The organism is Bradyrhizobium sp. (genome assembly GCF_030646015.1).
Lineage (GTDB): Bacteria > Pseudomonadota > Alphaproteobacteria > Rhizobiales > Xanthobacteraceae > Bradyrhizobium.
Map to the genome: position 1 here is coordinate 1 of NZ_JAUSLT010000096.1, position 55,646 is coordinate 55,646.

General features: G+C 63.4%; 53 protein-coding genes and 1 pseudogene (1 of these 54 running past the window's edge). 19 read left to right on the forward strand and 35 right to left on the reverse strand.

The window, feature by feature from the left end:
• Positions 1 to 452: 452 nt before the first annotated feature.
• The 6 genes from Q7T45_RS15100 to Q7T45_RS15125 all read right to left on the reverse strand — a co-directional run bounded on the left by Q7T45_RS15100 (position 453) and on the right by Q7T45_RS15125 (position 6,072).
• Positions 453 to 1,712, reverse strand: coding sequence for a CaiB/BaiF CoA-transferase family protein (locus Q7T45_RS15100; RefSeq protein ID WP_304871743.1), 1,260 nt, complete (start codon positions 1,710 to 1,712; stop codon positions 453 to 455).
• Between the two features lie 148 nt (positions 1,713 to 1,860).
• On the reverse strand, positions 1,861 to 3,180 hold the full coding sequence (locus tag Q7T45_RS15105) for a TRAP transporter large permease (protein ID WP_304871744.1): 1,320 nt from the start codon (positions 3,178 to 3,180) through the stop codon (positions 1,861 to 1,863).
• Positions 3,177 to 3,692, reverse strand: coding sequence for a TRAP transporter small permease (locus tag Q7T45_RS15110; protein WP_304871745.1), 516 nt, complete (start codon positions 3,690 to 3,692; stop codon positions 3,177 to 3,179). Before Q7T45_RS15110 ends, Q7T45_RS15105 begins: the two co-directional genes overlap by 4 nt.
• 78 nt (positions 3,693 to 3,770) lie before the next feature.
• Positions 3,771 to 4,769: a TRAP transporter substrate-binding protein gene (locus Q7T45_RS15115; RefSeq protein WP_304871746.1), complete on the reverse strand. Its 999-nt coding sequence runs from the start codon at positions 4,767 to 4,769 to the stop codon at positions 3,771 to 3,773.
• Between the two features lie 176 nt (positions 4,770 to 4,945).
• Complete coding sequence (locus Q7T45_RS15120; protein ID WP_304871747.1) at positions 4,946 to 5,497, reverse strand: DUF6456 domain-containing protein; 552 nt, start codon at positions 5,495 to 5,497, stop codon at positions 4,946 to 4,948.
• A gap of 50 nt (positions 5,498 to 5,547) precedes the next feature.
• Positions 5,548 to 6,072 (reverse strand): GcrA family cell cycle regulator, encoded by a 525-nt coding sequence (locus Q7T45_RS15125; protein ID WP_304871748.1) that lies wholly within the window; start codon positions 6,070 to 6,072, stop codon positions 5,548 to 5,550.
• 151 nt (positions 6,073 to 6,223) lie between these two features.
• Between Q7T45_RS15125 and Q7T45_RS15130 the strand changes: the two genes are divergently transcribed.
• The 3 genes from Q7T45_RS15130 (at position 6,224) to Q7T45_RS15140 (ending at position 7,678) form a co-directional block, all read left to right on the forward strand.
• Positions 6,224 to 6,844 carry an XRE family transcriptional regulator gene (locus Q7T45_RS15130; RefSeq protein ID WP_304871749.1) on the forward strand — a complete coding sequence of 207 codons (621 nt, stop codon included), beginning with the start codon at positions 6,224 to 6,226 and terminating at the stop codon, positions 6,842 to 6,844.
• A gap of 168 nt (positions 6,845 to 7,012) precedes the next feature.
• On the forward strand, positions 7,013 to 7,288 hold the full coding sequence (locus Q7T45_RS15135) for a hypothetical protein (RefSeq protein ID WP_304871750.1): 276 nt from the start codon (positions 7,013 to 7,015) through the stop codon (positions 7,286 to 7,288).
• A gap of 195 nt (positions 7,289 to 7,483) precedes the next feature.
• Positions 7,484 to 7,678, forward strand: coding sequence for a hypothetical protein (locus Q7T45_RS15140; RefSeq protein ID WP_304871751.1), 195 nt, complete (start codon positions 7,484 to 7,486; stop codon positions 7,676 to 7,678).
• Positions 7,679 to 7,808: 130 nt separating this feature from the next.
• Here the strand turns inward: Q7T45_RS15140 and Q7T45_RS15145 are convergent, their stop codons facing one another.
• Positions 7,809 to 7,985 carry a hypothetical protein gene (locus Q7T45_RS15145; RefSeq protein WP_304871752.1) on the reverse strand — a complete coding sequence of 59 codons (177 nt, stop codon included), beginning with the start codon at positions 7,983 to 7,985 and terminating at the stop codon, positions 7,809 to 7,811.
• Positions 7,986 to 8,162: 177 nt separating this feature from the next.
• Between Q7T45_RS15145 and Q7T45_RS15150 the strand changes: the two genes are divergently transcribed.
• Entirely contained in the window at positions 8,163 to 9,317 is a 1,155-nt protein-coding gene (locus Q7T45_RS15150; RefSeq protein ID WP_304871753.1) for a zinc-binding dehydrogenase, read from the forward strand.
• Positions 9,314 to 9,697: a nuclear transport factor 2 family protein gene (locus Q7T45_RS15155; RefSeq protein ID WP_304871754.1), complete on the forward strand. Its 384-nt coding sequence runs from the start codon at positions 9,314 to 9,316 to the stop codon at positions 9,695 to 9,697. The genes Q7T45_RS15150 and Q7T45_RS15155 overlap by 4 nt, the downstream gene beginning before the upstream one ends.
• Before the next feature lie 30 nt (positions 9,698 to 9,727).
• Here the strand turns inward: Q7T45_RS15155 and Q7T45_RS15160 are convergent, their stop codons facing one another.
• Genes Q7T45_RS15160 through Q7T45_RS15170 form a run of 3 tightly spaced genes read right to left on the reverse strand, consistent with a single transcriptional unit; the run spans position 9,728 to position 13,481 of the window.
• Positions 9,728 to 12,121 (reverse strand): xanthine dehydrogenase family protein molybdopterin-binding subunit, encoded by a 2,394-nt coding sequence (locus tag Q7T45_RS15160; protein WP_304871755.1) that lies wholly within the window; start codon positions 12,119 to 12,121, stop codon positions 9,728 to 9,730.
• Complete coding sequence (locus Q7T45_RS15165; protein WP_370691281.1) at positions 12,118 to 12,591, reverse strand: (2Fe-2S)-binding protein; 474 nt, start codon at positions 12,589 to 12,591, stop codon at positions 12,118 to 12,120. Before Q7T45_RS15165 ends, Q7T45_RS15160 begins: the two co-directional genes overlap by 4 nt.
• A gap of 8 nt (positions 12,592 to 12,599) precedes the next feature.
• Complete coding sequence (locus Q7T45_RS15170) at positions 12,600 to 13,481, reverse strand: xanthine dehydrogenase family protein subunit M (RefSeq protein WP_304871757.1); 882 nt, start codon at positions 13,479 to 13,481, stop codon at positions 12,600 to 12,602.
• Positions 13,482 to 13,660: 179 nt separating this feature from the next.
• Here Q7T45_RS15170 and Q7T45_RS15175 point away from each other — a divergent pair, with 179 nt between their 5' ends.
• On the forward strand, positions 13,661 to 14,767 hold the full coding sequence (locus Q7T45_RS15175) for an LLM class flavin-dependent oxidoreductase (protein ID WP_370691282.1): 1,107 nt from the start codon (positions 13,661 to 13,663) through the stop codon (positions 14,765 to 14,767).
• A gap of 27 nt (positions 14,768 to 14,794) precedes the next feature.
• Positions 14,795 to 15,670: a polysaccharide deacetylase family protein gene (locus Q7T45_RS15180; RefSeq protein ID WP_304871759.1), complete on the forward strand. Its 876-nt coding sequence runs from the start codon at positions 14,795 to 14,797 to the stop codon at positions 15,668 to 15,670.
• A gap of 25 nt (positions 15,671 to 15,695) precedes the next feature.
• Here Q7T45_RS15180 and Q7T45_RS15185 read toward each other — a convergent pair whose 3' ends face one another.
• From Q7T45_RS15185 to Q7T45_RS15195, 3 genes are read right to left on the reverse strand one after another with little or no spacing between them, the layout of a single operon-like run.
• Positions 15,696 to 16,394 carry a TetR/AcrR family transcriptional regulator gene (locus Q7T45_RS15185; RefSeq protein WP_304871760.1) on the reverse strand — a complete coding sequence of 233 codons (699 nt, stop codon included), beginning with the start codon at positions 16,392 to 16,394 and terminating at the stop codon, positions 15,696 to 15,698.
• Positions 16,391 to 16,945 carry a flavin reductase family protein gene (locus tag Q7T45_RS15190; RefSeq protein ID WP_304871761.1) on the reverse strand — a complete coding sequence of 185 codons (555 nt, stop codon included), beginning with the start codon at positions 16,943 to 16,945 and terminating at the stop codon, positions 16,391 to 16,393. The genes Q7T45_RS15185 and Q7T45_RS15190 overlap by 4 nt, the downstream gene beginning before the upstream one ends.
• A 10-nt stretch (positions 16,946 to 16,955) precedes the next feature.
• Positions 16,956 to 18,158, reverse strand: a complete 1,203-nt coding sequence (locus Q7T45_RS15195) for an acyl-CoA dehydrogenase family protein (protein ID WP_304871762.1) — start codon at positions 18,156 to 18,158, stop codon at positions 16,956 to 16,958.
• Between the two features lie 170 nt (positions 18,159 to 18,328).
• Between Q7T45_RS15195 and Q7T45_RS15200 the strand changes: the two genes are divergently transcribed.
• A complete protein-coding gene (locus tag Q7T45_RS15200; RefSeq protein ID WP_304871763.1) occupies positions 18,329 to 19,210 on the forward strand; it encodes an NAD(P)-dependent oxidoreductase in 882 nt (293 codons plus the stop codon).
• 826 nt (positions 19,211 to 20,036) lie between these two features.
• On the opposite strand, the gene Q7T45_RS15205 is transcribed toward Q7T45_RS15200, so the two are convergent.
• The 4 genes from Q7T45_RS15205 to Q7T45_RS15220 form a co-directional block, all read right to left on the reverse strand.
• Positions 20,037 to 20,810, reverse strand: a complete 774-nt coding sequence (locus Q7T45_RS15205; protein WP_304871764.1) for an enoyl-CoA hydratase — start codon at positions 20,808 to 20,810, stop codon at positions 20,037 to 20,039.
• Positions 20,811 to 20,843: 33 nt separating this feature from the next.
• Positions 20,844 to 21,851: a nitronate monooxygenase family protein gene (locus Q7T45_RS15210; protein WP_304871765.1), complete on the reverse strand. Its 1,008-nt coding sequence runs from the start codon at positions 21,849 to 21,851 to the stop codon at positions 20,844 to 20,846.
• A 209-nt stretch (positions 21,852 to 22,060) separates the two neighbouring features.
• Positions 22,061 to 22,798, reverse strand: coding sequence for an SDR family oxidoreductase (locus Q7T45_RS15215; protein ID WP_304871766.1), 738 nt, complete (start codon positions 22,796 to 22,798; stop codon positions 22,061 to 22,063).
• Between the two features lie 49 nt (positions 22,799 to 22,847).
• Positions 22,848 to 24,413: a class I adenylate-forming enzyme family protein gene (locus Q7T45_RS15220; RefSeq protein ID WP_304871767.1), complete on the reverse strand. Its 1,566-nt coding sequence runs from the start codon at positions 24,411 to 24,413 to the stop codon at positions 22,848 to 22,850.
• 246 nt (positions 24,414 to 24,659) lie between these two features.
• Between Q7T45_RS15220 and Q7T45_RS15225 the strand changes: the two are divergent.
• A pseudogene (locus tag Q7T45_RS15225) lies at positions 24,660 to 25,160 on the forward strand (winged helix-turn-helix transcriptional regulator); the annotation flags it as partial.
• Positions 25,161 to 25,324: 164 nt separating this feature from the next.
• On the opposite strand, the gene Q7T45_RS15230 reads toward Q7T45_RS15225, so the two are convergent.
• The gene (locus Q7T45_RS15230; RefSeq protein ID WP_304871768.1) at positions 25,325 to 25,714 is read right to left on the reverse strand and encodes a hypothetical protein; all 390 of its coding nucleotides are present in this window, start codon (positions 25,712 to 25,714) and stop codon (positions 25,325 to 25,327) included.
• Positions 25,715 to 25,781: 67 nt separating this feature from the next.
• Positions 25,782 to 27,380: a GMC family oxidoreductase gene (locus tag Q7T45_RS15235; protein WP_304871769.1), complete on the reverse strand. Its 1,599-nt coding sequence runs from the start codon at positions 27,378 to 27,380 to the stop codon at positions 25,782 to 25,784.
• Between the two features lie 122 nt (positions 27,381 to 27,502).
• On the opposite strand from Q7T45_RS15235, the gene Q7T45_RS15240 reads away from it, so the two are divergent.
• Complete coding sequence (locus tag Q7T45_RS15240; RefSeq protein ID WP_304871770.1) at positions 27,503 to 29,227, forward strand: FAD-dependent oxidoreductase; 1,725 nt, start codon at positions 27,503 to 27,505, stop codon at positions 29,225 to 29,227.
• Between the two features lie 131 nt (positions 29,228 to 29,358).
• On the forward strand, positions 29,359 to 29,781 hold the full coding sequence (locus Q7T45_RS15245) for a GFA family protein (RefSeq protein ID WP_304871771.1): 423 nt from the start codon (positions 29,359 to 29,361) through the stop codon (positions 29,779 to 29,781).
• A 177-nt stretch (positions 29,782 to 29,958) separates the two neighbouring features.
• Here Q7T45_RS15245 and Q7T45_RS15250 read toward each other — a convergent pair whose 3' ends face one another.
• The 4 genes from Q7T45_RS15250 to Q7T45_RS29035 all read right to left on the reverse strand — a co-directional run bounded on the left by Q7T45_RS15250 (position 29,959) and on the right by Q7T45_RS29035 (position 32,596).
• Positions 29,959 to 30,786, reverse strand: a complete 828-nt coding sequence (locus Q7T45_RS15250; protein ID WP_304871772.1) for an alpha/beta fold hydrolase — start codon at positions 30,784 to 30,786, stop codon at positions 29,959 to 29,961.
• A gap of 100 nt (positions 30,787 to 30,886) precedes the next feature.
• Positions 30,887 to 31,729, reverse strand: coding sequence for a class I SAM-dependent methyltransferase (locus Q7T45_RS15255; RefSeq protein WP_304871773.1), 843 nt, complete (start codon positions 31,727 to 31,729; stop codon positions 30,887 to 30,889).
• Between the two features lie 90 nt (positions 31,730 to 31,819).
• Complete coding sequence (locus tag Q7T45_RS15260; protein ID WP_370691283.1) at positions 31,820 to 32,362, reverse strand: isoprenylcysteine carboxylmethyltransferase family protein; 543 nt, start codon at positions 32,360 to 32,362, stop codon at positions 31,820 to 31,822.
• Positions 32,363 to 32,389: 27 nt separating this feature from the next.
• On the reverse strand, positions 32,390 to 32,596 hold the full coding sequence (locus Q7T45_RS29035) for a hypothetical protein (protein ID WP_370691284.1): 207 nt from the start codon (positions 32,594 to 32,596) through the stop codon (positions 32,390 to 32,392).
• A 170-nt stretch (positions 32,597 to 32,766) separates the two neighbouring features.
• On the opposite strand from Q7T45_RS29035, the gene Q7T45_RS15265 reads away from it, so the two are divergent.
• A complete protein-coding gene (locus Q7T45_RS15265; protein WP_304871774.1) occupies positions 32,767 to 34,302 on the forward strand; it encodes a helix-turn-helix domain-containing protein in 1,536 nt (511 codons plus the stop codon).
• 23 nt (positions 34,303 to 34,325) lie between these two features.
• On the opposite strand, the gene Q7T45_RS15270 is transcribed toward Q7T45_RS15265, so the two are convergent.
• Positions 34,326 to 34,466: a hypothetical protein gene (locus tag Q7T45_RS15270; RefSeq protein WP_304871775.1), complete on the reverse strand. Its 141-nt coding sequence runs from the start codon at positions 34,464 to 34,466 to the stop codon at positions 34,326 to 34,328.
• A gap of 491 nt (positions 34,467 to 34,957) precedes the next feature.
• On the opposite strand from Q7T45_RS15270, the gene Q7T45_RS15275 reads away from it, so the two are divergent.
• From Q7T45_RS15275 to Q7T45_RS15285, 3 genes are all read left to right on the forward strand, one after another.
• Entirely contained in the window at positions 34,958 to 36,235 is a 1,278-nt protein-coding gene (locus tag Q7T45_RS15275; RefSeq protein ID WP_304871776.1) for a helix-turn-helix transcriptional regulator, read from the forward strand.
• Between the two features lie 104 nt (positions 36,236 to 36,339).
• The gene (locus Q7T45_RS15280) at positions 36,340 to 36,537 is read left to right on the forward strand and encodes a hypothetical protein (protein WP_304871777.1); all 198 of its coding nucleotides are present in this window, start codon (positions 36,340 to 36,342) and stop codon (positions 36,535 to 36,537) included.
• A 49-nt stretch (positions 36,538 to 36,586) separates the two neighbouring features.
• Positions 36,587 to 36,862, forward strand: a complete 276-nt coding sequence (locus Q7T45_RS15285) for a DUF1127 domain-containing protein (protein ID WP_304871778.1) — start codon at positions 36,587 to 36,589, stop codon at positions 36,860 to 36,862.
• A 233-nt stretch (positions 36,863 to 37,095) separates the two neighbouring features.
• Here the strand turns inward: Q7T45_RS15285 and Q7T45_RS15290 are convergent, their stop codons facing one another.
• The 7 genes from Q7T45_RS15290 to Q7T45_RS15320 are packed head-to-tail and all read right to left on the reverse strand — an operon-like array spanning position 37,096 to position 48,394.
• Positions 37,096 to 40,416: a carboxyl transferase domain-containing protein gene (locus Q7T45_RS15290; protein WP_304871779.1), complete on the reverse strand. Its 3,321-nt coding sequence runs from the start codon at positions 40,414 to 40,416 to the stop codon at positions 37,096 to 37,098.
• Positions 40,417 to 40,435: 19 nt separating this feature from the next.
• The gene (locus tag Q7T45_RS15295; protein ID WP_304871780.1) at positions 40,436 to 41,320 is read right to left on the reverse strand and encodes an ABC transporter permease; all 885 of its coding nucleotides are present in this window, start codon (positions 41,318 to 41,320) and stop codon (positions 40,436 to 40,438) included.
• Positions 41,317 to 42,273 carry an ABC transporter permease gene (locus Q7T45_RS15300; protein WP_304871781.1) on the reverse strand — a complete coding sequence of 319 codons (957 nt, stop codon included), beginning with the start codon at positions 42,271 to 42,273 and terminating at the stop codon, positions 41,317 to 41,319. Before Q7T45_RS15300 ends, Q7T45_RS15295 begins: the two co-directional genes overlap by 4 nt.
• Before the next feature lie 3 nt (positions 42,274 to 42,276).
• On the reverse strand, positions 42,277 to 43,836 hold the full coding sequence (locus Q7T45_RS15305) for an ABC transporter substrate-binding protein (RefSeq protein WP_304871782.1): 1,560 nt from the start codon (positions 43,834 to 43,836) through the stop codon (positions 42,277 to 42,279).
• A 30-nt stretch (positions 43,837 to 43,866) separates the two neighbouring features.
• On the reverse strand, positions 43,867 to 44,862 hold the full coding sequence (locus Q7T45_RS15310; protein WP_304871783.1) for an ABC transporter ATP-binding protein: 996 nt from the start codon (positions 44,860 to 44,862) through the stop codon (positions 43,867 to 43,869).
• Between the two features lie 5 nt (positions 44,863 to 44,867).
• Positions 44,868 to 45,950: an ABC transporter ATP-binding protein gene (locus tag Q7T45_RS15315; protein WP_370691285.1), complete on the reverse strand. Its 1,083-nt coding sequence runs from the start codon at positions 45,948 to 45,950 to the stop codon at positions 44,868 to 44,870.
• The gene (locus tag Q7T45_RS15320) at positions 45,950 to 48,394 is read right to left on the reverse strand and encodes a CaiB/BaiF CoA-transferase family protein (RefSeq protein WP_304871784.1); all 2,445 of its coding nucleotides are present in this window, start codon (positions 48,392 to 48,394) and stop codon (positions 45,950 to 45,952) included. Before Q7T45_RS15320 ends, Q7T45_RS15315 begins: the two co-directional genes overlap by 1 nt.
• A gap of 238 nt (positions 48,395 to 48,632) precedes the next feature.
• On the opposite strand from Q7T45_RS15320, the gene Q7T45_RS15325 reads away from it, so the two are divergent.
• Genes Q7T45_RS15325 through Q7T45_RS15335 form a run of 3 tightly spaced genes read left to right on the forward strand, consistent with a single transcriptional unit; the run spans position 48,633 to position 51,594 of the window.
• Positions 48,633 to 49,187 (forward strand): carboxymuconolactone decarboxylase family protein, encoded by a 555-nt coding sequence (locus Q7T45_RS15325; RefSeq protein ID WP_304871785.1) that lies wholly within the window; start codon positions 48,633 to 48,635, stop codon positions 49,185 to 49,187.
• A 1-nt stretch (position 49,188) separates the two neighbouring features.
• Positions 49,189 to 49,989 (forward strand): SDR family NAD(P)-dependent oxidoreductase, encoded by an 801-nt coding sequence (locus Q7T45_RS15330; RefSeq protein WP_304871786.1) that lies wholly within the window; start codon positions 49,189 to 49,191, stop codon positions 49,987 to 49,989.
• A complete protein-coding gene (locus Q7T45_RS15335) occupies positions 49,990 to 51,594 on the forward strand; it encodes an NAD(P)/FAD-dependent oxidoreductase (RefSeq protein WP_304871787.1) in 1,605 nt (534 codons plus the stop codon).
• Between the two features lie 215 nt (positions 51,595 to 51,809).
• Here Q7T45_RS15335 and Q7T45_RS15340 read toward each other — a convergent pair whose 3' ends face one another.
• The gene (locus tag Q7T45_RS15340) at positions 51,810 to 52,634 is read right to left on the reverse strand and encodes a dienelactone hydrolase family protein (RefSeq protein ID WP_304871788.1); all 825 of its coding nucleotides are present in this window, start codon (positions 52,632 to 52,634) and stop codon (positions 51,810 to 51,812) included.
• An 89-nt stretch (positions 52,635 to 52,723) separates the two neighbouring features.
• Between Q7T45_RS15340 and Q7T45_RS15345 the strand changes: the two genes are divergently transcribed.
• A complete protein-coding gene (locus Q7T45_RS15345; RefSeq protein WP_304871789.1) occupies positions 52,724 to 53,656 on the forward strand; it encodes a GlxA family transcriptional regulator in 933 nt (310 codons plus the stop codon).
• Between the two features lie 64 nt (positions 53,657 to 53,720).
• On the opposite strand, the gene Q7T45_RS15350 is transcribed toward Q7T45_RS15345, so the two are convergent.
• From Q7T45_RS15350 to Q7T45_RS15360, 3 genes are all read right to left on the reverse strand, one after another.
• Entirely contained in the window at positions 53,721 to 54,020 is a 300-nt protein-coding gene (locus Q7T45_RS15350) for an HU family DNA-binding protein (RefSeq protein ID WP_304744032.1), read from the reverse strand.
• 208 nt (positions 54,021 to 54,228) lie between these two features.
• Positions 54,229 to 54,687, reverse strand: a complete 459-nt coding sequence (locus Q7T45_RS15355; RefSeq protein ID WP_304871790.1) for a RidA family protein — start codon at positions 54,685 to 54,687, stop codon at positions 54,229 to 54,231.
• 18 nt (positions 54,688 to 54,705) lie between these two features.
• Positions 54,706 to 55,646: the 3' portion of a benzoate-CoA ligase family protein gene (locus tag Q7T45_RS15360; RefSeq protein WP_304871805.1), read on the reverse strand. 769 nt of this gene lie beyond the right edge of the window; 941 of the gene's 1,710 nt are visible here — the last part of the coding sequence; its start codon lies beyond the right edge, outside the window; its stop codon occupies positions 54,706 to 54,708.

Here is a 55,646-nt window from a genome sequence, read left to right on the forward strand (position 1 = left end):
GCCGCAGGCTTTCGACAGTTTCGCTCGATGGAGCTCCGAGCCTCTTCTGCAGCTCTGCAACAAATGTGGGATCTTTCATCTCGCACCTTCGATGAGGAACAGGAATGACATATACAGGCAAACGGGAAGGCTTGGCCCGAAAAGTCGATACCGCAGCGCAAGAGGCTGAGCGCCTCGGCTTGACTACAGCTACGTTGATACTCCGGATGGCCCGCCTGGAGATTGACCGGGCCGAACCCGATGAAGTTGAAAGTATGCCAAGGAACAACCCGCGCGGCAAGCCAAACTGATGACCGAAAAGCGCCCTCAACAGCCAAATCATGCCAGATCGGGCTCCGACCTGGCGCTTGGGCGGGCCGGATTGTTCTGAATTGCACATCAGGGGCCGCCTCGATGGCGGCCTCTTCTCATCCCGCATCTGGCGAACGGCACGTGCCCGTCGGGGGCCCCGCTCAGCCGACGTTTCGCATCGCTCCAAAAGCCCCCTTCTCGGCGAGCGCTGCGATGCGGGCGTCGTCATAGCCGAGCGTCTTGCGCAGCACTTCCCTGGTGTGCTCGCCCAGCATCGGTGCTGCAACGGGATCGGCGACCGGCGTAAGGCCGAGGCTGATCGGCTGCTCGATATGGGGCACGGTGCCCGCAGCCCGATGCGGGATCTGGCTGACGCGATGGCGTTGGCGTACTTCCGGCGAATTAAAGGCTTCCTCGACGGTACGAAGGTAGCCGACGGGGATATTGGCCGACTTCATCTTCGTCACCCAGCTTTCGCGGCTGTCCCCGGCAAAAATCTCGTTGAGTATCGTGCGCAACTTGTCCTTGTTGGCCGTCCGCGAACGCCGGTCGGCGAATTCACCGCTGGCGAGATCGGGCCGGCCGAGCACGTCGACGACGAGGCGGCGATACAGCCGGTCATTGGCGCAGGCGATATAAAACGGCGCGTCGGCGGCATCGTAGAGCCCGACCGAGGGAGATCCGTTCGGCGAATTACCTTGGCGGCTGAACCTCTCGCCCGTCATCAAATGGGCCATGCCGTAAAATCCCGTCATCCCCAGGGCCACGTCGAACAACGCCACCTCGACCTGCTGGCCGCGGCCGAGCCGGTCGCGGGCCAACAGTGCCAGCAGGATGGCATTGCAGGCCGACATGCCCGTCACCATGTCGATCGCGGGCGGCCCGGTTCGCACCGGCGGCCCGTCCGGAAAGCCGTTCAGCGACATGAAACCGCTCTCGGCCTGCGTGATCGGATCAAAGCCGGGACGGGATGCAAACGGTCCCTGGCGGCCGTAAGCCGAGATCGAGCAATAGACCAGCCGGGGATTGGCCGGCGCCACCGACGCATAGTCGAGGCCATATTTCTTCATCACGCTGGCGGAGAAGTTTTCCACCACCACGTCGGCCCGTGCGATCAATTCGCGCGCGACCTCGCACGCCGCCGGGTTGGTGAAGTCGAGAACGATGCCGCGCTTGTTGCGATTCAAGCTGATGAAGGCGGCGCTTTCCCCGGCGAGATCGGCGTGTTCATAGCTCCGCGTATCGTCGCCGCCATCCGGATTCTCGATCTTGATGACCTCGGCGCCGAAATCGGCAAGCGTTTGCGTGCAGGCCGGCCCGGCGACGACGCGGGTAAAATCGATCACCAGCAGCCCGTCAAGTGCGGTCGGCACGTCCTTCGCGCGCGGCGTGCGATCCGGTAATTGCGGTCTGGCGGTCATACGGTCTGTCCTGGATGATTTCGACGGGCCGCCGATTGATAGCCCGGACGCTCATGGATGCGCAATCAACCCTGGCGCATGGATGCCCCGCTTCCGGCCATCGGCCGCCCCTCCGGATTCGCGTGAGCCTGACCAGCCGGATCCGCTGCTATTTCAGCATATCCGGCACGATCAGCCGCGGCAGGAACAGCGAGACATCCGGCCAGATGATCAGCGCCGCCAGCACCAGCAGCATCGGTATCAGCATGATCACCGTGTCCTTGAGCGCATAGCGCAGCCGTACGCCCGCGATCGAGCACGCGATCAGGAGACACAGGCCATAGGGCGGCGTCACTAGTCCGAACGCCAGCGAAACAATCGAGATAATCGCGAATTGCACCGGGTGCAGATCGACCGACCTTGCCAGTGGCTCCAGCACAGTGCCGACGATCACAATCGCCGGAATGGCATCGAGAAAGCAGCCGACGATCAGAAAACAGAACGCGATGAAGAAGCCCGCCGCGATCGGGCCCATGCCCCAGGTAGAGACATTCTCCAGCAGCGCCTGCGGAATCTTGTAGTAGGCCAGCAACCAGCCGAACGCGCTCGCCGTGCCGATGCAGAACAGCGCAACGCCGGCGAGCCGTCCGGTGTCGAGGAAGGCCTTGTAGAGTTCCTTGGCGCCGGTTTCCCGGTAAAAGAAGGTCGACAGCGCCATGGAATACAGCACCGCGACGCAGGCGGACTCGGTCGCCGTGAACCAGCCGAGCAGGATGCCGCCGACGATGATGAACGGCGTCACCAGCGCCGGAATCGAGCGCCAGAGCGAGCACCGCATCTCTACCCAGCTCGATTTCGGATAGGTTGGATAACCACGGCGGACCGCATAAATATGCACGGTCGCCATCTGCGCGCCTGCGATCAGCAATCCCGGGACGATGCCGGCCAGATACATCGCGGCGATCGATGTCGAGATCAGCCCGCCCCACACGATCATCAGGATCGACGGCGGAATGATAACTGCAAGTACCGCCGACACAGCGGTAATGGCGATCGAGAACGAGAGGTCGTAACCCTCCTTGGTCTGGGCATCGATGAAGATTTTCGACTGGCTCGCCGCGTCCGCCGTCGAGGAGCCGGAGATGCCGGCGAAGAACACGGAGAGCACGACATTAATCTGTGCCAGCGACCCCGGCCAATGCCCGACCATCGCGCGCGAAAGCGCCACCAGCCGGTCGGTGATGCCGCCGATGCTCATCAGGTTCGCCGTCAACAGGAAGAACGGCACCGCCAGCAGAATGAAGGAATTGTAGGCGTTGAAGGTTTCCTGCGCGAGCATCATCATCGAAAGCCGCGGCTCGATCAGCAGGATCGGCAGGCAGGCGAGCCCGAGTGCGAAGGCGACCGGCACACGCACGATGAGCAGCGCCACGAAAGTGCCGAACAGGACCATTGCGGCCTGCCCGGCGGAAAGAACGCTGCCACTCATCGTGCTGCCCCGAACAAGACCCGCGCTTCATCGACGATCTGTTCGCCCGCGAACGCGATCCAGGTGAAACCCGCCACCGGCCAGGCGACGTGAATCAGCCAGAGCGGCAGGTCGGCCAGCTCCGAGGTTCGATTCCAGGCAAACCGCGTGAACTCGATGCCGGCCCATACGAACACCAGCGCCAGCGCCAGGATGCCGAACCGCGCCACGATCCGCACCGCGGCCTCCGACCGCCGCGACAAATCGGGCCAGACATCGACTTCGAAATGCTGCGCTTCCCTGACGCCGACCATCGCCCCGATCATGATCGTCCATACGAACAGAAACCGCGCCATCTCCTCGGTCCAGATGTAGGACGGAATGAAAGGCGTGTAGCGCGAGATGATTTGCAGCGTGACCGGAATGATCAGGATACCGACGCAGGCTCCCAGCAGGATTTCCAGCAATTTGGCATAGCCGGCCGTCACGCGTCGCCACAGCGACGGGTGGGATGGCATCGGTATTTCGGTCATGGGCCCCCGCGCAGATACAGTCATCAAGCGGGGCAAGCCGCGAGGCTTGCCCCGAATTCTCGTTCAGTGATTTCTGGTTCAGGCGACGTTGATCTTTTCAAAAATGGCTTCGGCACCGATCTCCTTGGCGTAGCCAGCCATTACGGGATCGGTAAGCTTCTTCATCGCGTCGCGCTCCTCGAACGGAACCCGCTTGAGCTTGCCGGCCTTCTCCAGGGCATCGAGCTTGATGACTTCCTCGCTCGACTCGAGCTGCCGGCCGAAATCGCCGGCCTCCTTGCCCGCCTTCATGATCGCGTCCTGCAAGTCCTTGGGCAGAGTCTTGAGCGTCTTGACCGAGAAGCAGATCGGACGGATCGACACCGCATGCTGGGTCAGATTGAGGTGCGGCGCGACTTCGTAGAACTTCATCGCCTCGACCCCCGCCGCCTCGTTTTCTCCCGCCGAAATCACGCCGTTCTGAATGGCGTTGTAGACCTCATTATAGGCAATGACCGTCGGAGACATGCCGGCGGCCGCGAATGTCTTCGACCAGATCGGCGCGCCCTGCACGCGTACCTTGAGGCCCTTGATATCGGCCAGATTCCTGAGCGGCTTGTTGGCGAAGATATTGCGGATGCCGCCGCCGGCATAACCGATCAGTACCACCTCGGCCTTCCCGGCGACTTCGTCGGCGATCGGCGCCAGGATGTTCGCTGCAACGACCTTGTTCATGTGCTCGATGCCCTTGAAGACGAACGGAGCATCGATGAACGGGGCCGCCTTGGCGAAGGTCGACATGTGGGCGGGGGAGACGATGCCGTAATCGACCGCCTTGCCCTGCGACATGTACTCGAAATACTGCTTCTCGAGACCAAGCGATGAATTCTTGTGTAGCGTAAAATTGACCGGCTTGCCGTAATATTTCTTCACCAGCTCTTCAAACCTGACCAGAGCCTTGGTGAAGGCGTGATCATCGTTGAACTGCACCGCGCCGTTCAGCGTGACGGGCGCCTGCGCCTTCAGGATCGATGGCATGCCGAGCACGCCAGCGGCGGCAGTTGCACCGAGCCCGGCGAGTACTGTTCTGCGCTTCATAGGTTCCTCCCCTGATACCCATCCCTTGTTGTCGGGATTTTGGGTGTTCGCAGCATGACTGCAATTGCCAAGCGTACGCAAGAGCGGGGGGCGATGGAAGCCGATTTTTGGCGTCGGCGGAGAGAAGGCAATCCCGGCGCGCCGATCAACGGCAAGACACGCTATTGCGGTGCACACTACCGCTTCTCCGTCGCGAACCCGTAAATCAGAGCGAGCCGGTCGAGACATTCCCGAAACCTGCGCACGAAATAGTCCTTCCAGCGCTGCGCACGCAATCCGCGCCGTTCTCCGACCTGTTCCATCGTCATGCCCTGGATCAGGACGTCATGCACCAGTGCCGCGCCATCGGCACCGAGTTCGCGCTCGGCACGGTTCAGCCGCAGCACCGCCTTGCGCTGGCCTTCGGTAATGGGCTCCCGCGTTTGACCACCATCGACATATTCCCGGGTCGGATCGACCGCCTGTGGGCCGCGCTCGGCCTTTTCCCAATCGGCCTGAAAGGCCCGCCCGCCCTGATATTGCGCTTCGTCGACGTGGCGATGCGAATGCATGCGGCCCAGTGGATCGTTGCGGATCGAGCGCAGGGTGACGATCTTGTCGCCCGGTTCCAGACCGAGGGGATCGTCCACTTCAACCGCGGCCACTTCCGCGTTACGCGGCAGATCGCGGGACCGCCGGTCATGTATCTTTGCCGGATCGTGCGGCTTTCTGCGTTTGGCCCGTGCCATGTTTCATTTCTCCATTCGTAAGATCGGATTTGCCGGCCAGGCGATCATGGTCATGCCGCCGCCACCAGCCGCAGGGCCACCGGGATAGCTGCGCGTTCGGAGGCAGTGCCGGGACCACGGGTCAGGTGAAAATGCCCGGGGCAGTAGCTCGAGCCCTCGCGTTGCGGGTGACCGCAGAAAGTGATGGGCTCGTCCTCGGCGTCGCCGCCATAGGGATACCGGCAATCGCCGGTTTCCAGGTCGATCACCGACAAATGTCGCGGCATGATCTGGACGCAGCGGAGCTCGACGCGGCGCGGCCGTTCGACAGCCGGCGGCTCCGGCTTCGATTCGACCAAGCGCTCGTGATTTTTGTTGGAACGCGGCGGTTTTGACACCTTCGGTACCCTCGACAGTCGCTTCGACCGGTCGAGGACCGCAAGCCCCATCCGTTTCGCGCGCCCGATCGTGGCATTGCGCGAATACGCGGCGCCATACCTGGCATTGATCGCATCGGCGGCTTGGGCAAAGGACAGGCCTCTTGCGAGGTATTCCCGCAACGCGTCGCAATGTTCGGGGGGCCAGTTGATCTGCATGGTTTTATCTTCCCGTCGGATGAGGGATCGCCTGCCTTCTGATCCAATTTCCGATATACCGAATTAAATGTCAAGCGTTATTCTGATATTCGTAATTGCAATAGTTCTGAAATTCGGAAAGAATGTGGCATGTTGGATAACGGGGTGCGATATGCTGGATGTCGATTTGATAGAGCGGGCGCTGAAAAAAACAGGCAAGTCCAAGGGCGGTCTGGCGGAGGCAATGGGCGTGCGGCCGGGAGCCGTCTCGGAAATCCTGTCCGGAATACGCCTGATCAAGGCGTCCGAAATTCCGCTGATTACCGACTACCTCCACCTGAACTCGGTGCCGATCATGGGCCGCGTCGGCGCCGGGGCGGTGATTGAGCCGGAGCATGAGCAGGTGCCCCCGGAAGGCCTCGGCGAGGTCGAACTGCCCTTCCCTATTTCGGAGGAAACCATCGCCTTTGAGGTGACCGGCGATTCCATGCTGCCCAAATATGAAAACGGCGACATTATCGTTGTTTTCAAGGAGCAGCGGCATCCTGTCTCGAGCTTCTACGGCGAAGAGGCCGCTGTGCGGCTGAAAACCGGCGAGCGCTACCTGAAAACCATCGAGCGCGGCAAATCCCCCGCCCAGGTCAATCTCACCAGCTTCAACGCCAAGGCGATCAACGGGGTGAAGCTGGACTGGATCGGCGAGATCTATCTTACCCTGCCAAAGGGCCAGATCGAGCGCCTGCGGGCCAAGGCCGCCGCCCGGGCGCGCAAGGCGGCCAAAGCCCAGAAGTAAGCCCCCCGAATCGGCGGAGCCGTAGCTGGCGATTCGCGCCGGCGCAGGGCCAAATTGCGTCGACCGCCGCCAGATTTCTTATTTTGCGAATTTTTAACTTGACTGATTTCCGATTTTCGGAAATACCATAACATCATTTGCCGTGGCCGGCGCGAGGCCTGAGGGTCCATGCAGTATTTCGTCGTGATGATCGACTATGGGCGGCGCGGGCGGGAGGCGATTGTCGATCCTGAAATCACGCGACGCGAAGTCATCTCGCGGGTGGCGTCGGGCGAATACAACAACATCAGCTTCATCCACGAGGTCGCCGACACCTCGGTCGACGATGTCACGGCGGAAATCCTCGCCGAGGCAGCCGTTCCCGAGATCCAGACGTCTGACGCGAATCCGCAGGCCAGCCGTTTCGATCACGCCCGCGACCTCAGGAAGCACGAGCTTGTTTGATCGAAGCGAAGGCCGTGCCGGACCGCAGCGGTAAATTTGCCGGCTGATTTTCGATGTTACCACAAAGCCACATGCGCCAGGATTGTGCGACCGTTCTTTGTCCGTTCGCAAGAGTTGATGAAGAGCATCCGGCCAACGCGGTAAGTTACGTTGGGGTTGAATCTACCGTGCTTCCGCTGCGTAAGGAGAGCCGACATGCCAGCCTACATCCAGCATCACGAAGCTGAGACCGCGCCGATCATCTGCCCCGGCTGTATAGGACTACTCCCGATGTTCGTGAGGGAGGTCGAGCCGCATTGGAGCATGGCGAAGATCGACTTCATCTACGAGTGCTCCGATTGCGGCGCCGAAGTCAGGCAGACCATTACCAAACCGGAACGACGGCATTAACGCGTTCACGCCGCCGGCTGTTCGAGGACGAAAAGCGCGCTCCAGTGGGCGCGACCTATACAACTGATGACTCGCTCCCTCGGGCGCAGCGTTCAACGCTTCCGCCGCTACAACGTCGCGGGCGCTCGCATTAGCGGGCAGCGGCCATATCGAGGTTGCATTCCCTGAAGTGGAACGCAATTTCATCGAGCGCGCATTGCTCCCACTCTGCCGCCTTCGCCAGCCAGAAATTCTTGCGCTCGGAATCCCGCAAAGCACGCTCCCGGCAAAAAAATTCCTGGTTGCGAATCTCAACGAGCCTCTTCATGAACTCCACTCCCTAAGTGTGAAGCCAATCTGCCCCGCCACGATAGCAGAGTCGGCATCGACAGTCTTTCCGTTTCGCGGCAAAAAGAGACAGGCCTGCTGTCTAATTTTTGCCCGCCCCCTTTCCAGTATTTTGTCCGCCCAGTAACGTCCGAGGTCACAGATGGGGAGCGCGCCAATGTACGACCCTGCCGGCGTTACGAGATCGCCCGAATTTTTCATCCCCGCGCGGATGAAAGCCTGGGTTCTGGGAAACCCGGACGAACTCCTTCTACGCGACAAGCCCACCCCGGCGCCGGGGCACGCAGAGGTGCTGGTCCGTATCGACGCCGTTGCGATCTGTGCCACCGACCTTGAGATCATCCACAGCGGATCGCCGGCGAGCATCCAGGGTGGCCTGCCCTTCAACAGGAATTTTACGCCGGGTCATGAATATATGGGCACCGTCGTTGCCCTCGGGCCAGCCGTCGACGAGTTTGCGATCGGCGAGCGCGTCAGCGTTGAAATCCATGCCGGCTGCGGCCAGTGCAAGCGCTGTCGCCAGGGCATGTACACCTCGTGCCTCAACTATGGAAAACCCGACAAGGGCCACCGCGCCAACGGTTTTACGACCGACGGCGGGTTTGCCGAATACGCGGTCAACCATATCAACACGCTGGCGCGGGTGCCCGACACCATGAGCGATGCGGAAGCCACGCTCGTGGTCACCGCCGGTACCTCGATGTACGGCCTGACCGAACTCGGCGGGCTGGTGGCCGGTGAAAGCGTCGTGGTCATTGGACCCGGTCCGATCGGGCTGCTCGCGGTGGCCGTAGCCAAGGCGCTCGGCGCGAGCCCCGTGATCCTGACGGGAACGCGCAACAAGCGCCTCGCGATCGGCAGGGAGCTGGGTGCGGACCGCGTCATCAATATCGCCGATGAGAACCCTGTCGATGTCGTCAAACAACTCACCGGCGGAATCGGCGCGGATTATGTGATCGAGTGCGCCGGCACCGAAGCCACCGTCAATCAGGCCATCCATATGGCCAATCGTGGCGGTAAGATCTGCCTGGCGGCCTTTCCGCACGATCCTGTCACGACCGATCTGGCGCATCTGGTGAAGAACAACATCTACGTCTACGGCATCAGGGGCGAAGGCCGCAGCGCGACGCGGCGGGCGATGGCGTTGATGGCAGAAAAGCGGTTCGACGCGACAAGGATTCACACCCATACGTTTGCGCTAGACGACCTGCCCACCGCACTTCGGTACGCGCGCGATCGGGTCGAGGACGCCATCAAGGTGGTGGTGACCGCGCGTCAGGCGGCAACGCTCAAGGACGTAGCGGCGGAATGATCCCGTCACCAGCCGAACGAGATGAACTGCTCAAAGGTTTTGCCCGCGCCCTGTTCAGGAACGACATGGAGGCGCTCTACAGGATCGTCACGCCAGACTTTCTCTGGAGCTTCCATGACGGCCTCGCCACCAGCAAGGCCCTCACCGGCGCCGCTGCGATTGAGGAGCATCTGGCCGGGCAGAAGGCACTGTTCTCAGCGCAACGTTTCCACGAGGTAGCCTACCATCATGCCGGCGAGATGAGCTTCATGACCTTTCGCGTCAGCGAGACAGTAAGAGCCACTGGCGAACAGCGAGAGCAGCGCGGCATCGAGCGCTACACCTTCAGGGACGGTATGCTCGCGACCAAGGACGTCTACCGCAAGCCGATCACCCCCTGACCGTATGTGGCTTTCCCGCCTCGACCTTGCTCAAATTCGCCCCAGCGCCGTCAGGATAATCTGCGGCGTCAGCGGAATCTCGGTGATCACAGCGCCGAACGGCCTGAGCGCATCGTTTACCGCGTTCGCCACCGCCGCGGCGGCCCCCGCCGTGCCGGCCTCGCCCGCGCCCTTTGCCCCCAGCTCCGTTTCCGAGGTCGGCGACACCACATGACCGACATCGATGTCGGGCATTTCGCCGGACATCGGCACCAGATAGTCGGCCATGTTGGCGTTGGTGAGCTGCCCGCGCTCGTCGTAGACGCACTTCTCGAACAGGGCCGCTCCAAGGCCCTGCACCACGCCGCCCCGGATCTGCTCATCGACCAGTTGCGGATTGATGAGCGTGCCGCAGTCTTCGACCACCCAATGCTTCAAGAGCCTGACGAAGCCTGTGTCGGTGTCGACTTCCAGCCATGAGGCCTGGACGCCATTGGTGAAGGCGAACGGATACTCGCGTGGCACAAAGTGGCGCGTGGCCATCAGCTCGGGCTGAACGCCCGGCGGCAAGGTGTCGGGACGGAAGTACACGATCCGCGCGAGCTCACGCAACTCCATGCGCGACGCACCATCGGCGGCATTCACGATCGCATTGTCCGCGATGTCGAGCTCGGCCGGCGACGACTGCAGGATGGCGGCGGCGACATCGAGGATATTCCTGCGCAAAATCTTTGCCGCCTGGAGTGCGGCCTCGCCGCCGATGCCGGCGCCGCGCGAGGCCCAGGTGCCGCCGCCATAGGGCGTGTTGTCGGTATCGCCCAGGATGACGCGGACGCGCTCCATCGACACGCCGAGCACGCTGCCGACGATCTGCGCGGTGAGCGATTCCGAGCCCTGCCCCTGTTCGGTGATGCTGGTCTGGCAGATCACCGACCCCTGGGCGTCCAGCCGTATCGCGACGCCGTCTTGTGAGGATATCTTGGCGCCGCCGACGCCATAGAACGCCGCGCTCGGATTGGTGACTTCGATGAAGCTCGCAATGCCGATGCCACGGTAAATGCCATTGCTTCGCAACGTCGCCTGTTCGGAGCGCAACGCGTCGTAATCCATCATCGTCATCAGCTTGTTTATCGCAGCGTGATGCGACAGCAATTCGAACCGCAAGCCGGACGGCGACGCGCAAGGGTAGGCGTTATCCGCAATCAGGTTGCGACGGCGGATTTCCACCGGATCCATGCCGATTTTAGCTGCCGCGAGATCGACCAGGCCTTCCGTCACCGAGCAGGCGATGGGGTGGCCGACCGCGCGGTACTGGCACATCACATTCTTGTTCTGGAACACGACGCGGGCCCGGGCACGGTAGTTCCTGGTCACATAGGGGCCACCGACGAGATTGACGACCTGGTTGGCTTCGATGGCGCTGGTACGCGGATACATCGAATAGGGGCCGATGCCCGTAAGATCGTCGATCTCGAACGCCGTAATGCTGCCGTCGCGCTTGACGCCGATCCGTCCCCAACAGCGATGGTCGCGGGCATGAATATCGGTATTAAAACTTTCGACCCGGTCGGCGACAAATTTGATCGGTCGGCGCAGCAGTTTCGACAGCGCATAGGTGGCCATCTCGTCGGCGTAGATGTGGACCTTGATGCCGAAGGAGCCGCCGACATCCTTGCAGACCACGCGAACCTGCGATTCCTCCAGCCCGAGATGGAGCGCCGCAATGTTCTGCACCATGTGCGGCGCCTGCGTGCCCTGGTAGATCGTCAGCCGCGCCTCGGCGGCGTTCCAGTCGGCGACGACCGAGCGCGGCTCCAGCGTCACACCGGTATGTCGTCCGAAAATGAAATCGGCTTCCACCACCGCATCGGAGCCGGCGAACGCCGCATCGACCTCGCCGGCGTCGAGGTTGCGTTCGAAAGCCAGATTGTCGCCGAGCGCGGGATGAATCACCGGAGTGGCCGGATCGAGCGCGGTGCGCATGTCCGTCACTGCTTCCAGTTCCTCGTAGTCAACCCTGACGATTTCCGCGGCGTCCTCCGCCACGGCGCGGCTGGTCGCCACGATGGCGGCGACGGCTTCGCCCTGCCAGCAGACGCGATCGATCGCAAGGGCGTGCTGGGGGGCGGATTTGAGGCCCTTCAGGTGCGAGAGCACACCGACCCACGGCGTGATGACGGCGGCCAGTTCCTTGCCGGTCACGACCGCGATAACGCCGGGCATGCTCCTCGCCGCGGCGGCATCGATGCCGGCGATCCTCGCATGGGCATGCGGCGAGCGCAGGAACACCACATGCCCCATGCGTGGCAGTTCCATGTCGCTGACATACAGTCCGCGTCCCTGCATCAACCGCTCGAGGTTCGGCCGCGGCACCGACTTGCCAATATAGGAGTTCGGCCGATCGAGCTCCGAGAGGATTTCGGGATTTGATGACGTGATGGTCATGCCGTGCCTCTGCCACGCGCCCGCGCCGTGGTCTCGACCGCGTCGATAATGGCCTGGTAGCCGGTGCAGCGGCAGTAGTTGCCGGAAAGGTGCTCGCGAATCTGCTCCCGGTCGGGTTCAGCCTGCTGCTTCAGCAGATCCTGCGCCGCCATCAGCATGCCCGGCGTGCAGAACCCGCACTGCAAGGCGTTGCGATCGCGAAAGGCGGCCTGCAGGTCGGCGACCTCGCCGCTGTCGGACAATCCCTCGATGGTCTGGACGGACGCGCCGTGCGTTTGCACCGCCAGCATCAGGCAAGAACGAACAATCTCTCCGTTCACCCGTACCGTGCAGGCGCCGCAGACCCCATGCTCGCAACCGACATGTGTCCCGGTCAGCTGCAGTTGTTCCCGCAGGAAATCCGCCAGATTGAGGCGCGGCAGAACCTGCGCATCGACGCGCTCGCCATTGACCTCGAGCGAGATTGCCATGGGAGCCGTCACGCGCGCCCCCCGGCATTGAGATCAGGTCGGTCCAGTAGCGCAGACGCGGCCCGCGCCAGCAGCACCTTTGCAAGATGCCGGCGCATGGCGGCGGACGCCTGCTGGTCATCCTGCGGGTCGAGCTCTTCGCCCAGGGCTGTGCAAGCCGCCGCCAGCACCGCGGGCGTGATGGTAATGTTGACCAGTTTTGTTGCGGCCCTGGCCAATACCGGCCGGTCGCCGACGGCAAAGAAGACGAGTCGCAGATCGGTGAAGATATCCCTTTCCACCATCGCCTGCGCCGCGAGGCCAGCAATGGCGTAGTCGCCGTGCCGGCGGGCGAACTCGTGGAAGAAATGTACGGAATGCTTACCCGCCACCGGCAGTTCGACCGATATCAGCAATTCCCGCGCCGACAGGTCGGTCTCATAAATCCCTTTGAAGAATTCCCCGGCCGCAACCCGTCGTTCGCCGTCCTGACCGCGCACGATAATGGTCGCATTCAACGCGACCATGCAGGCCGGCAGTTCAGAGGCCGGATCGGCGTGGGCGAGGCTGCCGCCGAGCGTACCGCGGTTGCGGATCGCGGGATGCGCGACATGGGAAATCGCCTCGGTCAACAACGGCGCGTGCGCGGCTATTTCCGGAGAGGTCAGGAGATCCACATGACGGGTCAGCGCGCCTATCCTGACGACACTGCCAGTTACCGCAATACCGCGCAGCTCGGCGAGTTCGCCGATGTCGACGATGAGTTCGGGTGAGATCAGGCGCAGATTCATCGCGGGCATCAGGCTCTGGCCGCCCGACAGCACCTTCGCCCTGTCGCCATACGCCTTGAGCAATTCCAGCGCATTCCCAACGCTGGTCGCGCGTGCGTAAGCGAAAGCCGCGGCTTTCATTCGACGTGGCCTCCCCCGGGTCCCCTTGGCGTATTTTTCTTTGGATTAGACGGCGACGCCTCCCAAAGGTCAAGTTTGTTTATCGAACGATTATTTCTGGTGACGGGCCTTCCGGACTTGTCGTAATGGTATCGATGACGGACGGTTTGGTCCTCACGCGGCCCCAGAAAGGAGCGGCAATGGATCTCGGATTCTTCACGATGCCGATTCATCCTCTCGGCAAGGATTGGCGGCAATCCCTGCAGGAGGACCGCGAGGCATTCCTGCTCGCCGACGAACTGGGATATACCGAGGCCTATGTCGGCGAACATGTCACTGATCAGGCCGAGAACATCACCTCCTGCATCGCGTTTATCGCGTGGGTCGCCGCCGCCACCAGGAAGATCAGGCTCGGCACCGGCACGATCAACATGCCGAACACCCACCCCGCCACCGTCGCAGCCTCCCTCGCGATGCTCGATCACATGCTCGATGGCCGTCTGATCTTTGGAATAAGCCCCGGCGGCCTGCTGTCGGACGCGGAATTGTTCGGCAATCTCGACGCCGACCGCAACGCGATGTTTCTGGAATCGATCAACCAGGTGCTGGAGATCTGGTCCGGCGAGGCGCCGTACAATATCGCGGGAAAATACTGGAACGTCTCGACGCAGAAGACCCTGATCCGGGATATCGGCCAGGGCATCATTGCGCGGCCGTTGCAGCGGCCGCATCCGCCCATCGTCGTGACCGCGGTAGCGCCGTTCTCGAAGGGCGTTACCGAGGCGGCCGTGCGCGGCTGGGATCCGATCTCGGCCAATTTCCTGATGCCGGCCTGGGTGAAGAGCCACTGGCCGAAATACGTCGAAGGCTGCGAGCGCGGCGGCCGTCCGGCGGAACCCGCGAACTGGCGTGTCGCCAAGAGCGTGTTTGTCGCCAGGGACGCCGCGACCGCCAAAGCCTACGCCACCGACCCCGACGGGCCCTACGTCTATTATTATCGGTCGCTGTTCACCAAACTGAAGAAGAACGGCCGCATCGAACTGTTCAAGACCCGCCGTGACCAGCCCGACGACGAAGTGACGCTCGAGATGATCTGCGACAAGCTGATCATTTACGGGACGCCGGAAAGCGTTGCGGATCAGCTGCTGGCCTTCCAGGAAGAAGTTGGCCCATTCGGCACGCTGCTCTATGCAGGCAAGGACTGGAAGGACCGCGAGCTCGGACGCCAGTCCATGATTTTGATGGCCGAGAAGGTGATGCCGCTCGTCAATGCCGGCAACTCGAACCGCTCCAAGGCCGCGGAATGATCCGCTAAATCCACTCTGGAGAGCGCCGTGGCTCTGACCGATCGCATTCCCTATCAGGCGCAGGTCGACAGGCCGAAACTCCGGCTGCCCGGCGGCAAGAAGCTCGCAGTATGGGTCATCCTCAATGTCGAGGAATGGCGGATCGAGAACGCGATGCCGCGAACCGTGCTGAGCCCGCCGATGGGACAGCCGCTGCTGCCGGATGTGCCGAACTGGTCGTGGCACGAATACGGCATGCGTGCCGGCTTCTGGCGTCAGTTCAAGGCGCTGACCGACCGCAATATGCCGGTGACCCTGGCGCTGAACGCCAACGTCTGCCACTCCTACCCCCGCGTCGCGTCCGCCGCGCTCGAAGCCGGCTTCGAATTCATGGGCCATGGTTTCGTTCAGGGGCCGATGCACAAACTTGACAACCAGGCCGATGCGATCAGGCGGTCGGTCGAGACAATCGCCAAATTCACAGGCAAGCCGCCGAGATCGTGGGAAAGTCCGGGGCTGACGGAGACCGAGGAAACCCTCGATCTGCTGCGTCTCAACGGCATCGAATATGTCGCGGACTGGGTGATCGACGATCTTCCACAGGACATCGCGACGCCGCACGGCACCATTACGACCATTCCCTATTCGGTGGAAACCAATGACATCGTCATCCACGCGCTGCAGCATCTGACTTCCGAGCAATTCCTGCAGCGCTGCACCGACCAGTTCGACCGGCTGTACCTCGAAGGCGCCGACAATGCGCGGGTGATGGCGATCTCGATTCATCCCTACATCACCGGTGTCCCGCATCGGATCAAATACCTGGAAGCGTTGCTCGATTACGTCATCGGCCATGACGGCGTCGCCCTGATGACCGCCAGCGAGATCGGCGACTGGTACCGGGCGGAAATGTCGAGAGCATAATTCGGACTGCGCAGGACCGAAGAGATCATGCCAGGGCAGCTTTCTCGGACTTCTTCGTCGCTGCGCGTGCGGGGTCGCCGGCGGTCGAGAAGACCTGTTCGAATCCGGTCAGAAAGACATCCAGGGCGTCGCTGATCACCTGCTTCTTGTCTTCCAGTACCGGCGACTCGAAGATGTATTTGCGAACCCCGTAATAGAAGATTCCGCTTTGAAGCACCCACGCCATCTCGAGCTCGGCCGCGGTCGGCGTGCCTTGCTCTGGCAGCCCCGCTTCATGCCGGCATTCCCTGACGATCCGCGACAGGATCTTGTCCTCCACCACGCCGATGTACCAGCGGTTGATGTCGAGCCCCTTCAGGCCCGCATAGAAATAGATCCGCAGCCATTTGCGGGTGAAGATCACATCGGTGTAGGCCTGATAGAATTCCCGCAGCCGCTCGCGAAGCGGCCGCGAGCGATCGGTCAGCAGCTGCTCCCAGCCGGCATCGAACGGCTCGAGATAGACGGTGCGATAGACTTCCTTGATCAGGTCGTCCTTGCTCGGAAAGTAGCGATACAGCAGCGGCTGCGTCACGCCGAGCCGCCGCGCCAGATCGCGGGTGCCGCCGTCAAATCCTTCCTCCGAGAAAAATTCGGTGGCCTTGGTTACGAACTCCCGGCGGCGGTCGTCAGGCGAAAGCCGTTTCTGCTTGGCGCGGGCGCGCTTGGGCGGGGCCTTCTTCATGACGCGCCGTCGGGTTTGAGAAACCGGCCGTAACTGCCGCGCGCAAACAGCAATGGCTCCTGCCCGTTGTAGGCATAGGCCTCGACCGCGCCCAGGAAGATGACGTGATCGCCGCCGTAATACCGGTTGGCCGCGCGGCACTGAAAATTCGCGACGCTGTCCGCGAGAACGGGCGCGTTGCCAAGGCCAGGCGTCCACTCGACGCCTGCGAATTTATCCTCCGAGGATTTCGCGAATTTGCTGGCGAGCGCCTGCTGCGATGCGCCTAGCACGTTGACGGTGAAATGGCTGGCGTTCTGGAAGGTGCTCAGCCCCTGCGAAAACATGCCGAGACTCCACAGCACCAGCGGCGGATTCAGCGATACCGAGGCGAACGAATTACAGGTCAGCCCATAGGGCTTGCCGTCGGCCGCGACCGCCGTGATGATGGTGACGCCGGTCGCGTAAGTGCCGAGCGCGTTACGAAAATCCCTGGGGTCGATGGCCGAGCTGTCGCTGGCCAGTTCGTTGGCCGGATCTGGATCGATCGGATGCTTGGGCGCGTCGGTCATCCCCCGGGCCTCAGAGCGTCAGGTTTTCGGAAGGCAGACCGAGCGCCACGCGGCCGTAATTGGTGCCAGCCGCATCGAAATTGAACGCCAGGTGCGAATTGATGGCGTGGGCATCGCGGAACTGCCGCTGCAATGCGCCTGTCGTGAACAGGCCGCGCGCACCGCTCGCGGAAGACAGCAGCGACACCGCCTCGGTACTGAGATTGTCGGAATAGGCCCCGTCCCGCCGCAACCTGGTCTTGGCGGCAATATCCGGGATACGGCCGGAGCGCGCATCGGCCATCGCCTCGATACATCGCGAGCGCATGATCAGTCGGGCGGCATCGATCTTCGCGGAGGCCTCGGCAATCTTGATCTGGGTGCTCTGGAAATCGCCGAGCTTGGCGTGATTATAGGTCGAGGCGCGATGGCGCGTGATGTCGATATAGTCGTCCAGGCAGGCCTGCGCGTTACCCAGCGCCGCGCCCGACAGCACATAGGGAAACAGCGAGAATACCGGCAGCGCATAGAGCGCATTTGGATTGTCAGCGCTTCCGGGCGTCGGGCCGCCCGACAGTTCGCCCACCGCAACGGTCATCGGTTCGGCGACGAAGGTATCGGCGACTTCGACATCGTTCGATCCCGTGCCCCGCAATCCGCTCGCGTTCCAGGTGTCGGTGACCGTGTAGTCGTCCTTGTGAAGCAGGAAGATGCGGTATTCGATGCCATCGGCCTCATCGTCGGACGAGACCACCGCGCCAAGCATATTCCATTCACTCGAACTCACGCCCGAGGAAAACGGCCAGTGGCCCCGCAACCTGTATCCGCCGTCGACTTTGACGGCACGGCCGGAGGGAAAGATGAAGGAGGAGGCAATCAGCGCGTCAGGGTGCTCGTTCCAGACCAGATCCTGGGCGCGCCGGTCGAACATGCCGAGCATCCAGTGATGGCTGGCGAGATTGGCGAAATTCCAGGCCACTGACGCATCGCCCCGCGCCAGCACATCGGCGCAATCGACCAGCGCGACGTAATCGAGTTCGGCGCCGCCGACCCGTTTCGGCTGCATGATCCGGAACAGACCGGCATCATGCAGGTCGCGTTCGGTTTCCGGCGGCAGCCGCCGCAACTCCTCGGTTTTGGGCGCACGATCGCGCAAGCGCGGAACCAGCGCCTTCGCACGGTCGATCATGGCGGCATAGATGCTGATATCCGCGGGCGGACTTGCCTTTGGCATTTCGCCAACACCTCCCATTTCAGCCTTCCCTGCTATCTCGCCACTCGTTGCGGTCTTGAGATGCGGCCGATCGGTGCGAAACCTGCTTGACCGGTCGAAGCTATCCGATGATTGTTTATCGCCTGATCACCAACTATTCAAGGCGCGGCCGGCACTGGGAGCGAACGCGGATGGACAAGACCGTAGGAATCGTCGGGCTTGGCATCATGGGAGGCGCGATCGCCCGCAATCTCGTCGAGCGCGGGTGGCGCGTCATCGGCTTTGACATCGATAGCGCACGATGCGCCGAGCTTGCGCAGGCCGGTGTCACGATCGCCGATGATGCCGGCCGTGTCGCGGGCAGCGCGTCCATCATCATGACCAGCCTGCCCAGCCCCGCAGCGGTCGAGGATGTCGCGCGGCGTATCGCCAGCTCTGCCGCGCCGCCGCGGATTGTGATCGAACTCTCCACATTCACCATCGCCGACAAGCTTCGCTTCGAAGCCATCCTGAAGCAGGCCGGCCACATTGCGCTGGATTGCCCACTGAGTGGAACCGGCGCGCAGGCCAAAAATCGCGATCTCGTGGTCTACGCCAGTGGCGACAGTGCCGCCATTGCCCGCTGCGCCGCTTTGTTTGCGGATTTCGCCAGGCAAAGCGCCGATCTCGGCGCCTACGGCAATGGCAGCCGGATGAAATTCATCGCCAATCACCTGGTCGCCATTCACAACGTCGCCACCGCCGAGGCGATGCTGCTGGCGCAATGCGCCGGGCTCGATCCGAACATGGTGGTCGACATGGTCGGTCCCGGCGCCGGCGGCTCGCGGATGTTCCAGATGCGCGCGCCGATGATGGTCGAAGGCGTTTACGATCCCGCCACCATGAAGGTGTCGATGTGGCAGAAGGACATGGCCATCATCGCCGAGTTCGCCGCGGACGTCGGCTGCGCCACCCCGCTGTTTACGCTGACGCAACCGGTCTACGCGGAAGCGATGGCGATGGGACTGGGCGAGCAGGACACAGCCTCCGTGTTCGAAGTGCTGAAGAAGACCCTCGTCACCGATGCGCGATGATGTAGCCCGGATGGAGCCAGCGGTCGGCGCAACAGCGCCGGGCCGGTGGCGCAATCCGGGAACGAATGCAGTGAACGCCCCGGATTTCGCAAGGGCTTCATCCGGGCTACGGGACTGAGCAACGCCCTCTCCGCGTCGTCCCTGCGAACGCAGGGACCCATAGCCACCGGTGTCAACTGGATGAAGATTGCATCATCCATCGCGTCATACCGAGGGCACAACGCGGTATGGGTCCCGGATCGGCGTTCGCTTGCGCTCACTTGTCCGGGACGACATGGGCTGGGTTTCCGATTCAATTGTAAAACATCGAGAGGATATGCGTCATCATTCTCGCGGCGCCATGCGTCCGAGCTTTGCTTCTATCTTCGCCCTCGAAAGAAAGAGGGCGCAGGGAAGACCGGGTGCGCGCTGCACCCGCGGTCTCGTGTGCAAAATGCACGAGTAAAAACGCACACGAGCATACAGGTCCAGCGGAGAACACCCGGCCTTCCCTGCGCAGTGGTTTCTACCGGCTTATCACGTGCTCACCCCGGTGACCGGGCTTTCTTGCCACCGTCGCCAACGGGAAGTTTTGCTTCCCGCCGACTTGGCACCAGCGTCGGGGTGCCGGGTCCACACGTTTTTGCCGTCCGCTCGGTCTGCGCTCGTCAGTCGCAAGCTCCGCGTCCACCGCATCCCACCGCGCGTTCGTGACGATCGCGACCCGCCCCTCTCATCGGGTGAGACGAACGAATCACTAGAGGTGATTTGCCCTTCTGGAAAAGCGAAATTTTACCCGACGGGTTAATTTGTCGCACCGGGGACTCTGGGGTAGCGCGTGCGCGCGCTAACCCGCCGCGCTCGAGAAATTCGGTGGACGGCGCTCGGCGAAGGCCGTGAATGCCTCGCGGGCCTCCGCGGTCTGCAGCCGCTCCTTGAAGATCGCGCTCTCGCGATCGATCTGCGCGGCAATCGCTTCGAAATCGCGCATCAGCGCCTTGGTGTGGCTGAGCGCGCCGGGCGGGCGCTTGGTCAGGGCTTCCGCCGCGGCATGCGCCCGGCTGCGCAGTTCGGCTGCCGGCACCACCGCGTTGGCCAGGCCACAGGCCAGCGCCGACGCCGCGTCGAGCGGCTCGCCAAGCGCAAACATCGCATAGGCACGGACGTAACCGATCCGCGCCGGCAACAACCAGCTCGATGCCGCCTCGGGCACCAGAGCGAGATTGACGAACGGCGTGATCAGTCGCGCGCTCTCGGCCAGGAAGACCAGATCGCAATGCAGCAGCATGGTGGTGCCGACACCGACGGCATTGCCCTGCACGGCCGCGATCAGCGGCTTGGTCGCCTTGCCGAGGTTCTTGATGAATCGACCCGCCTGGTTTTCGCCCTGGTCCTTGCCGATGGCCTGGGCGGCGAAGTCCGAGAGATCGTTGCCGGCCGTAAAGCTGTCGCCATCGCCCTGGAATACGACGACCCGAATTGCGGGGTCCTTCTCCGCGCGCTCCAGCCCGTCCGACAGGGCGCTGTACATGGCGCTGCTCAGCGCGTTCTTCTTGTCCGGCCGGGCCAGCGTCAAGGTCATGATTCCGGCTGCGACTTCGGTCTTCACATAGTCTGTCATTCAAGAATTCCTTTGGGGAGAAAGCGTTTCGCTTCAGGCGACTTTCGCCGGCTGCGCCTGACCGGTGCCGTCGAGGAAGCCAACCAGCCGGTCACGGATGATGCGTTCGGCATCCGCCATGATGCGGTCGATCAATTCCTTCACCGTCGGCACGTCCTTGATCAGGCCGGCCACCATGCCGCAGCTCCAGGCCCCCGCATCCATATCGCCGTCGATCATGACCTTGGGATAGGCGCCGGCGACCTGGTCGTGGATATCGGCGATCTTCAGGCTGGCACCCTTCTCGCGCTCGATTTCCAAAAGCCGGTCGACGGCCTTGTTCTTCAGCACCCGCTCGGTGTTTCGGAGCGCGCGCATCACAAGGCGGGTGTCGAGTTCGGAGGCCGCCACCAGCGCTTTCTTGACGTTGTCGTGCACCGGCGCCTCCTTGGTCGCGATGAAGCGTGTGCCCATGTTGATGCCGGCCGCGCCCATCGCCAGCGCCGCCACCAGGCTGCGCGCGTCGGCCATGCCGCCCGACGCCACGAAGGGAATCTTCAATTCTTCGGCAGCGCGCGGCAGCAGGATCATGTTCGGCATGTCGTCTTCGCCGGGATGCCCGCCACATTCGAAGCCATCGACGCTGACCGCGTCGCAGCCGATCGCCTCGGCCTTCAGCGAGTGCCGGACCGAGGTGCATTTGTGGATCACCTTGATGCCGGCGGCCTTGAGCGCCGGCATGTATTGCTCCGGGCTGCGGCCGGCGGTCTCGACGATCTTGATGCCGCCTTCGCGGATGGCGGCGATGTATTCCGGATAGGGCGGTGTCGTGAAAGCCGGCAGGAAGGTGAGGTTCACGCCGAACGGCTTGTCCGTCATGTCGTGACAGCGCGCGATCTCCCTGGCCAGCAATTCCGGCGTCCGTTGCGTCAAACCCGTGATGATGCCGAGACCGCCGGCGTTCGATACCGCCGAGGCCAGTTCCGCGAAGCCGACATAATGCATGCCGCCCTGAATGATGGGATGCGCGATGCCGAACATTTCAGTGATGGCTGTTTTCACGAATTCCTCCGGTGGTTTTTCAGATGGTTTCCGGGCAAGCTTACATTATTCGAAGAATATCTTCTCCCCTCCCCCCGCGAAGCGGTGGGGAGGGGTCGGGGGTGGGGGGTCTATCGGCGGATGCAATTGTCAGCGAATTTTCTGAGGCACCCCCCACCCCCGCCCCCTCCCCGCCACGCGCAAGGGCGCGTGGAGGGAGGGGAGCGCACCTACCACTTCTCCCCAAAGGGGCGGATTTCCAGTTCGAACGTCCAGGCGCTGCGCGGCTGCTGATAAAGTTGCCAGTAGGACTCCGCGACCGACGACGGCGGCATCAGGAGATCGGGGTCGTCGAGTGCGCCCGGCCCCAGCGCCTCGAGTCGTCGCTGCCTAACCCATTCGGTGTCGACGCCGGAATCAATGATGAGGTGGGCGACGTGGATGTTTTTCGGCCCCAATTCGCGCGCCATCGCCTGCGCCACGGCGCGCAGGCCGAACTTGGCGCTGGCGAACGCGGCATAGCCAGATCCGCCGCGCAGGCTGGCGGTCGCACCGGTGAAGAAGATGTTGCCCTTGCCTCTCGGCAGCATCAGGCGCGCGGCCTCGCGGCCGGCGAGAAAGCCGGAATAGCAGGCCATTTCCCAGACCTTGCGGAACACCCGTTCGGTGGTCTCCAGAATCGGGAAGTTGACGTTGGCGCCGACGTTGAAGATGCAGACCTCCAGCGGCGCGTGCTTGTCGGCATCGCCAAGGAAGGAAATGATTTCCTCCTCCTTGCGCGCATCGAGCGAGCGGGCGTGAATTTCGCCCCCGGCCGCCTCGATCTCCTTGACCAGCGGTTCGAGCTTGGCGCCGTTGCGCCGCCCGGCGAACACCGTGAATCCCTCGGAGGCAAACTTTTTGGCGATCTCGCTGCCGATGAAGTCACCGGCGCCGATCACGGCCACGGATGCGTTTCGCTTCTGCAAGGTTGTTCTCCCGGTCAGGTCTAAATCTGTCGCTTTCAAATACGGGCCGTTATCGCGGTTGCGCAATCTGCAGGGACTCCGCGAGCTTGTGCTTGAGTATCTTGCCGGTCGACGTCGCCGGCAAGGCGTCGAGCAGGATGATTTCCGACGGCCGCTTGTACGAAGTCAATTGCGGGTTGATGAAGGCCATCAGATCCGCGGACTTCATGGCTGATCCGTGCAGCAATTGGACGAAGGCGACAACTTCCTCATTGCCGTCGACCGCACGGCCGACCACGGCGCACTGCACAACGTCCTTGTGGGAACTGAGCACCGCCTCGACTTCCGCGGGGTAAACATTAAAACCCGAGCGGATGATCATCTCCTTGGTGCGGCCGACGATATAAAGGCAATCGCCCTCGAAGCGTGCGAGGTCGCCGGTGTTGAACCAGCCCTCGCGATCGATCACCTTCGCCGTCAGCTCCGGCGCGCGATAATAGCCGCGCATCACGTTGCGGCCACGAACGTGCAACTCGCCGACTTCACCCTTTGCCAACGGCATGCCATCGACCGTCCTGATCCGCGCCTCGACGCCGGGCAGCAGCGTGCCGACCGCCTGATCGGCGCGCGGCGCGTCGAAGCGTACGCCGGATATTCCGGGCGAGCACTCGGTGATCCCATAGCCATTCGAGAGCGGCAGGCCGAATTCCCTCTCCACCCGCGACTTCAGCTCGAGATCGAGCGGCGCGCCGGCCACCGCGATCAGCCGCAGCGCACCGCGCTCGAGTTGCGCAAGACCCGTGACGGCCTTGTACTCCAGCAGGCGCTGATAGGTCGCGGGAACACCGTTGAGGATCGTGATCCCTTCTTCGGCGATGGCTTTGGCCAGCGCAGCGGGGTCGTATTTGCTGACGAGGCGAACCGTCGCACCTGACATCAGCGTCATGATCAACAGGGAGATGCCAACGATGTGCGAGATCGGCAGCACGATATAGATCTTGTCGCTCGCATCCATCTTGCGGAAATGGGCGGTGGTACTGGCGCTGATCAGCAGATTGTCATGGGTCAGCATCACGCCCTTGGGCGTGCCCGTCGTTCCCGACGTGTAGATCAGCACGGCGATCTGCTTCGCGGCTTCGGCCTCGACCGGCTCGGGGAAGGCGCCTTCATTCAGCTTGCTGACGCCGATTTGCTTGAGGGGACCGAGCCAGCGGATCTCCGCATCGCTGCGCGACGCATGTGCCGCCGCCTCCTTTGAAACCTCGGCGGTGAAGAACATCCGGCGCGCGCCGCTGTGGTCGCGGATCTGGTCCAGTTCCCGCGCCGACAAGCGCGGATTGGCGACGATCGCCCAGGCATCGATCCGGCTCGCCGCCAGCAGCGTGACGGCCAGCGCGATGCAGTTCTCGCTGACGATCATGATGCGGTCGCCGGCCCGGATGCCGAGGGATCGAAGCGCCTCGGCGGTCCCGGTCACCCAGCGATCGAGTTCGCGATAGCTCAGGGAGGCGCCGTCCTCGATCAGCGCAATGCGGTCGGGAAATTCCAGGGCATGCCGGCCATAGACCTCATGGATGCGGCGCGGCAACCCGGCGCTGATTTCGGCGAGATCGCTTGCTTCCGACAATTCCGCCACGGCCGACCTCCCGACATGAATCCCGCCCGTTCCCGGCGGCTTCATTATCGATCAACTAACGTTCTTTTTTAGAACTCGTCAATCCCGATCATGGCAAGAATTTCGTAATTTGGAAGAACCTTTCCTCCACTTATGGCCGCCAAGACGGGCGTTTTTGACGGTCCGCATTTACAATCGACGCATTCCTCAATATTGTTTTTTAGTATTAAATAGGAACTTATGGCGACGGATGGCCGGAGAAGGCACATGAAGTGGGACGAACTCGAAGAGGAGCCGTGCTCCCTGGCCCGCACCGTCGCGGTGATCGGCGATCGCTGGAGCCTCTTGATCCTGCGCGAGTGTTTTTTGCGGACCCGGCGGTTCGAGGGGTTTCAGTCGGCGCTGGGCATTACCCGGCATCTGCTCGCGGAGCGGCTGAAGAAGCTGGTTCGCTTCGGCGTGCTCAGGCGGATTCCGTATCAGGAATCGCCGAAGCGGCATGAATACATCCTGACCCAGAAGGGCCTCGATCTCTATCCGATCATTCTATCGATCGTGCATTGGGGCGACACCCACATGGTCGACGAACGCGGCAGGCCCCTGCTCCATGAGCACAAGAGTTGCGGCAAGATGTTCGATCCGGTGCTGGTCTGCTCGGAATGCGGCGAACCCGTCACCGCCAAGGGTGTCCATGTGCACCCCGGACCGGGAAAACGGGTGGAGGCGGCGGCGGTTGCGGAGATGACCAAGAGCAAAGCCCGGCGTCGCACGGTTTCTTCTCCCCTCCCCCCGCGCAGCGGTGGGGAGGGGTCGGGGGTGGGGGGTCGATCAGCGCATTCCGCGGACAGCGAATTTGCGGAGGCACCCCCCACCCCCGACGCCTCCCCGCCACGCGCAAGGGCGCGTGGAGGGAGGGGAGCGAAAGAGCATCACTAGTCGACCCTGCGGTACATCGGCTTCCTGGCGCGGACCGGGTCGAGCAGCGACCAGTCGCCCTGCTCCACCACATGGCCCTTGGGAAACGGCGGACGCGCTTCCTGGCCGAGCGATTGCATCACCCGGTCGTCGCGGTAGTAGCAAAGCAGCACGACGCGGACCAGGGCCGCCAGCGGCGCGCCGCCGACCTCGCGAAAAGCTTTTGTGACATCGGCGCGGTGATCGGCTTCCAGGTCGGCGAACGCGCCCCCTCCGATCGCGGCAAGATGCGACAGGGCGCGACGGATGTCGTCGCGATCGCGCTCCAGGTTACGAAGGATGTCGTCGAATATCTTCTCGTCGTCGGCGCCGGGCACGTCGTAGACCGCACTGGCAGGAATGATCATGCCGGCCAGCGCGCGGAGATCGCGGGCCTGGTCGGCGGATTAGATCCTGGTTCTGCATGAATCGCCCTCAGTCGAACAAATTGGCAAGACGCTGCTTGATGCTGTCGGCGATGTAGAGCGCCAGCGCCTGGATGGTCGAGGTCGGATTGACGCCGCCTGACGTCACCCAGATGCTGCCATCGACGATGAACAGGTTTTTCACGTCGTGGCAGCGGCCCCATTCATTCACCACCGAACGTTCCGGGTCGGTGCCCATGCGCGCGGTGCCGAGCAAATGCCAGCCGCCGTTCAGGATCGGGCTCTCGACGGCGATATTGCTGGCGCCGGCGGCGGTCAGCACCTCCTTCGCCCGCGCGATGCCGTGGTCCATCATCTTCAGGCTGTTGGCGCTGATGGTATAGTCGAGTCTTGGCGCCGGGATGCCGCTGGAATCCTTCAGGTCCGGATCGAGCGTGACGCGGTTGTGCTCCTCGGGGAGATCCTCGCAGATCGCCGAAAGCGAGATGCGATGGTTCAGCAGTTTGCGATAGACTGAATGATGGTCATCACCCCAGGGCAGCCGCCCCGCATTCGAGCTGATGATCGCTTCCATGATGGCACCGACGCCGCGGCCGAACTGGAAGGTATGGCCGCGCACGAAATCGCGCTTCCGGTCGGTCTCGTAGAACTCCTGGCTCCACAGGCACAGCGGCGGACCGTGATTGCCGTCGAGCGGTTCGTCGACATAACCGTAGGTCAGGGCATAGGGATGAAACATCAGGTTCTTGCCGACCAGCCCTGAGGAATTGGCAATGCCGTTGGGAAATTTCGCCGATACCGAGTTCAGCATCAGGCGCGGCGTTCCGACGCCATTGCAGGCGAGGATGACGACTTCGGCCGGCTGAAACTGCTCCTTGCCCTCGGCGTCGTAATAGATCACGCCGGAGGCCATGCCTTGCGCGTCGACCGTGACCTCGCGAACCCGGCACATGGTGCGAAGCTCGACGCCGGCGCGGATCGCATGCGGCCAGTAAGTGATATCGGTAGAGGCCTTGGCGCCCTGCGCACAGCCCGGCGTGCAGTGGCCGAGATTGATGCAGCGCGCCCGCCCCTCATAGTCCGACGTCGCGATCGTCGAGTCCGACGGCCACCAGTGCCAGCCCAACTGGTTCATCGCCTTGCCGAACCGCGCGCCGGATTTGCCGAGCGGCAATGGCGGCATCGGCGGCTGATGCGGCGGATAGGCGGGATCGCCGGCGAGACCCGAGACACCCATCATGCGGTCGTTCTCGGCGAAGTACGGTTCCAGCGTGGCATAGTCGACCGGCCAGTCGTCGGCGACGCCGTCCAGCGTGCGCACCTTGAAGTCCGAGGGGTGCATGCGCGGGAAATGCGCCGTGTACATGATGGTGCTGCCGCCGACGCCGTTGAAATTCACCACCTTGATCGGCGAATTGGCGTCGTTGATGGGATAATCGGTGGGCCGCGCCCGGCGGTTGGGATTGATGGCAAAGTCGCTGAACAGCCGCGCTTCCCAGTCCCTGCCGTTGCTGGGATAGTCCGTCGGCTTCACCCAGTCGCCCTGCTCGAGGCAGACGATCCGCATCCTGGTATCGGCCAGACTCCAGGCCACCGCGGCGCCCGATGCCCCGGAACCGACGATCAGGACATCGACTTTATCAAGCATCGATTTTTCCTCCCCAGCACATCCATTGATAGCCAGTTCGTTCCCGTCTGTCAGCATGCGCGACAGCATGGGTGATGGTATTGTAGGTTCGGACAGAAACAACAAGAACCGGGAGGGATGGCGTGGCTGACGGCGTGCGCAATGGCGCAGACACTACTTACGAATGCGACGCGCTCGTGGTCGGTTCCGGCGCCGCCGGGATGTCCGCGGCCGTCACCGCCGGTCATAACGGCCTCAATGTCCTCATTGTGGAGAAAGAGCCTCGCTTCGGCGGCACCACGGCGCGTTCCGGCGGATGGCTCTGGATTCCCGGTACGTCGCTGGCGCGGGCCTGGGGGATCCACGAAAGCCCGGACCAGGCACGAACCTATTTGCGGCATGAAGCCGGCAACAGTTTTGACGCGGCCCGGGTCGATGCCTTCCTGACCGCCGGGCCTGAGGCCGTCGACTTCTTCACCTCAAAAACGGCGCTGCGCTTCGACATGCCGCTGGTGTTTCCCGACTATCACGCGGAAGCCCCCGGCGGAACGCAGGGCGGCCGCTCGATGGTGACGCGGCCGTTCGACGGCCGCGAACTCGGGGCGCATGTCAAAACACTCGGCGCGCCGCTGCCGGAATTGACCGTGTTCGGCATGATGCTGGGGTCGGGCAAGGAAATCATCCATTTCATGCGCGCGACCAAGTCGCTCACTTCGGCGGTCTATGTCGCCAAACGGCTGTCTCGCCATTTGATGGACGTGATGCGTTACGGCCGTGGCATGACGCTCACCAACGGCAACGCGCTGGCCGGACGGCTGGCGAAATCCGCTTTCGACCTCAACATACCGCTGTGGCTGTCGTCCCCGGTCCGCGAACTGATCGTCGAGGACGGTGCGGTGCGCGGCGCCATCGTCGAACGCGAGGGACGGCTGGTTCGAGTCCATGCCAGGCGCGGCGTGATCCTGGCCTGCGGCGGCTTTCCGCATGACGTCGAACGGCGCAAGGCGATGTTCCCGCATGCCCCTGACGGCACCCAGCATTATTCGCCGGGTCCGACCGGCAACACCGGCGACGGCCTGCGCCTCGCGGAAGCCGTCGGCGGCCGCGTCGAGGATACGCTTCCGAACGCCGCGGCATGGGTGCCGGTATCGGTCACCACGCGGAAGGACGGCAGCAGCGGCGTGATGCCGCATTTCATCGATCGCGCCAAGCCCGGCGTGATTGCCGTGATGCGCGACGGCGCGCGTTTCGCGAACGAGGGCAATTCCTATCACGACTTCGTCCAGGCGATGATGAAAGCCGCAAGGCCCGGCGAGGAGATCGCTGCCTTCCTGATCTGCGATCACAAGACCCTGCGCAAATATGGCCTCGGATGCGTGCCGACGTTTCCGATGCCGATCGGCCGTCACGTCAAGACCGGCTACCTGATGCGCGGCGCGACGCTCGCGGAACTCGCCGCGCAAGCCGGTATCGATGCGCGGGGGCTGGAGGCGACGATTGCACAGTTCAACGCGTCGGCGGCGACCGGACAGGATACAGCCTTCGGCAAGGGGTCGCGCGCCTACAATCGCTTCCAGGGCGACGCGCTGCATGGTCCGAACCCCTGCATCGGCCCGATCGAACACGGACCGTTCTACGCCATCAAGATGGTGATCGGCGATCTCGGTACCTATGCCGGGATCAAGACCGACGCCAATGCCCGCGCGCTCGACGCCGACGGCCGTGCCATCGACGGGCTCTATGCTGCCGGCAACGACATGGCCAGCATCATGGGCGGCAACTATCCCGGCGCCGGCATCACACTCGGGCCCGCACTGACCTTCGGCTATATCGCAGGCCGCCATATCGCTGATGCATCGAGGCCGTGAAATTCATGACGAGGGACACCTCGTCATCCGATCGACGGACGCGACGCGGCAACTCGCCTGCTAACGCTTGAAATGGCAGTCCCCGGCGCGCGCCGGCGGACCCGTATCAAACGAATTCGAAAGGAAGAGCCATGGCTCATATTGGAAGCTGCTTCTGCGGCACGGTCAAACTGGAAGTCAGCGGTGAGCCGGAGGGGATGGGCTATTGCCACTGCCGTTCCTGCCAGTCTTGGTCCGGCGGACCGGTCAATGCCTTCAGCCTGTGGAAGCCGTCGGCCGTGCGGATTACCGCGGGCGAGGAGCATGTCGCGACCTTCCAGAAGACCGAGACCAGCCAGCGTCAGTACTGCGCGAAATGCGGCGGTCACCTGATGACCAACCATCCGACATTCGGCCTCGTCGACGTGTTCGCCGCGACGATCCCGACGCTCGCCTTCGTTCCCGGCGTTCACGTCAACTATGCCGAGACCGTGCTGCCGATGCGGGACGGCCTGCCAAAGCTGAAGGATTTTCCGAAGGAGCTCGGCGGGTCCGGTGAGGCCATCGCGGAATAGCGAGATTCTTCTCCCCTCCCCCCGCGCAGCGGTGGGGAGGGGTCGGGGGTGGGGGGTCTATCGACGGACTCGTTGCGAGTCGTAAGCGCGTACTGCTGGCAGCGAGTCTGCGGACACCCCCCACCCCCGACCCCTCCCCGCCACGCGCAAAAGCGCGTGGAGGGAGGGGAGAAGAAATCACATGGTCGGCGCCACCGCCCCGTCTTCCGCGCACGCGACGTGTTGCGCGATCTTGCCGGCCACATCCGCAGCGTGGGTTGCAATCATGAAGTGCGCCGCGCCGGCGATCGCGGCGACCTTGGCGTTCGGCATGAACTGGCCAAGCAGTTGGTTCGCGCGTTTCGCGGCCGGATGACTGGCCTCACCCCAAAACACCAGCGTCGGCAGCTTGATGGTCGCGAGCAACCCGGGCGTCAAATCGAACCCATAGGCGCTGGCCCAGTCCAGCAGGTTGGCCGGTGTGGTCTGCGATGCGTAATCGCGAGCGCGCTGCGGCCAACCGGCGAAGGTGCCGGGGCCGCCATAAAAGTCGATCATCTGTTCGATCGCGGCGTTATCGCCTGCCTGATACGCGCTGGAGTAAGATTCCGACATGTTGCGAAACGCCTGATAGTGCTGGTCCTCGCCCATGTGCCGCAGGATTTCGGGTGCCGGCGCTTCGGCAATGGTCAGGCTCAGCAACGGCACGCGGCCTCGCAGCGCGACGAGAAGCCCACACAGGCCGCCAGCCGAACGCCCGACCAGATGCACCGGACGGCCGGCGCGACGGATCACCGCTTCAAGGACCTCCGCCTCATGAGCAATGTCGGTATCTGCAACGCTGCGGCGCTCCTGCGTGCCGCCATATCCGAGCAGGCTGGTGGTGACGATGCGATAATTGTCCTGCCAGTGCGCCATCACGGGCCGCCATGCGGCGCCGGTGCTGCATGAGCCTGGCACCAGCAGGACCGTCGGGCCGGTTCCAGCTTCGGCGTAATCGATACATCCGCGCGGGTCTTCGATCATGTTCGCAAGATTCCTTGTTGTCGGCGAGCAACGCAGCCGCCAGGGAACGGCCGCCGCACGACGTTTGAGCGCGCGGCGGCCTTGAGCAGAGAAAAGCCGATCAGCGCCTGGTGATGACGATTTCGAGGTATTCGCTGGGAACGATCATGGTGCCGTCTTCGGCGCGGTTCATCCGCCCGATCAGCGCCAGCAGATCGTCTCTCAGTCCCTGCTGGTTGGCGGCGTCGAGCGCGGCGAAGGCCTTGAGCATCGGACCGTAATAGTTCCTGAAGATCTCCAGGAAGTGCTCCGGCGACTTGTAACGGAACATGAAGTTGCGCGGCACCGCATTGATCACCCGCGCCGAGGGCCCGAACATTTCCGTGATGCGCGCCCGGGTTCCCCACAATGCGGGCGACCTCGCACCTGCCGGCGGCGGCAGGTATTTTCCGAGCGTCTTGAACAGCTGCCCGATGAAACCATCCGGCGTCCAGTTGGCGAGGCCGATCTTGCCCCCGCTCCGGCATACCCTGAGCATCTCCGCCGCGGCCTTGTCCTGGTCTGGCGTGAACATGACGCCGAAGGTCGAGACCACCGCATCGAAACTTGCGTCGGCAAACGGCAGCGCCTCGGCGTCCGCTTCCTTGAACTCGATCGACAAACCGTCCGCTGCCGCGCGCAACCGGCCGCGCTCGAGCAGGCTTGGTACATAGTCGGTGGATACGACGTCGCACCAGCGGCGGGCCGCGGCGAGCGTGGCATTGCCGTTGCCGGCGGCGACATCGAGCACCTTCGGTCCGGCGTGGATGTCGAGGGCTTCGCACAGCTCCTCGCCGACGATCTGAAGCGTGGTGCCGACCACGGCATAGTCGCCGGAGGACCATGCGCCTTGCTGGCGTGTCTTGAGGGCTCCGAGATCGATCGGGGCGGGCGGGGCGTTCTGAATGGCGGTGGATGCAACCATGATTGGTCTCCGTTTGGGTTGGTCGGTGATGTTGGTGATATCAGTGCAACAAGTGTGATTTGGCGCGCCGCGAACGGCGCGCCGGAATGACTAGCGTTCCGCGGATCGCGACTCCGCGATCGGCCTATCATCGGATTTGCCGCCGCCCGGAAGCGGAATCAGCATCGAAACGCGCTCCCGGTAGCGTCGATACTGGTCGCCGAACATGCCGATCAGATCGCGCTCCTCGAGCTGGATGCCGATCAGGATGTAGCCGGTCGTCGCCACCGCGAACAGCAAGTGGCCCGCGGTCATCGATGGCGTCGCCCAGAAGGCGAGCAGGAAGCTCAGATAGATCGGATGGCGCACCACCCGGTAGAGCAGCGGCGTGTGAAACGTCGCCGCCGGCAGATCCCTGCCGAACATCCGCGCGAACACCTGGCTGAGGCCGAACAACTCGAAATGGCTGAGCATGAAGGTGCTGGCAAACAGCAATGCCCAGCCGAACAGGGAAACCGCCTCAAACGCGGCTGCCGTGTAGGGATTGTGCACCGTCCAGATCGGGACAGGCATCGGCCGCCACTGCCAGTACAGCAGCAACAGCACCAGGCTGGAGACCAGCACAAACGTGCTGCGCTCGATCGCGGGCGGCACGATGCGCGTCCACCAGCGCTTGAAACCCTATCGCGCCATCACGCTGTGTTGGACGGCGAATAGCCCAAGCAGCATCGTGTTGATGAGAGCACTCTCGATCAACGGGCCGGCAATGCCCGAATCGATCGATTTTGGGACCACCCAATTGCCGACGAAACCTATCGCATAGAGGATGGTGATAAAAAACACGGCATAAGCGCCGATTCCATAAATAACCGTCAAAAGACCTGTCATTAGAATTGCTCCTATTCTGAAGAAATTGCTCCTGATCTGAACCTAATCCCCGGTCCGAAGACGTAACTGAGAGGGCGGCTATCCTCTATCCAGTTAGCGACAGGGCTATCCCGATCATGAAATTTTTCACCGAACCTGGTGTTCATCATCACATCGCTGGAGATTCCTTCATGAATGCACGTCCCAACGGAGATTCGAGCACGGCTTTGCTGCCGCGCGGCGTTCGCCGCGCTCTCGATGCGATGCGCGCGAATGTCGGGCGTGACTGGAGCGTGATGGAACTCGCCGAGGCCGCGGGCCTGTCCAGCCGCACGCTGCAGCGCCAATTCCGGGAATTCGTCGGCAAGGCGCCCCGCGCAGCGCTGCGTGATATCCGGTTCGAGGCCGCGCGCCGCGAACTGCTGCAGGGCATTCCCGACGCCAAGGTGATGGATGTCGCCCAGCGCTGCGGATTCCCGCATTGCGGACGGTTTTCCGTCGAGTATCGCCGCCGTTTTGGCGAAACCCCGTCGCAGACCGCGAAGCGACAGGCCGTCTTCGCCGATGCGCTGAGGTCGATGCCGTCGTTTACCATCCCCAGCCGCGATCGGCCCACCGTCGCGCTTCGCCCGATCGACGCCGGCCCCGAACACAGCGACGTCGCGCACAGCATCGCCGATGAGCTTTCGATCGCCCTGACGCGGGCCGGCGCCGCCGTTGTCCGGCAGCCCGGCGCGGCGCGCTACCATCTGATCGGCGCCATCAGCGGATCGGACCGGCAAACGCGCCTGACGTTCCGGCTGATTGATGCCGAAACCGGCCGTCATCTGACGGCCTACCGTTCCGATGGTGCCCTTGGTCACGACGCGTCTCTCGACGAGCATCTCGCCACCAAGATCATCGCGGCGATGCAGCCATGCCTGCGCCTCGCGGAAATCGATCGCGCCGGCCGCAAGCCGCCGACCGATCTGAGCCCGCACGATATGGCGCTGCGGGCCATGCCCTGGGTGCTTTCGCTCAATGCCGAAGGCAATGCCCACGCGCTGGACCTGCTGGAACGCGCGATGGAGCGTGATCCGGACAACGCGCTGGCGACCGCGCTTGCGGCGTGGGCCTATAGCCAGCGCGTGGTCTATCACTTCGCCGCAACACCGAACGAGGACCGCGCGAGGAGCGCCGAATTGGCGCGAAAGGCGCAGACTATGGGCGGCGATGCCACCGTGCTCGCTGTTCTCGGCAACGCCTTCACCTTCCTGCACGATCTCGAAGCCGCGGAACTGATGATCCGCAAGGCGCTTTCGATCGACGGCGGCTCGGCCTGGGCGTGGAGCCGGAGCGGATGGCTCGACGTCTACAACAACGACGCGGATTCGGGCATCGAGCGGCTCAAGATCGCGCTCGATCTCGCGCCGAACGACAGCCTCGCCTTCAACAGCATGGTCGGCATCGGTTGCGCGCATTTCGAATCGGGCCGCTATGCTGAAGCCGCCCATTGGCAGCAACGCGCGCTGGCCGAGCATCCGTCGGCGACCTGGATCCACCGCACCATGTGCCCCGCCTACGCGTTGGTGGGGGCGGAGTCCGAGGCCCGCCGCAGCCTCACGGCGCTGCGGGAGCACTATCCGGACCTGACGGTTTCGGAAGTGCAGAAAGGCCTGCCGCCGCTGCCGCAATCCTATTGCGATCGGGTATTCGATGCGCTGCACAGCGTCGGGCTGCCACTCTAGACCGCGCGCATCCGGCGAACACTCTAGTCGGCCAGCCTGTCGATCGCGGCTGGCCTGTCGCCCTGTACCACGTTCAGCTTTTGCAACGCGAATATATGCGCAATTGCAAACGCAATCATGAAGGCCGCCATCAGGAAGCAGAGCCGCCATGGCATCGCCGTCATGGCTGCACCGGCCCGGATGATCGCATCTCAAGGCCTGTATGATGAGCGCGGTGCGCGTCGATGAGATGGCGGTGCTGGTTGATCCGGCGCGCCGCCGACCGGCTTCGGGATTCATGAAGCGCCCTGATCATGCCGGTCCAGACTCCGGCGACACCGGCTGCGACGCCTCGCCCGAAACGGCGCAGATGAGAGCGAATCCGCATCCTCCTCCACCTCCATCGCGGCGCAGTGGTGAACGGCTCGATCAACCGCGTCTCATCGTCGATAAATGCGTGCATCAGACCGCCTCGCTATGTCAGATATTTTGCGAGAATAGAATTCGGTCCACCCACCGTCGTCATCCGGTCAGACGAGCATCGATTACAATTTATTTTGAACTCGCTGCGGTCTCCTCCAATTAGAGGACATTGCGTCGCCGTCCTTGGTTAAGCCGCCCGATAACCAACACGTGAAATCGGTGACGACGCCGGCTAGCCGTTTCGCGCCACGCAATGATGGGCCCGGCTTGCGCTGCCACGGAAATGCCGCTGAATCGGAATGTCTTCGCCGTGCGGCACACTGCCATTTCTTTCGACGTCATTTTACCGGGACTGATAATAATGGATGATAGAGAGCAGCTTTTAGCGTTAACCGGCGATATTTACGACGCCGTCTTCGACCCCGACCACCGAACCGACGTTCTCGACAGGATCGCGGACTTTGCCGGCGGCGATTCGGGCGGCCTGCTCTCGAAGCATGCCTTGGGCAGCTCTTTGGGCAGCTCTTTGGGCAGGGCCTTGGGCACGGCCGAACACCTGTATTGCTACATTGGAAATGACTCGGAGGGCCTGCGGGCCTATTCGGAGAGCTATCCGAAACTCGATTCCACGGCGGACCCGCTGTCGGTCGGAGTCGAGCAGATCGTGAGCACCACCGATCTCGTGCCCTACGAGGAATTTCGCCGCGGCCGCTTCTATCGGGAATGGGCCCGGCCGCATGGCTGGATCGACATTGCCAGCGCGGTGATCGAAAAGTCGGCAACCAGCTGCACGTTTCTCAGTGTCGCGCGACGCGAGGCCAGCGGCCTGGTCGACGCCGACATGCGCCGCCGCATGGCGCTGATCATTCCCCACGTCCGTCGCGCACTGCTGATCGGCAAGACCATCCACCACAGGGAGGCTGAAGCGACCTGCCTGACGGACATTCTCGACGGGCTGAGCGCCGGCATGATCCTCGTCGACGCCAGCGGCCGCATCGTCCACGCCAACGCGGCCGGCAGCACCATACTCGCCGCTGCCGACTTTCTCCGCAGGACGCCCTGCGGACGGCTGGTTGCCGGTGAGGCGCCCGTCAACGCAGCCTTGCGCGAGATCCTCCACGGCGCCGGCGGCGGCGACGCGGAGCTTGGCGTCAAGGGCATCGCCCTGCCGCTGACCGCCCGCAATGGCGAACGCTACGTCGCCCACGTGTTGCCGCTGACCTCGGGCGCACGCCGAAAGGCCGGCCTTGCCTATGACGCGGTGGCTGCCTTGTTCGTGCGCAAGGCGGCGCTCGAGGCTTTCTCGCCTTCGGGAGTCATTGGCGAGATGTACAATCTGACGCCGACCGAACTGCGCGTGCTGCTCGCCATCGTCGACGTCGGCGGCGTTCCCGAGGTGGCAGCGTCGCTCGGCGTCGCGGCCACCACCATCAAAACCCATCTCAGTCGCCTGTTTGAAAAGACAGGCGTCGGCCGTCAAGCCGACCTGGTCAAGCTGGTCGCCGGATTCGCGACACCGCTGGCGAGTTGACACGGCCTCGTTCGGAGAGCGCAGGGACGCGGCAGCCGCCGTGCGGCTCGCGCAATCGTGAAGCAAAATATTGTAATCGGGTTTCGTCCGAACGGAGGATGACGATGAGCGCATCGAACCTTATCTGTGGCTGCTCCATTCCAAAGGAACGAGTCGTGTTGAAGAGAATATTTTTGATTGGTGCCATCGTCGGCATCGCGGTGGCACACGGGGTCGTGTTGTACAAAACTGATACCGGCGTCCGTTCGGCCGATACGAAGCAGGAGATGGCTTCAGGAACCCGCAGGGCGGCCTATTGGTGAAGCGGTAGACGGCCCTGGCGCCGAATTTGAATATTTCCAGGAAATTGTGATGACTGCTATTCGCACAAACATCCAACCGTCATCGACGGACACACCGGCATTGCCGGGAGGATTGGGGAGCCTTCTGAGTCGCCTTGTCAACCGCTGGGTTGCGGGCGTGATCGCGCGTTCAGAGCGCCAGGCGGCACGCATCGCGCTGCGTCAGCTCGACGACCGGGAGCTGAAAGACATCGGTCTTCGCAGATTTCAAATCGGTGATGCTGTTGACGATATTGCCAGCGAACGGACGCGGCGTCAGCAATGCGGGCTGTCTTGCCAGCAATGACCTCCATTTCGTCGCTCGCCGCCCCATGCTTCGAGACGCTCGCGTTGCTCGCTCCTCAGCATGAGGTGGTTATGCGGCAACAAGTTCAACCTCATCCGGAGGAGCCGCGCGTACTTCGCGCGGCGTCTCGAAGGATGGCAGCGGGCAGCATGCCAGATGGTTCGAGACGCGCGTCCCGGCAGCAAACGCTGCCGGGACGGAGTTAGACGTGTCGCCGGGACACGCAAGCGATCCTACCAGGCATCGATGCAGGGGCGCTTGCGGTGCGTGCGCGGCGCGGGCTTCGGCACCGACTGCAGGCCGGCCATGATCCAGCGGCGGGTCTCGGCCGGATCGATCACTTCGTCGATCTCGAGCACCGATGCGATCGAGGTTGCCTTGCCGTTGGCATAGAGTTCCGCCACCTTGGCCTGATAATATTTCTCCCGCTCGACCGGATCTGATATCGCTTCCATTTCCTTGCGGAAGCCGAGCCGCACATAGCCTTCCAGCCCCATGCCGCCGAATTCGCCGGTCGGCCAGGCCACCGTGAAGAAGGAGGCGTGGAAGCCACCGCCGATCATGGACTGTGCGCCGAGGCCGTAGCCCTTGCGCAGCACGATGCCGAACAGCGGCACGGTGAGGCTCGCCCCGGTCACGAACATGCGGGCGACATGACGCACGATCGCGGTCTTCTCGGCCTCGGGCCCCACCATGAAGCCCGGCGTATCGCACAGCGACACGATCGGGATGTCGAAGGCGTCGCACAGCTGCAGGAAGCGTGCCGCCTTGTCCCCGGCCGGCGCGTCGATCGCGCCGCCGAGGTGTTTGGGGTTGTTGGCGATCAATCCGAACGGCCTGCCTTCGATACGAATGAAGGCCGTGATCATGCCGACGCCGAAGTCCCGGCGTATTTCCAGCACCGATCCCTCGTCCGCCAGAAGATCGATGACAGTGCGGATATCATAGACGCGCAGCCGGTTTTCGGGGATGGCGCGTCGCAGCAGGCGTTGATCTGCGGCTTTCCAGGAGGCGACCGAGCCTTGAAAGTAGGACAGGTATTTTTGCGCGGCGCTGGTGGCTTCCTCCTCGTCCTCGACCAGAATGTCGATGACGCCATTCGGCGCCTGGAATGATACCGGTCCCACTTCGGCCGGATGATAGACGCCGAGGCCGCCGCCCTCGATCATCGCCGGCCCGCCCATGCCGATCGATGCGTTCCGGGTCGCGATGATGACGTCGCAACAGCCGAGCATCGCGGCATTGCCCGCAAAACAATAGCCGGACACCACGCCCACCACAGGCACCAGACCGGACAGTTTTGCGAACTGAACGAAGGACGGCCCGTCGAGGCCGGTCATGCCGAGCCGGTCGGTATCGCCGGGGCGGCCGCCGCCGCCCTCGCCATAAAATACCAGCGGCATCCGCCACTGCTCGGCGAGGCCCAGCATCCGGTCGATCTTCTTGTGGTTCATGTGGCCTTGCGTACCAGCCAGCACGGTGTAGTCGTAGGAGATCACCATGCAGCGGGCCTGATGCGCGCCGAATTGTTCCGCGTTGACCGTAGCGACGCCGGCAATCAACCCGTCGGCGGGCGTGTTCTTGATGAGGTCGTCGACCTTGCGCCGGCGGCGCTGGGCGGCAATCGCCAGCGAGCCGTATTCGACGAAGGACCCCTCATCGACCAGCTGCGCGATATTCTCCCGCGCCGTTCGCTGATTGGTCTTGCGCCGGCGCGCGACCGATTCCGGGCGATTGGCGTCGAGCGTCATGGCATGGCGCGCGATCAATTCCGCCAGATCCCGCCTGATGTGATCGAGATCGACAGCTGCCTCTGCCTCGACCGCGTCGCCCGCGACCTCGGCGGGTTCGAGAAACAGGATGGTCTCGCCGTGCATCAGCGTCGCGCCGCCGCCGGCGACAATCTTCGTCACCTTGCCGCCGTGCGGCGCGGCAACGAGGTGCTCCATCTTCATGGATTCGAGGATGGCGATCTGCTGCCCCGGACGAACCATATCGCCTTCGGTCACCTCGATCGCAACGATGGTGCCCTGTAACGGCGCCGGCACCGCTACCGATCCCAGCGGACCGGCGGCTGGATCGCCCGCCTTGGAGAACGACGCCGCTCCGCCCGCCGCGTCCGCGCTGGCGAAGAACAGCGGCCGCGCCATGTCCCGGGACGAACCGACCAGGGCCGCGACGTGGGTATCGATAAAACCGGTGCTGATGCGATTGCTGACAAAATCAGGATGCGCCAGCACCGCCTGGATGAACGGAATATTGGTGTCGACGCCCGCGATGCGGAATTCGCGCAAGGCGCGCGCGGCCTTCTGCACGACGTCAGGCCAGCTCGCGGCCGGCGCATGAACGATCACCTTGGCCAGCAGGGAGTCGAAGGCCGCGCTGGTCCGGTAGCCGGCATAACCGAAGGTATCGACTCGCACGCCCGGGCCGGACGGCGGATCGAACACGCCGAGCGTCCCGCCGGTCGGCCTGGTCGCGCCCTGCTCGTCCATCACTTCCATATTGATGCGAAGCTGCATCGCAAAGCCGCGCGGCGCCGGAACCTCCGATTGCGCCAGGCCGAGCGAGGCCAGGCTTGCACCGGCGGCGACAGCCAGTTGCGACTTGACGAGATCGACGCCGAGCACCTCCTCGGTCACGGTATGCTCGACCTGCAGGCGCGGATTGGCCTCGATGAAGGCGAACCGGGGATCGCCAACGGTGGTTTCACCATCGACCAGGAATTCGAAGGTCCCGAGATTGTCGTAATGCGCGGCAGCCGCCAGCTGCCGGGCGGCGTCAATGATGCGCGCACGCAGGCCGTCGCTCAGCGAGGGGCTGGGTGCGACTTCGATGAGCTTCTGGTTGCGACGCTGGATCGTGCATTCGCGCTCCCACAAATGGCTGATCGCGCCGTAATGGTCGCCGATGATCTGCACCTCGATATGGCGCGCCTTGCGGATCAGGCGCTCGACATAGACGCTGTCGTTTCCGAAGGCCGCCTTCGCCTCGGACTGGCAGCGCGCATAGGCTTCCTCGAGCTTGGAGGCTTCTTCGACGAACCGCATGCCGCGCCCGCCGCCGCCGGCCACCGCCTTGATCATGACCGCGCCACCGCTGCCGAGCGAGGCAAAGAATGCCTTTGTCTGATCCAGCGTGGTCGGACCGCTGGTCCCTTCGATCACAGGCACGCCGCAGCGCCTGGCGAGCGCCTTGGCCGCGATCTTGTCGCCGAACAGATCGAGCGCCTCGGGCGACGGTCCGACGAAAACGATCCCCTCCTCCGCGCAACGCCGCGCCAGCTGCGAATTCTCGCTGAGAAAGCCGTAGCCGGGGTGCAGCGCGTCGCAATTGGTCGCCTTGGCGGCGGCAATGACCGCCTCGATGTCGAGATAGGCGCGCGCGCCACGTCCCGGGATCTCAAGACTCTCGTCGGCGGCGCGGACATGCAGCGACAGCGCGTCGTCCTGGGGGTGGACGGCGACGGTGGCAAGGCCTGCTTCGCCGGCGGCGCGGCTGATGCGAATGGCGATCTCGCCGCGGTTGGCGATCAGGAGTCTGTGAAAGGGCATGAATGTTTCCGGTTAGAACTCAGCGATCCTTCATGGTGGGATCGAGCACGATGCGCAAGGACTCTCCCAGCGCGTTGAAGGCCAGCGAAATGACCAGAATGGCCAATCCCGGCGCATACATCTGTTCCGGCGCGATCTCCATGTATTGATAGGCCCGGGCCAGCATCGCACCCCAGCTCGGATTGGGCGGCTGGATGCCGAGACCGAGAAAGCTGAGACTGGCTTCCGCGAGCAGTGCCGCAGCCAGCAGCAGCGTCACCTGGACGATCACCGGCTGCAAGGCGTTCGGCAGCACGTGCTTCCACAGGATATGCCAGACCGGGGCGCCGAAGCAGCGCGACGCATCGACATAAAGTTCCTGGCGCACGATCAAGGTACGCGCCCGCACGATCCGCGCCAGCGACGGGAACATCACGATGCCGACCGCGATCATGCCGTTGGTCAGGCCGATGCCGAGCGCGCCGGTCACCGCGATCGCCAGCACGATCGCCGGAAACGAAAGAAACGTATCGATCACGCGGCTGATGATATCATCAGCCCAGCCGCCGAAGAAACCGGCCATCAATCCCACCGGCAGACCGATGGCGACGGCGACGCTGACCGCCAGCAGGCTGGCATAGACGGTGGCCGGTGCGCCCCAGATCAGCCGGCTGAAGATGTCGCGACCGAGATCGTCGGTGCCGAGCAGATGGTCCGGGCCGGGCGCCGCCAGCATGTTGTTGACGTCCTGCGCGGTCGGCTGATACGGCGCGATCCACGGCGCGCCAACAGCGACAATGACCAGCCCGAGCAGCACGATAATCGCCAGCGCGGCACGCAGATCCCCGGCCAGCCACCGGAAGAAACGACGTGCGCGGTTTTCTCTCGCGGGGCGCGGCCGGCCTGGAAGTGCGAGGTCGGTCATTGCTCGATCCTCGGATCGACCGCCGCGCACAGGAGATCGGCGATCAAATTGACCATGATCACGACGATCACCATGGTGAACACCACGCCCTGCACGATCGGGAAATCGCGCTGGATGGCGCCGCGCACGATCAGGCTGCCTAAACCTGGAATCGCGAACACGGCTTCGATGACGACGGTCGCCGCCAGCATGCGGTTGACCAGCAGGCTGATGATGGTGAACAAATTGACGCTGACGTTTTTCAGACCGTGCTGCCAGAGGATCCGCGTCATCGAAAGTCCCTTGGCGTGCAAGGTCCGCACATATTGCGACGACAGCACCTCCAGCAGTGAACCCCGCAGCTGCCGCGCCACCTCGGCCATGCCATAGGCGGCGATGGCAATGCCCGGCAGCAGCGCGTGCCGGATCGCTTCCAGCGGCGATACCGCGAAGGATTTTGCCCCAGTGGCTGGCAGCCAGTTCAGTTTCAGCGAGATTTCGGCAACCAGGATCATGGCGAGCCAGAAGCCGGGTATCGCCACGCCGAGCGAGGCGACCATGCTGACTGTCTTGTCGACCCAGCCGTTGGGCTTGATCGCCGCCACGATGCCCATCGGGATCCCCGTGGCGAGCGCCAGCAGCAGCGCGATGGAGACGATCAGCAGCGTGTTCGGAAAGGCCCGTGAGATCGAGGTTGCGACTTTCTCGCCCGACAGCAGCGATTGCGACAGGTCGCCTTGCACGGCGTTGCCGAGCCATGTGCCGTACTGCACCAGGAAAGGCCGGTCGAGACCGTAGACTTTCCGAATCTCCTCGATCCGCGCATCGGTGGCATTGTCGCCGGCCAGCGTCACCGCGATGTCGCCGGGCACCAGCTTGAGCAGCGAAAACACCATGAAAGTCGCGAGCAGGATCACCGGCAGCGCCTGCAACAGGCGGCCGCCGATGACCTTTGCCGGACTTCGTCGCGCCATCCCCTAGCTCTCCAGCCAGACGTCGTCGTATTTCGGCTTGCCGAGCAGGTTCGGCCTGTAGCCCTGCACCTTCTTGTTCATCGCCACCAGTTCGAACTGGAAGGCGAGCGGCGCGACGAAGGCATTCTCCATGACAAGCCTCTGCACGGTCGCGAAGGCCTTGGTGCGGATTTGGACGTCTTCTGAGGCGCGGGATTCCTTGATCGCGGCTTCCAGTTCCGGTGGCACCGCTCCCCTGCCGCCATTGTAATAGGCGTCCTTGGTGAACATCAGCGAATAGGTCAGGCTCGGGTCCGGCCGCCCGGTCCAGGCCGCGAGCAACCCGGAGCCGCGTTTCTCGGCGCCGAAGAACGCCGCCGAGGCTTCCGCGATCGGCGCGTTGAGGAAGCGCACGCTGATGCCGGCCTTGCGGAGTTGCTCGATCAGGATTTCCTGGCGCTGAACCGAGTCCTGATCCGGGTAGCCGACCAGATCAATCGTGGTCCCCTCCTTGAAATTCGCTTCAGCCAGCAGCTTGCGCGCCTGGGCTGGATCGTAAGGCGTGAGTGCTGCGACCGATTTGTCGTAGGCCCAATGCGATTTCGGCAGGTTCATGTAGGCCGGCTCGGCCAGGCCCGCGAGCGCCGCCTTGACGAAAGACTCGCGGTCGATCGCCATGTTGAACGCCTTGCGCACCCGGATGTCGTCAAACGGCGGCTTCGCCCAGTTCAGGAAGATCTGGAAGACGTAGAGTGTCGGGCCGTTGAAGACCTTGAGGTCCTTGGAGCGCTCGACGACGACTTTTTGGCGCGGCGGCAGCTGATAGATCAGATCGTTCTGTCCGGCGGTGACCGAACGCACACCCGTAGTCAGTTCAGGGATGATCGCGAATTCGATACCGTCCGGATATGGCCGGTTCGGTTTCCAGTACTTCTCGTTGCGCTTGATGACGATCTTCTCGCCGTCCGCCCAGCTGACAAACGTATAGGCGCCGGCGCCGACCGGCGTGCGCGCGACGTTGCCGGCCGCGCTGGCCTTGAGTGCCGTTGGCGAGACCATCATGCCGGCACGGTCGCTGAGGATACCGGGCAATGCGGCGTCGAGCGCGTTCAGCTTCAGCGTCACCTGCATCGGACCGGTGACGGAAGCGGATGCCATGGTCGCGAGATCGGCCTTGATGTTGGATTTCGGATCGGACTTGTTGCGCTCCAGGTTGAACTTGACGGCCTCCGCATCGAGCGGCGTGCCGTCGTGAAAGGTCACGCCCGGGCGGATGTTGAGGACGAAGGTGGTCGGATCGGAAAAGCTCCAGCTCTCCGCGAGGCCCGGCTTCGGCTTCAAGGTCTCGAAATCCCACTCGGTCAGCGTATCGTACATGGTGAACAGAAACGCGTGATCCGAGCCGGCGCCGCCGGTGGCCGGGTCGAGGCTCGACGGATTGGTGGGGGCGGAAATGCGCAAGATGCCGCCGCGTTTCGGCGTGCCCTGCGCGCGGACATCGCCGCCGAACGCGACGCCGGCCACGGCACCCGACAACAGCGCCATCGCTTCCCGGCGCGTCGTCCACATCTTCTCTCTGGTCATGGCTTTGTCCTCCTCGAACGGGATGATGGTTTAGCTCGGCGAAAAATTCGGACGATCGGCGAAATGGCAGGCGACCCAGTGATCGGGCTCGAGTTCGCGCCAGGCCGGAGTTTGTTCCGCGCAGACGGACTGCGCATACTGGCAGCGGGTGCGGAAGCGGCATCCCGAGGGCGGATCGATCGGGCTCGGCATCTCGCCCTGCAGGATGATGCGGCGGTCGCTGCGCATCGTCGAGGGCAGCGGCAGCGGCTCCGCCGACAGCAGCGCCTGGGTATAGGGATGCAGCGGCCGTCCGGAAACGCTCTCGGTCGGGCCAAGTTCGACGAAGCGGCCGAGATACATCACTGCGATGCGGTCGCTGATGTGAGACACCACCGACAGATCATGCGTGATGAAGACGTAGGTCAGCCCGAGGTCGCGCTGCAGTTCGGCAAACAGATTGAGCACGTCGCCGCGGATCGACATGTCCAATGCCGCGACGACCTCGTCGCAAACGATCAGTTTCGGCCGCAGCGTGAGCGCACGCGCAATGATCACACGCTGCTTCTGCCCGCCGGACAGCTGGTGCGGATAGCGTTCGCCAAGCTCCTGGGGCAGGCCGACCCGCTCCATGGCGTCCTGCGCCCGCGCCAGCCGCTCGGCTTTGGTTCCCGCACCCGCGAGTTCGAGTGGCTCCAGCACGGACGAGATGATCGTCATGCGTGGATTCAGCGCCGCATTGGGATCCTGAAAGATGATCTGGTAGTCGCGGCGGTGGCTCTGGAATTGCTTGCGCGGCAGCGCCTGCGGATCGACGCCATTGTGCAGGATGGTGCCCGCGGTCGGCTTCAGCAGGAACACCAATGCGCGGCCGATCGTGGTCTTGCCCGATCCGGATTCGCCGATGATCCCGAACGTCTCGCCACGGCGGACGTCGAAGGAGACGCCGTCGACCGCCTTCACCGTGGCGCGGCGGTCCATTGTCTGAAAGCCCACCTCGAGGTCTCGCACCGAGACGATGGGCTCCGCCTTGCTGTCGCCGGCCATGGGCATCATTGCCTGACAACCCTTCCCGCAATCGGCGCGGAGGCCGCGTGCTGCAGGGCGCCGGGCAGATCGAGCTCTCGAAAGCGCCAGCAGCGGACCTTGCGGCCCTCGCCTGCGTCGAGCAGTTCCTGTTCGGCTTCGCAGCCCGCGATCGCATGCGGGCAGCGCGCCCTGAAGCGGCATCCGTCGGGCATCTCGGCGATGGAGGGAACCCGGCCCGGAATCGAAGGCAACCTGCCGAGGCGCGGGCTCAAATGCGGCAGCGAGCGCAACAGGCCGGACGTATAGGGATGCAACGGCCGCACCAGCGCGGCGTCGACCGTGGCGTCCTCGATCACCTCGCCCGCATACATGGTGATCATCCGCGTACAGGTCTCGGCGACCACGCCGAGATCGTGGGTAATCAGCATCAGCGCCGTCTTCGAGGTTTCGCTCAGGTTCCGCAAGAGATCGAGGATTTGCGCCTGCACGGTGACATCAAGCGCCGTGGTCGGCTCGTCGGCGATCAGGAGCTGCGGCCCGCAGATCAGCGCTGCCGCGATCATGACGCGCTGGCGCATGCCGCCGGAGAGTTGGTGCGGATATTCGTCGATCCGACGTTCGGGCGAGGCGATGCCGACGCGGCGCAGCATATCGATGGTCTGCGCCCGCGCCTCATCCTTGCTGACGTTGGTGTGAACCCGCAGCGTCTCGGCAATCTGGTGTCCGACGGTGAACACCGGATCCAGCGCGCTCATCGGCTCCTGAAAGATCATCGCGATCCGGCGCCCGCGTATCCCGCGCATGGTCCTGGTGCTGCACGAGGCCAGATCGACGCCGTCGAACATGATCGAGCCGTCCAGGCCGGAGAGATTGTTCGGCAACAGGCGCAGGATCGAGAGCCCGGTGATGGTCTTGCCGCAACCGCTTTCGCCGACGATGCCGACGCGTTCGCCGGGCGCGATGTCGAAGTCGATCTTGCGCGTCGCCTGCCAGATCCCCTGTGCGGTCTTGAAGCGAATGCCAAGCCCACGCACCGACATCAGCGCGTGCCGGCTGCCGGCGGCCGCTGCTCCCGATATGCGCTCTGCCGGATGGGCCGTTTCCATCAGCCTGCTGCCCGCTTCTTTCCTGCCGCGAGTTGTTCTTCCATCAGCATCTCGGTTCCGATGATACCGTCGCGCGCCAGTTGGTCGATCTCGGCGTCGGACAGCCCGAGCATGCCCGCGAGGATTTCACGGTTGTGCTCGCCGAGCGTCGGCGGCGCGGAGCGAATTTCGAACGGCCGGTCGGTTTGGCGGAACGGCATCGATGGCTGCGGATGCCTGCCGATGAAGGCGCGGTCGATCTCCTGGATAAATCCGCGCGCATGCAGTTGCGGGTCGGACAAAAGTTCGATCGGCAGCCGCGCCACGCCCGATGCGATACCGGCGGCCTGCAACGCATTCATGGCGTCGTCAGGCGCCCGGGTTGAAGTCCAGGCCGTGATGGCCGCTTCGATCTCGTTCTCGATCCGGCGCCGCGCCGCCGCGCTCTTCAGCCCTTCGTCCGCGGCCCAGTCCGGCCGGCCAAGCAGCTGACACAGCTTCGGCCACATCGCATCGCTGGAGACCGCGACCACGATCCAGCTGTCGCTGCCGGCGCAACGAAAGCAGCCGTGCGGCACAAAATCCGGATGACGGTTGCCGTATTTCACAGGCGCTGCGCCATCGATCGAATGCGCGGTTATCCAGGGCGCGGCGAACGGCATCATGCATTCGATCTGCGCGAGATCGATGAACTGGCCGTTCCCGGTCAGCCTCGCATGGATCAGGGCCGTCAGGACCGCGGCGCAGCCATTCAGCCCGCCGACGGCGTCGCCGAACGCGATGTGGCTCATGACCGGCGATCCATTGGCATCGCCGACGACACTCGGCAAGCCGGAGCCCTGCTCCAGCGTCGAGCCATAGGCACGGCAATTGCGATGGATGCTCCCGGTGCCGAACGCCGACATCGACATCATCACCAGCTTTGGATTGAGCTGGCGAAGCACCTCATAGCCGAGCCCGAGTTTCGGCAGCACCTCGACAGAATAGTTGTCGACGACGAGATCGGCGTCCGCCAGCAGCCGTTTTGCAAGCTGCAGGCCCTGCGGCCGGGTCAGATCGAGCGTGATGCCGCGCTTGTTGCGGTTCATGATGCAGTAGCGCACCGATTTCTCGTACATCTGTTCGAGAACATAGGCCGGCCGGCGATCGACGCCGCGCCACCAGTCCGGATACTGGATCGCCTCGATCTTGATGACGTCGGCGCCGAGATCCGCCAGCGTACGGGTGCAGATTGGACCGGCCCAGCCCATCGAAAAATCGATCACGCGCACGCCCTCGAGCGGCAGGCGCTTTGCGGCGCCGGCCTTGGCCGCGGGAGCGCGTGCTGCCACATCGCCGGGATCGGCCATGACGGGCTGCACCTCACCGATGTCAGGAACGGAACCGCCGCGCCGTGGCGGCGTGCCGGTCAACCGCTGCATGGAACCCGCGGTAAATCCGGTCTCGCTCCCGATCGTGATCGGGACGATGGCGCCGCGCGATCGTTTCTCGGCGTCGCCGACGAGATCGCCAATCCCGGGTACCGGCACGATCGGGATTTTACGTCTCAACCCCTCGGCGAACCATTCCTGCGCGGTGCGCTGCTTCAGCCTCGGAATGAACTTGCCTTCGATTTCGTCCATGCGCGCCAGCCGATCGACGCCCATGGACAGCGTGGCGTCGTCGCGCAGGTCGTGGAGCCCCAGCATGTCGCAAAAGGCGCGCCATTGCGCGGGGGTCACCGTGGTAACGCCAAGCCAGCCCTGTCTGGTTTCGTAGATGCCGACCGGAAAGGTCGGCCAGAAGCGGTTGACACCGATCCGGCGCATGATGTCGCCGTGCACGAAGGATTCGAACATGGTGTATTCGGCGACTGCGATGCTCGATTCGAAGATGCTGAGCGAACTGGTGCGGCCGTGTCCGTCCTGCATCCGGCCAAGCACCGACGATGCCGCTGCGATAAAGCCCCAGAGGCCGGCGAAGATCCCGGTCTGAAAATCCGGCGCGTGCATCGGCGGCCCCTCGGCCGGACCGACCAGTTTGATCAGGCCCGTCAGCGCGCGAACCGTGGCGTCCGTGGCCTCGAATTTCGCGTACGGCCCTTCACGGCCGAACCAGCTGACATCGAGATGAATGAGGCCGGGATTTTTCTGCCTGAGCGCGGCAAGATCCAGTGCCGGACAATCCGCCGCGTCGACATCGCGGCCGTCGATCAGGATATCGCAATGGCCGATCAACTCCGCCAGGCGCGCCGGAGCGCCGGCATCATGGGGATCGAGCACGATGCTCGACTTGTTGAAGTTCAGGAACGCGAACCAGGCGCTCTGGCCTTTCGGCGTCAACGGCGCGGTGCGGCGAAGCGGACCACCCTGCGGCGGTTCGATCTTCTGAACGGTCGCCCCGAAGTCCGCGAACAGCCGGGCGCAGTAGCTCGCCGCCGCAGCACTTCCGATCTCGACAATTACAAGATGCGACAACGCCTCCATCACGCTTCCTCATTGCCCAAATGACCAGCGCGCATCGCGTCCGGTTCGGCTTGTTGTTGCCGGCCATGAAACCTTGGTTGGTTTGCGATGCAAGCGGAATTTTGTTCCGTGTTACGGAATTGACGCAGGCTCCTCCAACTCGCCTTTCGAATCCCGATTGTGCGACGGCAGGAAGCAGAGCAAATTCCCTTTTGATGAACGGGGATCTCCGGTCACGCCATAAACAAGGAACAACAAGATGGCTCGCCTGCCCTATCTCGAGGCCGATCAGATTGCCCCTGAATATCGCGACATGCTCAAGCGCAACACCAATTTGCACAAGCTGTTGGTCAATTCGCCCGACATGGCGCGCGCCTTCAGCGGAATGGGCGGCTATATCCGTTTCAAGAGCAAACTCGACCCGCGCTTGCGCGAACTCGCAATTCTTCAAGTGGGCTGGTTGGAAAAGTCGGAGTATGAGTTCACTCACCATGTCAAGATCGGCAAGGAGTTCGGCGTCACCGACGAGGATATCGCCGGCCTGATCGCCGAGACCGAGGGCAAGTCTTCCGGACTCGAGCCGTTGGCCAGGGCGATCCTGAAAGGCGCCCGCGAGATGGTCCGCGAGCTCGCTATGTCCGACGCCAGTTTCGCCGAGATCAAGAGGGAACTCAGCGACGAGCAGATGACCGATCTGGTGCTCACCATCGCCTTCTACTGTGCTGTCGTCCGCGTGCTGGCCACCATGCAGATCGACAATGAACCCACATACAAAGAGGTACTGAAACAGTACCCAATTCCGGGAGTGAACTGACATGCGCCTGAAAGATCGCGTCGCCATCGTCGTCGGCGCCGGCCAGAGCCCGGGCGAAGGCATCGGCAACGGCCGCGCCACCGCGCTCACCTTCGCGCGCGAAGGCGCCCGCGTGCTGTGCGTGGATCACAATCTCAAATCGGCCGAGGAGACGGTCGACATGATCGGCGCCAGCGGCGGCGCGGCGGTGGCCTTCAAGGCCGACGTGACCAAAAACCTCGAACTCGAAGCCATGGTCGCGGATGCGCATACCCGCTGGGGCCGCATCGATATCCTGCACAATAATGTGGGAGTGAGCATCGCCGGTGGTGACGCCGAACTGCTGGATTTCACCGAGGAGGCGCTCGAACGCTGCGTGGCCATCAACCTCAAGAGCTGCATCTTCGCGGCCAAGCACGTCATCCCGATCATGCGCCGGCAGAAGAGCGGCGCCATCATCAACATCTCCTCGATGGCCGCCATCACCACCTATCCCTACGTCGCCTACAAGGCGACCAAATCGGCGATGATCGCCTTCACCGAACAGCTCGCCTACCAGAACGCCCAGTTCGGTATCCGCGCCAACGTCATCCTGCCCGGTCTGATGAACACGCCGATGGCGGTCGACACCCGCGCCCGGGAGTTCAAGAAGAGCCGCGCCGAGGTCGAGGCCGAGCGCGACGCAAAAGTGCCGTTGCGCGGCAAGATGGGCACCGGATGGGACGTCGCCAACGCGGCCCTGTTCCTGGCTTCGGACGAGGCCAGTTTTATCACAGGCGTGACACTGCCGGTGGACGGCGGCGCAAGCGTGAGGCGCGGATAGATGGCGCTGACCCTCGATTACGACGCCATCATCATCGGGGCGGGCATGTCGGGCATGTACCAGCTGCACCGGCTGCGCCAGCAGGGCATGCGGGTACGGGTGTTCGAGGCCGGCACCGGCGTCGGCGGCACCTGGTACTGGAACCGCTATCCGGGGGCGCGTTTCGATTCCGAAAGCTACTCCTACGGCTATTCCTTTTCCCAGGAGCTGCTGGAGGAATGGAACTGGTCGGAGCATTTCGCCGGCCAGCCGGAAACGCTGCGCTACCTCAATCATGTCGCCGACAAGTTCGACCTGCGCCGCGACATCCAGTTCCGCAGCCAGGTCACGTCGGCCGTCTGGGCCGAGGACACCCGCAGCTGGACCATCACACTGCAGGACGGCAGCCAGTTCCGCGCGCGCTTCCTGATCACCGCGATCGGTCCACTCTCCGCGCCTACCTTGCCACGGATCGAAGGCGTGGCCTCATTCAAGGGCCAGTCGTTCCACACCGCCCGATGGCCGCACGAGCCGGTCGACTTCACCGGCAAGCGGGTGGCGGTGATCGGCACTGGTGCTACCGGCGTGCAGACCATCCAGACCATCGCCGGCAGCGTCGGTCATCTCACCGTGTTTCAGCGCACGCCGAACTGGTGCGCGCCGCTGCACAACGGCAAGATCGACGCCGAGACGCAGGGCAAGATCAAGGCCGGCTATCCCGAGATGTTCAGGCGCTGCCAGGAAACGTTTGCGTGTTTCATCCATAACCCGGATCCGCGCGGGACCTTCGAGGTATCCGACGAGGAGCGTGAGGCCTTCTTCGAAAAGCTCTATGCCGAGCGCGGCTTCGGCATCTGGCAGGGCAATTTCCGCGACATCCTGATCGACCGGAAAGCCAACGCGCTCATCAGCGATTTCGTGGCGCGCAAGATCCGCCAGCGGGTAAAGGACCCAAAGGTTGCGGAAAAGCTGATCCCGAGGAATCACGGTTTTGGTACGCGGCGGCTGCCGCTGGAGACCTTCTATTACGAGGTCTACAACCGGGACAATGTCGCGCTGGTCGACATTACGGAAACGCCGATCGAGCGAATCACACCTGAGGGCATCAAGACCAGCGACAAGGAATATGAGTTCGACATCATCATCTACGCCACCGGCTTCGACGCCATCACCGGAAGTTTTGACAAGATCGATATCCGGGGAACGAACGGCGCCCGGCTGAAGGATAGATGGAAAAGCGGGCCGGAGACCTTTCTCGGTGTCATGGTCGATGGCTTTCCCAACATGCTGATGCTGATGGGACCGCATACAGCGCTCGGTAATATTCCCCGCAGTATCGAGTACAATGTCGATTGGGTGACCGGGCTGTTAGGCTACGCGAGGCAAACCGGCCTGACGCGTGTCGAAGCCACGTCATCGGGCGTCGCGTCCTGGACCGATCACGTCAAGGCGCTCGGAGTCGGCCTGCTCTCCAACGAGGTCAATTCCTGGATGACCGGGATCAACAGCAACGTGGAAGGCAAGCAGACCCGTATCGTCGCACGCTACAGCGGCAGCGCGCCCGCCTACCGCGCCCGATGCGACGAGGTGACGGCGAAGGGGTATGACGAACTCGCGCTCGCGTAACGACGAAGGGCGCATCTTCTCCCCTCCCCCCGCGCTTGCGGTGGGGAGGGGTCGGGGGTGGGGGGTTTATCGGCCGGGACCGATGCATTTGGTGAACCCGCACTACCCCCCACCCCCGACCCCTCCCCGCCACGCGCAAGAGCGCGTGGAGGGAGGGGAGAAGAGCATCGACACCCGATGAATCTCGAAACGGTGAGTCTCATCGGAGAAACGTCTCACCGTCGTTCGACGAGCCGTTGCTTGAAAAACGCCAAAATCTCGTCGCGCGCCGCGATCGTCGGCTGGCCCGCTTCGTCGATCAGGTGGGCGGTGACGACGCTATGGGGCGTCGTGACGTGGCGTTCGAAGAACGGCGCAAGATCGGTGTTGGCCGCGCTGTCGGGAAGCACGCGTCCGATGAAGCGGTCGCCAAGCGCTTCGGAATAGGCCTGGAAGCGCTGGGCCATGCAGAACTTGTCGCCTTCGAAACGATAGGCCAGCACGGTCAGGCCGTCCCGTTCGAGCCGCTGGCGCACTGCCTTGACTTCGTCGGGCGCGATTTCGATGCCGGCGGGGTTGTTCAGCGGCAGTGACGGCTGCGACAGCACCGGCGCCAGCACTGACGGTTCAAGCATCATGGTCAGCGCGAAATTTCCCGTGAAGCACATCCCGATGGCGCCGACGCCGGGGCCGCCGCATTCGTCATGCGCATACCTCGCCAGCGATCGCAGCCACTGCGTCACTGGACTCGACTCGTTCGCGGCGAAGGCGCGAAACTCGGCGCTGACGCAGGCCCGCTGGAACACCGCGGCGCCCTCGTCCGCGCTCGGGACGGCGCCATCGCGGCCGAACAGCGACGGCATGTAAACGGTGAACCCGGCGTCGCGAACCCAACGGGCGAAGCGCGCAACATGCGGGCTGATGCCCGGCATTTCCGTCATGACGATGACCGCGGGTCCGGTACCGGCGACGAGCACCGCCTTGGTGAGGCCGTCGAGCGTGATCTCGCGGCGCTGGAAATCCTCCAGCGAATCGTCCTGCTTCATCGATCGTTTCGGCATGGCGTCACTCCCCGGCGGCGGGCCAAGGATTGCGATTTCACGCGCAAGCGGCTAGTGTCAAAAATGACATTGATCAGGTATATTTTGACATGACCCGAGTTGCGGTCCTCGAGATCCAGGGCTGTATGGCGTCAAGTGCCGCCATCACCCACGACGTGATGGCCACGGCCAACCAGATCGGCGGGACGGCGAAGCGCGCTTTGCCGTTCGAGGTCGACACGGTTCGCCTGGGCCCGCGCCGAAACGGCGAAAAGCTGCGCGACGCCGAACTCATCATCATCCCCGGCCTTGGCATCGCCTCGGCCGATGGACTGAACGCAAGACTGAAGAGTCCCGCCTGCCGGCGCGCGGCAGAAATGCTCGCGCAGGCATTCGAGTCCGGCACAGCCCTCGCGGCATCCTGCGCCAGCACGTTCCTGCTTGCGGAAACCGGGTTGCTGAACGGCCGGCGGGCGACCACCACATGGTGGCTCGCGCCAGAGTTCCGCCGCCGCTATCCCCGGGTCGAGTTGCTGACCGAGCAGATCGTGGTGGCCGATTGGCCCATTGCAACCGGGGGTGCCGCGATGGCGCAGATGGACCTGATGCTGGCGGTGGTCAGCCGGTTTGCCGGGCCCCGCCTGGCCAAGGCCTGCGCCAACTACCTGCTTCTCGATGAACGGCGTTCGCAGGCGCCCTTCATGGCTGTCGCCTACCTGGCAGGTCAGGACCCCAAAATGGCGAAAGCCGAAGGCTGGGTTCGCGCCAATATCGCCCGCGACTTCGGCATGGAAGAACTCGCCGAGGCGGCCGCGCTGGCTCCCCGCACCTTCGCCCGCCGGATGACGGCGACCTGCGGTGTCACGCCCATTCAATTCGTGCAGCGGATCAACGTCGAGACGGCGCGCTATCTGCTGGAGACCACGCGCCTGTCCGTCGACGAAATCGCCCGGAAAGTGGGGTATGCGGAGCCTTCGACCCTGCGTCGACTGATCCGGCGCGATACTAAACATTCGCCCGGGCACTTCCGCCCGGCAGCCTGAATGCTGCCGGCGGAGCTGCACTGGCCCAAAATGCAAAAGGTCCCGGGTGGGACCTTTTGAAATTTTAAACCGCGTCTTTGGCTGCCTTGACCGGGCGGGCTCTGACGATCTTCCGGGCCGGCTTGGCCTTGAAGGTCATGGCCTCGCCGGTGAAGGGGTTCGTGCCCTTGCGCGCCTTGGTGGCGGGCTTCTTGATCACCACGAACTTGGCGAAGCCGGGAACGAGGAACACACCGGACTTCTTGAGCTCTTTGTAACCGACGGTCGCCAACGTCTCGAGCACGCCCTTGACGTCCTTCTTCGCGATTTCGTTCTCGGCAGAGATCTTCTCGATCAGCTGCGACTTTGTCATTTGTACTGCCATTTGGGCTCCTGTAAGTTGATTCGCATCGCAGACAGTATTGGGAATCTAGCGTAAAAACCGCGTATTTCGCGATCTGCACAGTTTTGTTGCTGCGCCAGATGCCCCTGCCCGCTTTGCCTGCTGCTTCGACCGCGAGGTTCAAACTCGCCGAATCAGCAGTCCTAGAGCCTGAAAGTAACAAAACCACGGCCGCCATGCGAAGATTCGTTCAGCGCGGCACCACTGCTGTGGCCTCGATCTCGACTCTAGCGGCCTTTTCCACAAGACGTACGACCTGGACCAGCGCCATGGCCGGATAGTGCGCGCCGAAGATCTCGCGATAGGACTGGCCCAGCAGCTTCAGGTTCGCCAGATACTCCTCGATATCGACGACATACCAGGTGAGGCGAACGAGGTGTTCCGGCCGCGCGCCGCCCTCGGCGAGAATGGCTGAGATGTTGCTCAGGGTCTGACGAACCTGCGCGACGAAATCGGCCGGCAGGCGACCCTGGTTGTCCCAGCCGATCACACCACCCGTCACCACGAGGCGGCCATCGGCCGCCATGCCGTTGGCGTATCCTTTCGGCGCCGGCCAGCCGGCCGGCTGCAGAATCTGCGGGCCCGCGGCCGGCGTCTCGCCCTTGGCAATCGGCAGCACCGCAAGGGTGGGTGCTTTTGGCGTGCTCACAACCGGTTCTCCATCAAATTATTCGGCGGCCATGCCGGAGGACGGCGCCGCCGATCCGGCCTGAGCCATCTGTCGCAGCGCAAATCGCTGCAGCTTGCCGGTTCCGGTCTTGGGCAATTGCGCGACGAATTCAACCGCGCGCGGATATTTGTAGGGCGCGATCGTGCGCTTGACGTGATCCTGCAGTTCGGCCGCCAGCGCGGCATCGCCGTCGATGCCGGGAGCGAGCACCACATAGGCCTTGACGATCATGCCGCGCGCCTCGTCGGGCGCGCCGACGACGCCGCATTCGGCCACTGCCGCATGGCCGAGCAATGCGGCTTCCACCTCGGGACCGGCGATGTTGTAACCGGAGGAAACGATCATGTCGTCCGAGCGGGCGACGAAGGAGAAGCGGCCCTGCTCGTCGCGGACAAAGGTATCGCCGGTCAGATTCCAGCCGTCGCGGACATAGTTCGACTGCCTGGAATCCGCGAGATAGCGGCATCCGGTGGGACCGCGAACGGCGAGCTTGCCTGATGTGCCCGGCGGCAATTCGTTCATGTCGGCGTCGACGATTTTGGCTTCGTAACCGGAAACCGGACGCCCGGTGCTGCCGGCGACGGCGTCGCCGGTTCGGTTGGTGATGAAGATGTGCAGCAACTCCGTGCTGCCGATACCGTCGAGAATGGTCTTGCCGGTTCTGCGGGTCCAGCTGTCGAACACCGGCGCCGGCAAGGTCTCGCCGGCTGAAACGGCAATACGCAGCGACGACAGATCGGCGCCCTTGTCCATCGCAGCCATCATCGCCCGATATGCGGTCGGCGAGGTAAAGCAAATCGTCGCCTTGTAGGTCTCGATGATCTTGACGATCTCGGCGGGCGCCGCGTTTTCCAGCAGCGTCGCGGTGGCGCCGAACCGCAGCGGAAAGATCGCGAGCCCGCCCAGGCCGAACGTAAAGGCCAGCGGCGGTGATCCCA

What these genes read in the sequence shown, in the direction of transcription:
- Q7T45_RS15100 (WP_304871743.1), bottom strand. Translation starts at nt 1,712, where the DNA reads ATGACCGCCAGACCGCAATTACCGGATCGCACGCCGCGCGCGAAGGAC.
- Q7T45_RS15105 (WP_304871744.1), bottom strand. Translation starts at nt 3,180, where the DNA reads ATGAGTGGCAGCGTTCTTTCCGCCGGGCAGGCCGCAATGGTCCTGTTC.
- Q7T45_RS15110 (WP_304871745.1), bottom strand. Translation starts at nt 3,692, where the DNA reads ATGACCGAAATACCGATGCCATCCCACCCGTCGCTGTGGCGACGCGTG.
- Q7T45_RS15115 (WP_304871746.1), bottom strand. Translation starts at nt 4,769, where the DNA reads ATGAAGCGCAGAACAGTACTCGCCGGGCTCGGTGCAACTGCCGCCGCT.
- Q7T45_RS15120 (WP_304871747.1), bottom strand. Translation starts at nt 5,497, where the DNA reads ATGGCACGGGCCAAACGCAGAAAGCCGCACGATCCGGCAAAGATACAT.
- Q7T45_RS15125 (WP_304871748.1), bottom strand. Translation starts at nt 6,072, where the DNA reads ATGCAGATCAACTGGCCCCCCGAACATTGCGACGCGTTGCGGGAATAC.
- Q7T45_RS15130 (WP_304871749.1), top strand. Translation starts at nt 6,224, where the DNA reads ATGCTGGATGTCGATTTGATAGAGCGGGCGCTGAAAAAAACAGGCAAG.
- Q7T45_RS15135 (WP_304871750.1), top strand. Translation starts at nt 7,013, where the DNA reads ATGCAGTATTTCGTCGTGATGATCGACTATGGGCGGCGCGGGCGGGAG.
- Q7T45_RS15140 (WP_304871751.1), top strand. Translation starts at nt 7,484, where the DNA reads ATGCCAGCCTACATCCAGCATCACGAAGCTGAGACCGCGCCGATCATC.
- Q7T45_RS15145 (WP_304871752.1), bottom strand. Translation starts at nt 7,985, where the DNA reads ATGAAGAGGCTCGTTGAGATTCGCAACCAGGAATTTTTTTGCCGGGAG.
- Q7T45_RS15150 (WP_304871753.1), top strand. Translation starts at nt 8,163, where the DNA reads ATGTACGACCCTGCCGGCGTTACGAGATCGCCCGAATTTTTCATCCCC.
- Q7T45_RS15155 (WP_304871754.1), top strand. Translation starts at nt 9,314, where the DNA reads ATGATCCCGTCACCAGCCGAACGAGATGAACTGCTCAAAGGTTTTGCC.
- Q7T45_RS15160 (WP_304871755.1), bottom strand. Translation starts at nt 12,121, where the DNA reads ATGACCATCACGTCATCAAATCCCGAAATCCTCTCGGAGCTCGATCGG.
- Q7T45_RS15165 (WP_370691281.1), bottom strand. Translation starts at nt 12,591, where the DNA reads ATGGCAATCTCGCTCGAGGTCAATGGCGAGCGCGTCGATGCGCAGGTT.
- Q7T45_RS15170 (WP_304871757.1), bottom strand. Translation starts at nt 13,481, where the DNA reads ATGAAAGCCGCGGCTTTCGCTTACGCACGCGCGACCAGCGTTGGGAAT.
- Q7T45_RS15175 (WP_370691282.1), top strand. Translation starts at nt 13,661, where the DNA reads ATGGATCTCGGATTCTTCACGATGCCGATTCATCCTCTCGGCAAGGAT.
- Q7T45_RS15185 (WP_304871760.1), bottom strand. Translation starts at nt 16,394, where the DNA reads ATGAAGAAGGCCCCGCCCAAGCGCGCCCGCGCCAAGCAGAAACGGCTT.
- Q7T45_RS15190 (WP_304871761.1), bottom strand. Translation starts at nt 16,945, where the DNA reads ATGACCGACGCGCCCAAGCATCCGATCGATCCAGATCCGGCCAACGAA.
- Q7T45_RS15195 (WP_304871762.1), bottom strand. Translation starts at nt 18,158, where the DNA reads ATGCCAAAGGCAAGTCCGCCCGCGGATATCAGCATCTATGCCGCCATG.
- Q7T45_RS15200 (WP_304871763.1), top strand. Translation starts at nt 18,329, where the DNA reads ATGGACAAGACCGTAGGAATCGTCGGGCTTGGCATCATGGGAGGCGCG.
- Q7T45_RS15205 (WP_304871764.1), bottom strand. Translation starts at nt 20,810, where the DNA reads ATGACAGACTATGTGAAGACCGAAGTCGCAGCCGGAATCATGACCTTG.
- Q7T45_RS15230 (WP_304871768.1), bottom strand. Translation starts at nt 25,714, where the DNA reads ATGATCATTCCTGCCAGTGCGGTCTACGACGTGCCCGGCGCCGACGAC.
- Q7T45_RS15235 (WP_304871769.1), bottom strand. Translation starts at nt 27,380, where the DNA reads ATGCTTGATAAAGTCGATGTCCTGATCGTCGGTTCCGGGGCATCGGGC.
- Q7T45_RS15245 (WP_304871771.1), top strand. Translation starts at nt 29,359, where the DNA reads ATGGCTCATATTGGAAGCTGCTTCTGCGGCACGGTCAAACTGGAAGTC.
- Q7T45_RS15250 (WP_304871772.1), bottom strand. Translation starts at nt 30,786, where the DNA reads ATGATCGAAGACCCGCGCGGATGTATCGATTACGCCGAAGCTGGAACC.
- Q7T45_RS15255 (WP_304871773.1), bottom strand. Translation starts at nt 31,729, where the DNA reads ATGGTTGCATCCACCGCCATTCAGAACGCCCCGCCCGCCCCGATCGAT.
- Q7T45_RS29035 (WP_370691284.1), bottom strand. Translation starts at nt 32,596, where the DNA reads ATGACAGGTCTTTTGACGGTTATTTATGGAATCGGCGCTTATGCCGTG.
- Q7T45_RS15265 (WP_304871774.1), top strand. Translation starts at nt 32,767, where the DNA reads ATGAATGCACGTCCCAACGGAGATTCGAGCACGGCTTTGCTGCCGCGC.
- Q7T45_RS15270 (WP_304871775.1), bottom strand. Translation starts at nt 34,466, where the DNA reads ATGACGGCGATGCCATGGCGGCTCTGCTTCCTGATGGCGGCCTTCATG.
- Q7T45_RS15275 (WP_304871776.1), top strand. Translation starts at nt 34,958, where the DNA reads ATGATGGGCCCGGCTTGCGCTGCCACGGAAATGCCGCTGAATCGGAAT.
- Q7T45_RS15280 (WP_304871777.1), top strand. Translation starts at nt 36,340, where the DNA reads ATGAGCGCATCGAACCTTATCTGTGGCTGCTCCATTCCAAAGGAACGA.
- Q7T45_RS15285 (WP_304871778.1), top strand. Translation starts at nt 36,587, where the DNA reads ATGACTGCTATTCGCACAAACATCCAACCGTCATCGACGGACACACCG.
- Q7T45_RS15290 (WP_304871779.1), bottom strand. Translation starts at nt 40,416, where the DNA reads ATGCCCTTTCACAGACTCCTGATCGCCAACCGCGGCGAGATCGCCATT.
- Q7T45_RS15295 (WP_304871780.1), bottom strand. Translation starts at nt 41,320, where the DNA reads ATGACCGACCTCGCACTTCCAGGCCGGCCGCGCCCCGCGAGAGAAAAC.
- Q7T45_RS15300 (WP_304871781.1), bottom strand. Translation starts at nt 42,273, where the DNA reads ATGGCGCGACGAAGTCCGGCAAAGGTCATCGGCGGCCGCCTGTTGCAG.
- Q7T45_RS15305 (WP_304871782.1), bottom strand. Translation starts at nt 43,836, where the DNA reads ATGACCAGAGAGAAGATGTGGACGACGCGCCGGGAAGCGATGGCGCTG.
- Q7T45_RS15310 (WP_304871783.1), bottom strand. Translation starts at nt 44,862, where the DNA reads ATGGCCGGCGACAGCAAGGCGGAGCCCATCGTCTCGGTGCGAGACCTC.
- Q7T45_RS15315 (WP_370691285.1), bottom strand. Translation starts at nt 45,950, where the DNA reads ATGGAAACGGCCCATCCGGCAGAGCGCATATCGGGAGCAGCGGCCGCC.
- Q7T45_RS15320 (WP_304871784.1), bottom strand. Translation starts at nt 48,394, where the DNA reads ATGGAGGCGTTGTCGCATCTTGTAATTGTCGAGATCGGAAGTGCTGCG.
- Q7T45_RS15325 (WP_304871785.1), top strand. Translation starts at nt 48,633, where the DNA reads ATGGCTCGCCTGCCCTATCTCGAGGCCGATCAGATTGCCCCTGAATAT.
- Q7T45_RS15330 (WP_304871786.1), top strand. Translation starts at nt 49,189, where the DNA reads ATGCGCCTGAAAGATCGCGTCGCCATCGTCGTCGGCGCCGGCCAGAGC.
- Q7T45_RS15335 (WP_304871787.1), top strand. Translation starts at nt 49,990, where the DNA reads ATGGCGCTGACCCTCGATTACGACGCCATCATCATCGGGGCGGGCATG.
- Q7T45_RS15340 (WP_304871788.1), bottom strand. Translation starts at nt 52,634, where the DNA reads ATGCCGAAACGATCGATGAAGCAGGACGATTCGCTGGAGGATTTCCAG.
- Q7T45_RS15345 (WP_304871789.1), top strand. Translation starts at nt 52,724, where the DNA reads ATGACCCGAGTTGCGGTCCTCGAGATCCAGGGCTGTATGGCGTCAAGT.
- Q7T45_RS15350 (WP_304744032.1), bottom strand. Translation starts at nt 54,020, where the DNA reads ATGGCAGTACAAATGACAAAGTCGCAGCTGATCGAGAAGATCTCTGCC.